62 protein-coding genes, 1 pseudogene and 1 riboswitch (2 of these 64 only partly in view) are annotated in these 53,844 nt (G+C 62.5%); of the genes and pseudogenes, 26 read left to right on the top strand and 37 right to left on the bottom strand.

From position 1 onward, the window contains the following. Nucleotides 1–399, bottom strand: the 5' portion of a protein-coding gene (locus HY30_RS11250; RefSeq protein WP_034740261.1) for a winged helix-turn-helix transcriptional regulator. It extends 27 nt beyond the left edge of the window; the window shows 399 of its 426 coding nt (coding positions 1–399); its start codon is at nucleotides 397–399; the stop codon falls past the left edge of the window. A 108-nt stretch (nucleotides 400–507) separates the two neighbouring features. Here HY30_RS11250 and HY30_RS11245 point away from each other — a divergent pair, with 108 nt between their 5' ends. The 7 genes from HY30_RS11245 to HY30_RS11215 all read left to right on the top strand — a co-directional run bounded on the left by HY30_RS11245 (nucleotide 508) and on the right by HY30_RS11215 (nucleotide 6,295). After that, a complete protein-coding gene (locus HY30_RS11245; protein WP_034740260.1) occupies nucleotides 508–1,266 on the top strand; it encodes an SDR family oxidoreductase in 759 nt (252 codons plus the stop codon). A gap of 90 nt (nucleotides 1,267–1,356) precedes the next feature. Further along, a riboswitch (TPP riboswitch) is annotated at nucleotides 1,357–1,455 on the top strand. After that, nucleotides 1,451–1,837 (top strand): MmcQ/YjbR family DNA-binding protein, encoded by a 387-nt coding sequence (locus HY30_RS11240; protein ID WP_034740259.1) that lies wholly within the window; start codon nucleotides 1,451–1,453, stop codon nucleotides 1,835–1,837. (Overlaps the previous riboswitch by 5 nt.) Beyond that, entirely contained in the window at nucleotides 1,834–2,256 is a 423-nt protein-coding gene (locus HY30_RS11235; protein WP_034740257.1) for a DUF1801 domain-containing protein, read from the top strand. The genes HY30_RS11240 and HY30_RS11235 overlap by 4 nt, the downstream gene beginning before the upstream one ends. Further along, nucleotides 2,253–4,148 carry a phosphomethylpyrimidine synthase ThiC gene (thiC, locus tag HY30_RS11230; protein WP_034740254.1) on the top strand — a complete coding sequence of 632 codons (1,896 nt, stop codon included), beginning with the start codon at nucleotides 2,253–2,255 and terminating at the stop codon, nucleotides 4,146–4,148. Before HY30_RS11235 ends, thiC begins: the two co-directional genes overlap by 4 nt. A 138-nt stretch (nucleotides 4,149–4,286) precedes the next feature. After that, nucleotides 4,287–4,685, top strand: a complete 399-nt coding sequence (locus HY30_RS11225; RefSeq protein ID WP_034740251.1) for a hypothetical protein — start codon at nucleotides 4,287–4,289, stop codon at nucleotides 4,683–4,685. Nucleotides 4,686–4,694: 9 nt separating this feature from the next. Then, complete coding sequence (locus HY30_RS11220; protein ID WP_034740249.1) at nucleotides 4,695–5,210, top strand: ImmA/IrrE family metallo-endopeptidase; 516 nt, start codon at nucleotides 4,695–4,697, stop codon at nucleotides 5,208–5,210. Nucleotides 5,211–5,218: 8 nt separating this feature from the next. Beyond that, nucleotides 5,219–6,295 (top strand): beta family protein, encoded by a 1,077-nt coding sequence (locus HY30_RS11215; protein WP_081812197.1) that lies wholly within the window; start codon nucleotides 5,219–5,221, stop codon nucleotides 6,293–6,295. A gap of 90 nt (nucleotides 6,296–6,385) precedes the next feature. On the opposite strand, the pseudogene HY30_RS20500 reads toward HY30_RS11215, so the two are convergent. Beyond that, a pseudogene (locus tag HY30_RS20500) lies at nucleotides 6,386–6,552 on the bottom strand (IS110-like element ISHne4 family transposase); the annotation flags it as partial. Between the two features lie 116 nt (nucleotides 6,553–6,668). Between HY30_RS20500 and HY30_RS11210 the strand changes: the two are divergent. Then, entirely contained in the window at nucleotides 6,669–7,979 is a 1,311-nt protein-coding gene (locus HY30_RS11210; RefSeq protein WP_034740245.1) for a JmjC domain-containing protein, read from the top strand. Between the two features lie 223 nt (nucleotides 7,980–8,202). Beyond that, on the top strand, nucleotides 8,203–9,954 hold the full coding sequence (locus HY30_RS11205) for an ATP-dependent nuclease (protein ID WP_081812196.1): 1,752 nt from the start codon (nucleotides 8,203–8,205) through the stop codon (nucleotides 9,952–9,954). Between the two features lie 77 nt (nucleotides 9,955–10,031). Here HY30_RS11205 and HY30_RS11200 read toward each other — a convergent pair whose 3' ends face one another. Then, nucleotides 10,032–10,403, bottom strand: coding sequence for a hypothetical protein (locus HY30_RS11200; RefSeq protein ID WP_155839310.1), 372 nt, complete (start codon nucleotides 10,401–10,403; stop codon nucleotides 10,032–10,034). Between the two features lie 230 nt (nucleotides 10,404–10,633). Between HY30_RS11200 and HY30_RS11195 the strand changes: the two genes are divergently transcribed. Continuing rightward, nucleotides 10,634–11,023, top strand: coding sequence for a DUF6491 family protein (locus HY30_RS11195; protein ID WP_051615355.1), 390 nt, complete (start codon nucleotides 10,634–10,636; stop codon nucleotides 11,021–11,023). Nucleotides 11,024–11,099: 76 nt separating this feature from the next. After that, nucleotides 11,100–11,534 carry a phage tail protein gene (locus tag HY30_RS11190; protein ID WP_034740240.1) on the top strand — a complete coding sequence of 145 codons (435 nt, stop codon included), beginning with the start codon at nucleotides 11,100–11,102 and terminating at the stop codon, nucleotides 11,532–11,534. Here the strand turns inward: HY30_RS11190 and HY30_RS19335 are convergent. Next, nucleotides 11,531–11,860, bottom strand: a complete 330-nt coding sequence (locus HY30_RS19335) for a YkgJ family cysteine cluster protein (protein ID WP_051615354.1) — start codon at nucleotides 11,858–11,860, stop codon at nucleotides 11,531–11,533. The genes HY30_RS11190 and HY30_RS19335 overlap by 4 nt on opposite strands. 182 nt (nucleotides 11,861–12,042) lie before the next feature. Between HY30_RS19335 and HY30_RS11180 the strand changes: the two genes are divergently transcribed. The 5 genes from HY30_RS11180 to HY30_RS11160 all read left to right on the top strand — a co-directional run bounded on the left by HY30_RS11180 (nucleotide 12,043) and on the right by HY30_RS11160 (nucleotide 14,703). Then, the gene (locus HY30_RS11180) at nucleotides 12,043–12,387 is read left to right on the top strand and encodes a hypothetical protein (protein ID WP_034740238.1); all 345 of its coding nucleotides are present in this window, start codon (nucleotides 12,043–12,045) and stop codon (nucleotides 12,385–12,387) included. A 141-nt stretch (nucleotides 12,388–12,528) separates the two neighbouring features. Further along, a complete protein-coding gene (locus HY30_RS11175; RefSeq protein WP_034740236.1) occupies nucleotides 12,529–12,945 on the top strand; it encodes a VOC family protein in 417 nt (138 codons plus the stop codon). A 73-nt stretch (nucleotides 12,946–13,018) separates the two neighbouring features. Beyond that, nucleotides 13,019–13,498 (top strand): DUF4262 domain-containing protein, encoded by a 480-nt coding sequence (locus HY30_RS11170; protein WP_034740234.1) that lies wholly within the window; start codon nucleotides 13,019–13,021, stop codon nucleotides 13,496–13,498. A 42-nt stretch (nucleotides 13,499–13,540) separates the two neighbouring features. Beyond that, nucleotides 13,541–14,152, top strand: coding sequence for a glutathione S-transferase family protein (locus HY30_RS11165; protein WP_034740232.1), 612 nt, complete (start codon nucleotides 13,541–13,543; stop codon nucleotides 14,150–14,152). A gap of 53 nt (nucleotides 14,153–14,205) precedes the next feature. Next, nucleotides 14,206–14,703, top strand: a complete 498-nt coding sequence (locus tag HY30_RS11160) for a DUF2721 domain-containing protein (protein WP_051615352.1) — start codon at nucleotides 14,206–14,208, stop codon at nucleotides 14,701–14,703. Here HY30_RS11160 and HY30_RS11155 read toward each other — a convergent pair. From HY30_RS11155 to cls, 10 genes are all read right to left on the bottom strand, one after another. Further along, nucleotides 14,700–15,266, bottom strand: a complete 567-nt coding sequence (locus tag HY30_RS11155; protein WP_034740230.1) for a hypothetical protein — start codon at nucleotides 15,264–15,266, stop codon at nucleotides 14,700–14,702. The two genes, HY30_RS11160 and HY30_RS11155, sit on opposite strands and share 4 nt — an antisense overlap. A 55-nt stretch (nucleotides 15,267–15,321) precedes the next feature. After that, nucleotides 15,322–17,244 (bottom strand): ATP-dependent zinc metalloprotease FtsH, encoded by a 1,923-nt coding sequence (gene ftsH / locus HY30_RS11150; RefSeq protein WP_034740228.1) that lies wholly within the window; start codon nucleotides 17,242–17,244, stop codon nucleotides 15,322–15,324. Between the two features lie 93 nt (nucleotides 17,245–17,337). Then, the gene (gene tilS, locus HY30_RS19330) at nucleotides 17,338–18,384 is read right to left on the bottom strand and encodes a tRNA lysidine(34) synthetase TilS (protein WP_051615351.1); all 1,047 of its coding nucleotides are present in this window, start codon (nucleotides 18,382–18,384) and stop codon (nucleotides 17,338–17,340) included. After that, on the bottom strand, nucleotides 18,372–19,400 hold the full coding sequence (ybgF, locus tag HY30_RS11140) for a tol-pal system protein YbgF (RefSeq protein WP_034740226.1): 1,029 nt from the start codon (nucleotides 19,398–19,400) through the stop codon (nucleotides 18,372–18,374). Before ybgF ends, tilS begins: the two co-directional genes overlap by 13 nt. Before the next feature lie 101 nt (nucleotides 19,401–19,501). Next, on the bottom strand, nucleotides 19,502–20,047 hold the full coding sequence (pal, locus tag HY30_RS11135; protein WP_034740224.1) for a peptidoglycan-associated lipoprotein Pal: 546 nt from the start codon (nucleotides 20,045–20,047) through the stop codon (nucleotides 19,502–19,504). 221 nt (nucleotides 20,048–20,268) lie between these two features. Continuing rightward, nucleotides 20,269–21,624 (bottom strand): Tol-Pal system beta propeller repeat protein TolB, encoded by a 1,356-nt coding sequence (tolB, locus tag HY30_RS11130; RefSeq protein ID WP_034740223.1) that lies wholly within the window; start codon nucleotides 21,622–21,624, stop codon nucleotides 20,269–20,271. Nucleotides 21,625–21,656: 32 nt separating this feature from the next. Continuing rightward, nucleotides 21,657–22,616: a hypothetical protein gene (locus HY30_RS11125; RefSeq protein ID WP_034740221.1), complete on the bottom strand. Its 960-nt coding sequence runs from the start codon at nucleotides 22,614–22,616 to the stop codon at nucleotides 21,657–21,659. 18 nt (nucleotides 22,617–22,634) lie between these two features. Beyond that, nucleotides 22,635–23,072, bottom strand: a complete 438-nt coding sequence (locus HY30_RS11120) for an ExbD/TolR family protein (RefSeq protein ID WP_034740220.1) — start codon at nucleotides 23,070–23,072, stop codon at nucleotides 22,635–22,637. Between the two features lie 3 nt (nucleotides 23,073–23,075). Next, on the bottom strand, nucleotides 23,076–23,789 hold the full coding sequence (locus tag HY30_RS11115; protein WP_034740219.1) for a MotA/TolQ/ExbB proton channel family protein: 714 nt from the start codon (nucleotides 23,787–23,789) through the stop codon (nucleotides 23,076–23,078). Between the two features lie 223 nt (nucleotides 23,790–24,012). Next, nucleotides 24,013–25,470: a cardiolipin synthase gene (cls, locus tag HY30_RS11110; RefSeq protein WP_034740217.1), complete on the bottom strand. Its 1,458-nt coding sequence runs from the start codon at nucleotides 25,468–25,470 to the stop codon at nucleotides 24,013–24,015. A 70-nt stretch (nucleotides 25,471–25,540) separates the two neighbouring features. On the opposite strand from cls, the gene HY30_RS11105 reads away from it, so the two are divergent. Next, on the top strand, nucleotides 25,541–26,278 hold the full coding sequence (locus HY30_RS11105; protein WP_034740215.1) for an endonuclease/exonuclease/phosphatase family protein: 738 nt from the start codon (nucleotides 25,541–25,543) through the stop codon (nucleotides 26,276–26,278). A gap of 67 nt (nucleotides 26,279–26,345) precedes the next feature. Here HY30_RS11105 and HY30_RS11100 read toward each other — a convergent pair whose 3' ends face one another. From HY30_RS11100 to HY30_RS11090, 3 genes are all read right to left on the bottom strand, one after another. Beyond that, nucleotides 26,346–27,008, bottom strand: coding sequence for a PadR family transcriptional regulator (locus HY30_RS11100; RefSeq protein ID WP_081812194.1), 663 nt, complete (start codon nucleotides 27,006–27,008; stop codon nucleotides 26,346–26,348). A gap of 134 nt (nucleotides 27,009–27,142) precedes the next feature. Next, on the bottom strand, nucleotides 27,143–27,595 hold the full coding sequence (locus tag HY30_RS11095) for a YbgC/FadM family acyl-CoA thioesterase (protein ID WP_034740213.1): 453 nt from the start codon (nucleotides 27,593–27,595) through the stop codon (nucleotides 27,143–27,145). 18 nt (nucleotides 27,596–27,613) lie between these two features. Further along, on the bottom strand, nucleotides 27,614–28,165 hold the full coding sequence (locus tag HY30_RS11090; protein WP_034740211.1) for a lipocalin family protein: 552 nt from the start codon (nucleotides 28,163–28,165) through the stop codon (nucleotides 27,614–27,616). Between the two features lie 110 nt (nucleotides 28,166–28,275). On the opposite strand from HY30_RS11090, the gene HY30_RS11085 reads away from it, so the two are divergent. Beyond that, entirely contained in the window at nucleotides 28,276–28,641 is a 366-nt protein-coding gene (locus HY30_RS11085; RefSeq protein WP_034740208.1) for a DUF983 domain-containing protein, read from the top strand. Here the strand turns inward: HY30_RS11085 and ruvB are convergent, their stop codons facing one another. From ruvB to HY30_RS11040, 9 genes are all read right to left on the bottom strand, one after another. Next, nucleotides 28,642–29,670 carry a Holliday junction branch migration DNA helicase RuvB gene (gene ruvB / locus HY30_RS11080; RefSeq protein WP_034740206.1) on the bottom strand — a complete coding sequence of 343 codons (1,029 nt, stop codon included), beginning with the start codon at nucleotides 29,668–29,670 and terminating at the stop codon, nucleotides 28,642–28,644. Next, nucleotides 29,667–29,999: a hypothetical protein gene (locus HY30_RS11075; RefSeq protein ID WP_034740205.1), complete on the bottom strand. Its 333-nt coding sequence runs from the start codon at nucleotides 29,997–29,999 to the stop codon at nucleotides 29,667–29,669. The genes ruvB and HY30_RS11075 overlap by 4 nt, the downstream gene beginning before the upstream one ends. Then, nucleotides 29,996–30,622: a Holliday junction branch migration protein RuvA gene (ruvA, locus tag HY30_RS11070; protein WP_199286283.1), complete on the bottom strand. Its 627-nt coding sequence runs from the start codon at nucleotides 30,620–30,622 to the stop codon at nucleotides 29,996–29,998. Before ruvA ends, HY30_RS11075 begins: the two co-directional genes overlap by 4 nt. Before the next feature lie 109 nt (nucleotides 30,623–30,731). Next, entirely contained in the window at nucleotides 30,732–31,235 is a 504-nt protein-coding gene (gene ruvC / locus HY30_RS11065) for a crossover junction endodeoxyribonuclease RuvC (protein WP_034740203.1), read from the bottom strand. Between the two features lie 124 nt (nucleotides 31,236–31,359). Further along, complete coding sequence (locus HY30_RS11060) at nucleotides 31,360–31,944, bottom strand: fasciclin domain-containing protein (RefSeq protein ID WP_034740201.1); 585 nt, start codon at nucleotides 31,942–31,944, stop codon at nucleotides 31,360–31,362. Between the two features lie 127 nt (nucleotides 31,945–32,071). Continuing rightward, entirely contained in the window at nucleotides 32,072–33,172 is a 1,101-nt protein-coding gene (locus HY30_RS11055) for an aromatic ring-hydroxylating oxygenase subunit alpha (protein ID WP_034740200.1), read from the bottom strand. Between the two features lie 6 nt (nucleotides 33,173–33,178). Next, nucleotides 33,179–33,616: a protease inhibitor I42 family protein gene (locus HY30_RS11050; RefSeq protein ID WP_034740198.1), complete on the bottom strand. Its 438-nt coding sequence runs from the start codon at nucleotides 33,614–33,616 to the stop codon at nucleotides 33,179–33,181. Between the two features lie 68 nt (nucleotides 33,617–33,684). Beyond that, nucleotides 33,685–34,455, bottom strand: coding sequence for a hypothetical protein (locus HY30_RS11045; RefSeq protein ID WP_034740196.1), 771 nt, complete (start codon nucleotides 34,453–34,455; stop codon nucleotides 33,685–33,687). Beyond that, nucleotides 34,456–35,346, bottom strand: a complete 891-nt coding sequence (locus HY30_RS11040; RefSeq protein WP_034740194.1) for a hypothetical protein — start codon at nucleotides 35,344–35,346, stop codon at nucleotides 34,456–34,458. Between the two features lie 158 nt (nucleotides 35,347–35,504). On the opposite strand from HY30_RS11040, the gene lepA reads away from it, so the two are divergent. Further along, the gene (gene lepA, locus HY30_RS11035; RefSeq protein WP_034740191.1) at nucleotides 35,505–37,310 is read left to right on the top strand and encodes a translation elongation factor 4; all 1,806 of its coding nucleotides are present in this window, start codon (nucleotides 35,505–35,507) and stop codon (nucleotides 37,308–37,310) included. A gap of 142 nt (nucleotides 37,311–37,452) precedes the next feature. Then, on the top strand, nucleotides 37,453–38,559 hold the full coding sequence (gene tsaD / locus HY30_RS11030) for a tRNA (adenosine(37)-N6)-threonylcarbamoyltransferase complex transferase subunit TsaD (RefSeq protein ID WP_155839308.1): 1,107 nt from the start codon (nucleotides 37,453–37,455) through the stop codon (nucleotides 38,557–38,559). A 10-nt stretch (nucleotides 38,560–38,569) separates the two neighbouring features. Here tsaD and HY30_RS20590 read toward each other — a convergent pair whose 3' ends face one another. Then, nucleotides 38,570–38,695, bottom strand: a complete 126-nt coding sequence (locus tag HY30_RS20590) for a hypothetical protein (RefSeq protein ID WP_277812973.1) — start codon at nucleotides 38,693–38,695, stop codon at nucleotides 38,570–38,572. A gap of 103 nt (nucleotides 38,696–38,798) precedes the next feature. After that, on the bottom strand, nucleotides 38,799–39,404 hold the full coding sequence (locus tag HY30_RS11025; protein WP_034740190.1) for a TetR/AcrR family transcriptional regulator: 606 nt from the start codon (nucleotides 39,402–39,404) through the stop codon (nucleotides 38,799–38,801). 137 nt (nucleotides 39,405–39,541) lie between these two features. On the opposite strand from HY30_RS11025, the gene HY30_RS11020 reads away from it, so the two are divergent. Both HY30_RS11020 and HY30_RS11015 read left to right on the top strand, forming a co-directional pair. Beyond that, on the top strand, nucleotides 39,542–39,841 hold the full coding sequence (locus HY30_RS11020) for a YciI family protein (protein WP_034740187.1): 300 nt from the start codon (nucleotides 39,542–39,544) through the stop codon (nucleotides 39,839–39,841). Beyond that, nucleotides 39,838–40,518 carry a glutathione S-transferase gene (locus HY30_RS11015; RefSeq protein ID WP_034740185.1) on the top strand — a complete coding sequence of 227 codons (681 nt, stop codon included), beginning with the start codon at nucleotides 39,838–39,840 and terminating at the stop codon, nucleotides 40,516–40,518. The genes HY30_RS11020 and HY30_RS11015 overlap by 4 nt, the downstream gene beginning before the upstream one ends. On the opposite strand, the gene HY30_RS11010 is transcribed toward HY30_RS11015, so the two are convergent. The 7 genes from HY30_RS11010 to HY30_RS10980 form a co-directional block, all read right to left on the bottom strand. After that, a complete protein-coding gene (locus HY30_RS11010; RefSeq protein WP_034740183.1) occupies nucleotides 40,502–41,326 on the bottom strand; it encodes a sulfotransferase family protein in 825 nt (274 codons plus the stop codon). The two genes, HY30_RS11015 and HY30_RS11010, sit on opposite strands and share 17 nt — an antisense overlap. Nucleotides 41,327–41,374: 48 nt before the next feature. Beyond that, a complete protein-coding gene (locus tag HY30_RS11005; protein ID WP_034740182.1) occupies nucleotides 41,375–41,914 on the bottom strand; it encodes a hypothetical protein in 540 nt (179 codons plus the stop codon). 19 nt (nucleotides 41,915–41,933) lie between these two features. Continuing rightward, nucleotides 41,934–42,848 carry a DUF2167 domain-containing protein gene (locus HY30_RS11000; protein ID WP_034740181.1) on the bottom strand — a complete coding sequence of 305 codons (915 nt, stop codon included), beginning with the start codon at nucleotides 42,846–42,848 and terminating at the stop codon, nucleotides 41,934–41,936. A gap of 66 nt (nucleotides 42,849–42,914) precedes the next feature. Beyond that, nucleotides 42,915–45,074 (bottom strand): PQQ-dependent dehydrogenase, methanol/ethanol family, encoded by a 2,160-nt coding sequence (locus HY30_RS10995; protein WP_241765703.1) that lies wholly within the window; start codon nucleotides 45,072–45,074, stop codon nucleotides 42,915–42,917. A 107-nt stretch (nucleotides 45,075–45,181) separates the two neighbouring features. Then, the gene (pyrF, locus tag HY30_RS10990) at nucleotides 45,182–46,093 is read right to left on the bottom strand and encodes an orotidine-5'-phosphate decarboxylase (protein ID WP_034740495.1); all 912 of its coding nucleotides are present in this window, start codon (nucleotides 46,091–46,093) and stop codon (nucleotides 45,182–45,184) included. After that, nucleotides 46,090–46,911 carry a S1 family peptidase gene (locus tag HY30_RS10985; RefSeq protein WP_034740178.1) on the bottom strand — a complete coding sequence of 274 codons (822 nt, stop codon included), beginning with the start codon at nucleotides 46,909–46,911 and terminating at the stop codon, nucleotides 46,090–46,092. The genes pyrF and HY30_RS10985 overlap by 4 nt, the downstream gene beginning before the upstream one ends. Nucleotides 46,912–46,933: 22 nt before the next feature. Next, nucleotides 46,934–47,365 carry a DUF350 domain-containing protein gene (locus tag HY30_RS10980; RefSeq protein WP_034740176.1) on the bottom strand — a complete coding sequence of 144 codons (432 nt, stop codon included), beginning with the start codon at nucleotides 47,363–47,365 and terminating at the stop codon, nucleotides 46,934–46,936. Between the two features lie 97 nt (nucleotides 47,366–47,462). Between HY30_RS10980 and HY30_RS10975 the strand changes: the two genes are divergently transcribed. Continuing rightward, on the top strand, nucleotides 47,463–48,245 hold the full coding sequence (locus tag HY30_RS10975) for a 3-hydroxybutyrate dehydrogenase (RefSeq protein ID WP_034740174.1): 783 nt from the start codon (nucleotides 47,463–47,465) through the stop codon (nucleotides 48,243–48,245). Between the two features lie 12 nt (nucleotides 48,246–48,257). Here HY30_RS10975 and HY30_RS10970 read toward each other — a convergent pair whose 3' ends face one another. Beyond that, nucleotides 48,258–48,890 carry an SCO family protein gene (locus HY30_RS10970; RefSeq protein WP_155839307.1) on the bottom strand — a complete coding sequence of 211 codons (633 nt, stop codon included), beginning with the start codon at nucleotides 48,888–48,890 and terminating at the stop codon, nucleotides 48,258–48,260. A gap of 62 nt (nucleotides 48,891–48,952) precedes the next feature. Between HY30_RS10970 and HY30_RS10965 the strand changes: the two genes are divergently transcribed. The 3 genes from HY30_RS10965 (at nucleotide 48,953) to HY30_RS10955 (ending at nucleotide 53,290) form a co-directional block, all read left to right on the top strand. Then, on the top strand, nucleotides 48,953–50,320 hold the full coding sequence (locus HY30_RS10965) for an ActS/PrrB/RegB family redox-sensitive histidine kinase (RefSeq protein ID WP_034740169.1): 1,368 nt from the start codon (nucleotides 48,953–48,955) through the stop codon (nucleotides 50,318–50,320). A 50-nt stretch (nucleotides 50,321–50,370) separates the two neighbouring features. After that, nucleotides 50,371–50,943, top strand: coding sequence for an ActR/PrrA/RegA family redox response regulator transcription factor (locus HY30_RS10960; RefSeq protein ID WP_034740167.1), 573 nt, complete (start codon nucleotides 50,371–50,373; stop codon nucleotides 50,941–50,943). Between the two features lie 106 nt (nucleotides 50,944–51,049). Next, a complete protein-coding gene (locus tag HY30_RS10955; protein ID WP_034740165.1) occupies nucleotides 51,050–53,290 on the top strand; it encodes a TonB-dependent receptor in 2,241 nt (746 codons plus the stop codon). 9 nt (nucleotides 53,291–53,299) lie between these two features. On the opposite strand, the gene HY30_RS20495 is transcribed toward HY30_RS10955, so the two are convergent. Then, nucleotides 53,300–53,844, bottom strand: the 3' end of a protein-coding gene (locus tag HY30_RS20495) for an ArnT family glycosyltransferase (RefSeq protein WP_051615349.1). 1,531 nt of this gene lie beyond the right edge of the window; the window shows 545 of its 2,076 coding nt (coding positions 1,532–2,076); its start codon lies off the right edge, out of view; its stop codon occupies nucleotides 53,300–53,302.

Genomic DNA, 53,844 nt, shown 5'->3' with positions numbered 1-53,844 from the left:
CGACGCCTCGATCTCCTCAAGGTAGCGCTCGGCCCACACCCAGACGCCGCAAAAGGCCGCGCCGAGGCTCTCGCCCAGTGCCGTCAGCCGATACTCCACCTTGGGCGGCACAACCGGATAGACCGTCCGCGTCACCAGTCCGTCGCGTTCCATCAGGCGCAGGGTCTGCGTCAGCATCTTCTGGCTGATCCCCTCGATGGCGCGCCCGATCTCGGAAAAGCGCATCACGCCCTTTTCGTTCAGCTCTTCCAGGATCAGCATGGTCCACTTGTCGGCCACGCGCCCGATCAGCTCGTTGACCAGCCGGTCGACCTTGGGGTCCGTTTCCGGCGAGGGCGTATCGAGATGATGCTCGGCCTCGGCAATCTGCTCCCGTGTGAATGATGAAATGCCAGCCATGGCGCATACTCTCTTTTTGGTAAGTATAATTCTTTCAGGTGCCTTCTTACGTAAAGAGAGCACACGCCTATCTTCAGCTCAACACCGCTGAACACAAGGAGACATGCGATGAAAACCACAGGCAACACGATCCTGATAACAGGCGGCGGGTCCGGCATTGGCCGCGAGCTTGCCCGCGAACTCCACGCCCTCGGCAACACGGTCATCGTCGCCGGCCGCACATCTGCCAGCCTCAATGAGACCATCAAGGATCGCGACGGCATGCACGCCCGCACGCTGGATGTGACCAATGCCGAAGACATTGCCCGCTTCGCCGCAGAGCTGGTGAAAGACTTCCCTGCCCTGAACACGCTGTTCAACAATGCCGGTATCATGGCCAAGGAAGACTGGCTGGCCGATCCGGTCGACCTCACGATCACCGAGAACACGATCACCACGAATGTCCTCGGCCCGATGCGCCTGACCGCGGCCCTGATAACCCACCTGCGCGCCCAGCCCGTCGCCCGCGTCGTCAACGTCACCTCGGGCCTCGCCTTCGTGCCGCTGGCGCATACGCCTGCCTACAGCGCCTCCAAGGCCGCCATGCACGCCTGGACGCAATCGCTGCGCTACCTCCTGCAGGATACGAATGTCGAGATGATCGAACTTGCCCCGCCCGGCGTGCGGACCGACCTGACCCCCGGCCAGTCCACCCGCGAAGTCTACATGCCCCTGAAGGATTTCATCGCCGAGACAATGGAAAGCTTCAGCATCGAGGACACACCCGATGAAGTCGCCGTCGAACGCGCCAAAATGCTGCGGAGCGCCGAACGCGAAGGCCGCTTCGACCAGACCTTCAAGATGCTGAACGACAGCTATCAGGGCTGAGCCCGGTACGCCTTCAGCCGCTGGCGGGATACAGCCTCGCCAGCGGCAGTCCTCTTCCCCTTTGCAAATGCCGCAATAAATCCTATTGTCACCGTATCCGAGGGGTGTCCGCGATGGTCGCGGGCTGAGAGTTACCCTTTGAACCTGATCCGGCTCATACCGGCGCGAGGGACGGAGGACAGACTTGACGCTCGACGAGTTCACAGCGCATTGCCAATCCCTCTCCCACTCGACCTATGTCCGCCAGTGGGGCGACGCGCATGTCTGGAAGATCGGCGGCAAGGTCTACGCCATTGCCAATGATGCCGACGGCGAGATCGCCGAGGTCTCCTTCAAGGTCACGCCCATTGCCTTCCACATCTTGAAGGATCAGCCCGGCTGCCGCGGCGCGCCCTACATGGCCTCGCGCGGCATGAAATGGATCCAGCGCACCAGTGCCGAGACCATGTCCGACGCCGAACTCCTCACCTATCTCCGCGACAGCTACCTGCTCGTCGCCGCCGGCCTCACAAAGAAACTCCAGAAGGAACTCGGCCTCTCGCCCGCCGTCCCGAAAGGGTTTCCGTCATGAGCAAAGCCGCCCTCGCCGCGCCGACTGTGGAAGCCGCCTTTGACGCCTTCCCGCCGCCCGCGCGCGCCTACCTCCTCCAGCTGCGCGGCCTTATCCTCACCACCGCGCAGGAAACACAAGGCGTCGGCCCGCTTACCGAAACCCTGAAATGGGGCGAGCCCGCCTATCTCACCGCTGCCACCAAAAGCGGCACCACGATCCGCCTCGGCTGGAAACCCGCCGCGCCGAACACGGCCCAGCTCCTCGTCCATTGCTCCACCACGCTCGTGAACGACTGGCGCGAACGCTACGCCGATAAGCTCGCCTTCTCCGGCACGCGCGCAATCGACCTCGACATCACCGCGCCGCTGCCGCGCGCCGAACTCGCCCATTGCATCGCAATGGCCCTCACCTATCACGCAAGAAAGCCAGCCAAATGAACAAGCCCGCCGACCAGTCCGCCTTCGAAACCCCCAAGGTCACCACGGGCCCGCTGCCCGCCAGCCGCAAGGTCTATTCCCATCCGCTGCCGGACCTTGCCGTCCCGCACCGCGAGATTGACCTCCACCCCAGCGCCAACGAGCCGCCCGTCGCCGTCTACGACACCTCCGGCCCCTATACCGACCCGTCGGTCACCATCGACGTGGAAAAAGGCCTCGCCCGCGACCGGCGCGACTGGGTGCTCGAACGCGGCGGCGTTGAGGAATACGAAGGCCGCCATGTGAAGCCGGAAGACAATGGCGGCGCCAATGGCAAATATCTCGCCCGCGAATTCCCCGTCCGCCACCGCCCGCTGCGTGGGCTCGATGGCCACAAGGTCACGCAATACGAATTCGCAAAAGCCGGCGTGATCACCAAGGAAATGGTCTACGTCGCCACCCGCGAAAACATGGGCCGCGCGCAGGCCCATGAAGACGCCGCCGCCACCATTGCCGACGGCCAGTCCTTCGGCGCCCATATCCCCGAATTCATCACGCCGGAATTCGTCCGTGACGAGATCGCATCAGGCCGCGCCATCATCCCCTGCAACATCAACCATGCCGAGCTGGAACCGCAGATCATCGGCCGCAATTTCCTCGTCAAGATCAATGCCAATATCGGCAACTCGGCCGTCACCTCATCTGTTGAGGAAGAAGTCGACAAGATGGTCTGGGCCATCCGCTGGGGCGCCGACAATGTGATGGACCTCTCGACAGGCCGCAACATCCACAACACCCGCGAATGGATCCTGCGCAACTCCCCCGTCCCCATCGGCACCGTGCCGATCTACCAGGCGCTGGAAAAGGTCGACGGCGTCGCCGAGAACCTCACCTGGGAAATCTATCGCGACACGCTGATCGAACAGGCCGAACAGGGCGTCGACTATTTCACCATCCACGCCGGCGTCCGCCTCGCCTATATCCACCTCACCGCCAACCGCGTCACCGGCATCGTCTCGCGCGGCGGCTCGATCATGGCGAAATGGATGCTCGCCCACCACAAGGAGAGCTTCCTCTACACCCACTTCGAGGAAATCTGCGACATCATGCGCAAGTATGACGTCTCCTTCTCCCTCGGCGATGGCCTGCGCCCCGGCGCCACGGCCGACGCCAACGACGCCGCCCAGTTCGCCGAACTCGAAACCCTCGGTGAGCTGACGAAAGTCGCCTGGGCCAAGGGCTGCCAGGTCATGATCGAAGGGCCCGGCCACGTGCCGATGCACAAGATCAAGGTCAACATGGACAAGCAGCTGCGCGAATGCGGCGAGGCGCCCTTCTACACGCTCGGCCCCCTCACGACCGACATCGCCCCCGGCTATGACCATATCACGTCCGGCATCGGCGCCGCGATGATCGGCTGGTTCGGCACGGCCATGCTCTGCTATGTGACGCCCAAGGAGCATCTCGGCCTGCCAGACCGCGACGACGTCAAGGTCGGCGTCATCACCTACAAGCTCGCCGCCCACGCGGCAGACCTCGCCAAGGGCCACCCGACCGCCCATTTGCGCGACGATGCCGTCTCCCGCGCCCGCTTCGATTTCCGCTGGGAAGACCAGTTCAACCTGGCACTGGACCCCGAAACCGCCCGCGACTTCCACGACCAGACCCTCCCCAAGGAGGCCCACAAGGTCGCCCACTTCTGCTCCATGTGCGGCCCGAAATTCTGCAGCATGAAGATTACCCAAGAGGTCCGCGACTACACCGCCGGCCTCTCCGACAACGAACGCGCCGACCTCGAAAAACAAGCCGCCGCCGCCCGCGCCGGCATGGCCGAGAAGTCAAAAGAGTTCATGGACAAGGGCGGCGAGATTTATCTGTCGGAGAGCGGTGAGGTGCGGGAGCCGATTGAATAACAGGGTAAGCTCCAGCCCGCTTATAAATGTTGATTAATGTTTGCTTAACCGAATTGGCGGGCTAATTCAAAATAAAGAACCTTGCCAGGAACGTTTAGTGAACATATATTTCCTCAATACGACTACGGAGCGGCGAAGTTGAAAGTCGCAGGCTATTTGGCAGTGTTTATTGGAGGCGCAGTGGTCTGTTTCCTCCTATTCCAATTGGGCGTGGTCGATATTGTTGATGGCGTTGCAGGAACAGACCGAGAGCCCGAGCTTAGCTTACCTACTTATTTGTCATTCGTGAGCGTTTTGCTTACGGCAGTGACCGTAATTCTTGGCGCCTTAGCCATTCTGATCGGTTTCGTAGCTTTCTACACATTTCGCGAGCTACGAGAGAAAGCTGAAGAAGCGGCACAAAAGCGGGTGGACGAAGCGCTTTCCGATGAAGCGATTACTGCGCGAATTGACGAAGTTGCCTTCAGATCACGCAGCATGAGAAATATGGAAGAATTAGAAGCAGGATTCGACCCAACTGATAACAATGAACGTTGAGAGGGAAATATGACATCGGTAGAATTTTCAAGACTCAGCCATGACGAGCGCCAGATCGTTAATGATTTCACATCTGAAATCCCGGTCAAACTCGGCGCCATGGCCGATGCATTGGGTGTGTCGTCCGTAAAGCTGACCAATCTCCCTACAGGCGTGTCAGGCCAGATAACTAGCGAAGATGGCGGATTCCATATTCGGATTAACCGAAACGAGGCCAGAGAACGACAGAGGTTTACGCTGGCTCATGAAATGGCGCATTTTTTGCTCCATCGTTCGGTCATAGAGAACTCGCCGGGCGGCATCACCGACAACGTACTTTACAGGTCGGGGGCTCCAGAACGTATAGAGTTTGAAGCCAATCGATTGGCCGCAGATCTTGTGATGCCCGCATGCATTGTGGAGAAAGTTCTTAAAGATCGCTTTAAGGGGATAGTTGCTGAGGCTACAATCGAAAGTATGGCGGCAAGTTTTCAAGTATCTAAATCTGCGATGGAAATTCGATTGTCGAATCTGGTTCTCGCTTAGGGTGAAATATGGCTCTAGAGAATAGTTTATATGTTCCGACATTGGCGGTTCGCGCTAGTGAGATGAACGGACTCGAGTTCTCACTGGGAGCGTCAAAGAATCTCATAACTCCATGCTTTCTATTGGCACCGTGGGCTAATTCTAACTCGCTCAGCCGAACCATTGATAGGATCGAAAGGGCATTCCCAAACAGGATGTACTTTCTTGACCTTGATCGCGACTACCAATTTACGAATCTGGAAGCTACGGCTCAGCAAGAGCTGGCCGTTCTATTCGAGCCGCAAGATTGCTTCAAAAACTGGATTGAATTTGTTTCTCAATATCCAAATGTTATGCCCACAATTCAGACCCGTGGGCAAAGCCAAGACGAAATCCAACAGCAAATTCAAAGGGTGCAAGCCCTCAATCGTCCTTACTTGTTGAGAATTGTCCGTGATCGCTTTCCTGAGAATTTTGTGGATATAATGGATGCTTTCGCTTCATCAGGCACAGCGGACTTCGCTATTCTCATTGAGGGCGGCTGGACGAGAGATCCGCTACAATTGGCGGTCTGGTTTACAGGTGTAATTTCTGAAATTTCAACGAAGATCGACGCCCAAATACCTATAATTATTTCGTGTACGTCTATACCAAAAATGTTTTCTAGCTTTAGCTCTGACACGCCCACTCGGATTGAGTTCTCCAATCGGGTTTTGCTTGATCAAGTTTCAAGGAATTCAAATCGAGCCCGAATTATCTATGGAGACTGGGCTAGCACTAGACCTAGAGAGCCCGGTGGCTTTGCCAGTCGCCCACTGGATCGAATCGATTACCCGGGCGAACAGTCGTGGTACATTGCGCGCAATAAGGAGGATGAGTGGAGTTTCGAAGACGCCGCCGAGGCCATATTGCGTTCTCCGTATTGGGACGGTAATTTGGGAATATGGGGTGAAGAGATGATTCAAAACACCACAATTAGCCAAGAACTCGGAATCAATACGCCTCAGAAAAATGTCGCAGCAAGAGTCAACATCCATCTTCATCGTCAGGCATTCTATGGCACGTCGCCTCCACCTGGGGCGTTCGAAGAAGACTGGGAAGACTAATCGCGCGAAAACTTTTGATTAACTTCGGGGCATCCGCTCGCACCACCCTCAGCGCTAATCCCACTATCATGATAGCAAGCGTAGCAACTGTTATCGCGGCAAGTAGTTTCGCTGCTCCCTGACGATGGCGTTGAGGTGTGTGAGCAGGATGCGGGCGACGGCGATGATGGGACCTTGAACGGCTTTCCGGCCGCTTCGAAGCGTTGGCGCAGGGCTTTTAGGGCCGGGTCGAACCGGGTCTCAATGAAGGCGGCCTCCCAACTAGCAAAGGCCACTTGCCGCCCCCACACGCCCCCCGCCTTGAGCCCCACTCTAATTCCGTTTACGTCTAGGCTTCGGCTCAACGTAAGGTAATCGCGGCGGCGCATATCCCATGACCCAGACAGACTTCCACGCCCTGCTCGGCCCCGGCGCGCCTGACGCGGCCGCCGCGCCTGCGCCCCTCACCGGCCGCGAGCTGGAGGCCCTGCTCAGCCCCCTCACGCCCGAGGCCTTCGCCACTGACTATTTCGCCCGCCAGTCGCTCAATGTCGAAGGCCCCGAGGCCAAGTTCGCCCACATCTTCAGCTGGGCGCGGCTGAAACAGGCCCTCGCGCGCGGCGAGACCCTTCAGGACCGGCGCTTCAACCTCATGGCCTCCTTCGCGGGCGGCGAGGCCGATGGCAGCCGCCGCCCCATGTTCGAGGCGCAGATCCCCCAGGTCACCGAGCTGCTGACCGCCGGCGCCACCATCTGCATCACCAATATCCACATGGCCGATCCCGCGCTCGCCCGCTGGGCGCAGGCCCTCCGTGCCCAGCTCATCTTTTCCGGCACGGTGGGCGTCAACTGCTATGTCTCGCCCGATGGCGCGGGCCTGCCCATGCACTATGACCGGCGCGTCGCCACCACGCTCCAGATCGCCGGCCGCAAGCGCTGGACCTTCTCCACCGAAGCCGCGCGCCCCTGGCCCGACGCCAACGCCACGTACAAGGACGGCCAGATCGTCTCCGCCGCCGCAGACCCCGGCACGCCCCCCGCCGACATGACCTTCCGCACCGTGGAGCTAAGCCCCGGCGACCTGCTCTGCCTGCCCGCCGGGGCGTGGCATTCGGCCCGCGGCGTGGGCGTGTCGCTCGCCCTCAACGTCTACTTCGCCCCCCGCAACCTGTTCGACCAGCTCGCCCCCCTGCTGCTGGAATTTGCCAGTGCGAACGGCCACTGGCGCGGCGGCCCGCCCGCCACGGTCGGCGCCATTGACGGCCGGATGCCCCCCGAAGTCGCCGCCTATATGCGCGACCGGCTGGACGAGTTTTACACGCAGGCGCGCGCCATCATCGACAACCCTCAGGCCATGGCCGGCCCCTGGCTCGACGCCCTCACCGCCGGCCCCTATACGGGCTGGGCGCCAGACCCCGTCCAGCCCCTGCCCCGCGCCACGGCGGAAGACCGCTTCCGCGTCGCCCGCGCCGCGCCCCTGCGCTTCATCGAAACCGGCGACACGCTGACCCTGCCCTGCGACAATGGCCTGCTAACCTTCCCCGCCACGCTGGCGCCCATCCTCCGCCGCATGACGACCGAAACCGCCGGCTTCACCCTCCCGCACGTCATCGCCTGGCCCGAAAGCGCCACCGCCCCGCCCCCCAAGGACATCATCCTCCACCTGCAAACCCTGTACAGGAACGGATTGCTGGAGATGGTTTAGGGGGCACACGAATGCTGCGTCACGACTATCGCCGCCTAAATTCGCTACTAAGCAAAGGCGATGTCCTACAACGAACACCCCTAGCTTAAAAAATGGCCGCAAGAGCTAGTGGGCCAGGGAAATCAAAAGACTTCAAGGCCGGACTTTCCGAAGTCAGGTACAAGGGTGAGGCTATTGCCTGACAGGCGTTTCCACTTGCTGAGAATCGTGCAACCGAAGCACGATGATAAAATCAATAAGCCTTAGAAATTTTAAGAGATTTTCCAGCTTCACGCTGTCGACCCGAGATGGAAACATCTTGGTGGGACCAAATAACTCGGGAAAATCATCTATCCTTGACGCGTTACGTTTACTCAATGTGAGTTTGCGGTACGCTAGGCAGCGAAGCCCGACACTAATTTCATCCGATTTTGGGACATTTGAAGGCTATAACGTCCCAGATAACAGCCTACCATTCACCCTAGCAAACATCACAACAGACTACGGCGAAGATGATGCGACGATCATCTTTCAACACTCAAACGGCGCGAAAGCAATACTACTGCTTCACCCAGAGAGAACGGTTAGATTTTTTATCGACAATGGCAAGAGATTGTCGACTTCGAAAAAGTTTCGAGACGCTTTCCCCGTCGAACTAATCGTTGTCCCGACGTTGAGCCCGCTTGAGGCGGAAGAAATTATTGTTCGTGCAGAGACAGTTCAACGCAACCGCGGAACACGTCTAGCAGCTCGCAACTTCAGAAACATTTGGTTAGCTGAGGATCAGGAAACATTTGATCTATTTAAAATCCGGGTTGAGCGAGCTTGGCCGGGGATCAAGCTTCAACGCCCAGAGTGGGATACGACGTCACCTCCTACCGTAAAGATGTTTTTTGAGGAGAAGCGGATAACCCGCGAAATACAATGGGCAGGTTTCGGCTTCCAAGTTTGGCTGCAAATCCACACCCACATGATACGAGGGGGGCCAGATTCAATTTTAGTTATCGATGAGCCTGATATATATCTGCACCCTGACCTTCAGCATCGGCTCTACCATGATATAAAAGAACAATTCTCTCAGTATTTCGTTGCGACACACGCAACAGAAATAATAAACGAAGCCGACACACACGAAATTGTTGTGATTAATCCTTCGAATGCAACAGGCAGAAGAATTAGGAACGATGCCGACTATGACCTGATGCTAAACTATATCGGTTCGGCGGAAAACGCTGATTTTGCCAAGATATCTAAAGTTAAAAAGGTAATTTTCGTCGAGGGAAATGACGCTCGAATATTGAGGCGAATTGCGAAGGCTAATGGATTAGAATATCTAGCCATAGAACAGAAATCCCCAATTTTTAAGTTGGGCGGATTTTCTCAATGGCGTCGAGCCGAGCATACCGTGTGGGCTTTCAAGGAACTTTTGGAAATATCCATCCAAACAAAATGCATGTTCGATCGGGACTACCGCTGCGGCGATGAAACAAGCGCGTTCATCAAGCGAATGAGTGAAGCAGGCGTTGAGTGCTTTGTTTTATCTCGAAAGGAAATTGAAAATTACCTCTTGGAGCCAAGAGCAATCGCAAAGGCTACAAACACGCAACTCAACCGCAAACCGGGAAAAGTTGGGGCCATTCAAGCTGAGGAAGTCGAGCAAATCATCTCGAAGATAGCCGCAGGACACAGAAATTACGTGTCCGCTCAAATCGCGTCGAATGCGGCCAGATTTGCCCGAGAGAATCGATCGGCAAAGGACGACACAGTAGTGATTACGGAAGCACTAGATGCCTTCGAGACGGATTGGGCGTCTATTGAAGGAAAGATCGCGCTCTGTCCGGGCAAGGAGGTCCTTTCAAAAGTTCTCGTAGAATTGAAAACTCAGTTTGGCGCTTCCGTATCTCTGGCCGCGATTTGTGGTGAGTTAAGAGCGGGAATATTAGCAGACGATTTGTTGGAAACACTATCTGAATTAAACGAGTTTGTTTCACGGTAGGTTATGGGCACACTTGTGGTTAAAAGCGGCACAACCTACCTCTCCTAGCGGCGTCCAGTCTTCAAATGCCCTCCCCCTCAAACAAACAGCCCCGCCAGCCCCAGCCCCGTCACGAGGCTGAACATCGGGATGACCGGGAAGCGGAGGGGCGAGAGGCCGGATTTCACCGCCGTGAACAGCGCGACGCAAACAAAGCCCGCCGCGCCCGCCGTCGCGATGGCGGCATAGTCGGCATGTTCCGGGTGCACCGCGCCGGCCGCAAAGCCGAGCGCGATGAAGAGGGTCGACACTGTGCCGAGGTGCCACATCAGGTAGGCGAGCCATTTCAGGCCCGGATCCATCTCCACCGCGAGGAAGGGCCGCACGAATTTCGCCCCGCCCAGGAAGACATGGATGAGCACGGTCAGCATCGCCACGCCTGCCGCCGCCCAGAAGAATATCGCCGTCATCGCCTTGGCCTCCCCGCCCTTTTCCAAAGGCTCGCACCATCCCCCGCCCCCGGCAAGCGCCCGGCGCGCGCATGGCCCGCGCAAATGTCTGAAATTTAATGGCAGCCGCCCCGCCCCGGCGCGTTGGAATGGCCCCCGCGCTTCCTCACATATGAAGGGCTGACGACCCGCTCCCTGCTGTCTGCTTCGAACGAGCCACGACGCTTGCAGATCGAAAAGGAGACATTCAGATGTTCAGGAATACACGCAAACTCGCCTATGCCCTGCCCTTACTGGGCCTCGTCACCATCGCCGGGCGTTTTGCCCATGCAGACCCCGTGCCCGCCAATCCCGCGCCGGAAAAGCTCGCCGTGATCCGCTTTGCAGACCTTGGCGGCATCGAGAACTGGCGCGCGGTTGACGACCGCACGCTGCTGATCGAGGGCCATGATAACCAATGGTACAAGGCCGAGATGATGGGCCCCTGCACCGGCCTCGGCTTTGCCAACACGATCGGCTTCGTCGCCGACCCGATGGGCGATGTCGACCGGTTCAGCTCTGTCTATGTGGACGGCCAGCGCTGCTATTTCCGCAATTTCACGAAAACCGGGGCGCCCGCCCGGGACGCGAAGACGAACTAGGCCGCGCCCTCCCGAAGGCCCTTGTCCCTCCCGCTCCGCGCCCTAAGCTGCTCCCTCCACAAGCGGAGGCCCCGGCATGATTCGGAAACTTGCACTCACGGCAGCGCTCACCGGCGCGGTCCTGGCGGGGTCAGCGCCCGCCGCAAGCGCGGGCACGGACGAATATCTCGGCGAGATCATCACCGTGGGGTTCAATTTCTGCCCGCGCGGCACGCTGGACGCCGATGGCCGCCTGCTGCCCATCAATGAGAACACGGCCCTCTTCTCGCTCTACGGCACCCAGTATGGCGGCGACGGCCGGACGACCTTTGCCCTGCCCGACCTGCAGGGGCGCACGATCGTCAGCGCCGGAAAAGGCCCCGGCGCGGCCGACTTTGCGATAGGCCAGAAGGGCGCGCCCGGCGCCGGCTCTGCGTCCCTCCACCAGCAGGGAAACCAGGGCAACGCGCCGGCCTATCTCGTCCTCAGGCAGTGCGTCGTGACGCAGGGCATTTATCCGTCCCGGAACTAGGCCGCTTCGCCCTCGGGCGTGCGCACGTTGGCCCCGAGTATGCCATTCGCGCGGCGGGCCTTGCCGCACTCGAAGCTGCCCGCCCGGAAGGCGCGGCAGGCTTCGGGCCGGTCCTCATAAACGCCGCACACGGCCTTTCCATCGCCCAACTGCAGGTGCACGCAATGCCCGCAGTCAAACTTCACATAGGTCTGCCCGCCCTCGGCAAAAAGGCTGTCCGCCGGCAGGCTGCGCGAGGCGTCATAGGGCAACAGGGCAAGGTAGCGCGGATGCCGGCTGAAACAGCAGGCACCGCAGGACACGCAGTCATAGGCCGGGTCGGTCATGGAATGTGCTTGAAAGCTCCGCCGCCCGGTTGTGCCCATCGCATCGGTCGGCGGCGCTGCACATTTACGCCTGCGCTCTCCTGCGGACAAGCCCCCCTGCACCTGCTGCCGCCTATGGCCTTGCGTGCGGGAGAGAGCGCCCGTTTTCCCCACCCCCTTCGGTTGCGCCTATACTGCGCCCCATGACCCCTGAAACCCGCGCCCGTCTCTTTGCTGCCGTGCCCCTCTATCTCTGGCCCTATCTGTGGCTGCAGCTATGGGGCCTCGAGCGCTGGATCCGCGCCAACAAGCGCGACGTGCTCTTCTCGGTCTCCAAACGCACCGGCAAGCTCTACATCACCGCGATCTCCGACGCCCCGGCGCCGGAAGGCCGCTATGTTTACGAGGCCCCGCAACAGTTCGCATGGGAACGGCTTGCCCTTCCCGAGGCCCCTGATGCGTCCGTGCAGTTTACGAGCATCCTTCGTGCAGTTTTCGTGCTTTTTCCGTGCGTGATAGCGGCGCCCCTCGGCCCCGATACGTCCTAGTCCTCCCCCAGCCTCCGAATTCACGCCTTCCCCGCCGCACGCCCCAAGGGCCTGTGGCCGCACGTGCTGGCAGTTGCGCTTCGCCTGCGCCGCCTTAAGAATGGGACCAGTCTCTCCTCCCATTCCGAAGGCCCGCCGCTAATGCCCGTCGCCCCGTTCCACCTCGCCTTCCCCGTTGACGACCTCGCCGCCGCCCGCGCCTTCTATGGCGACCTGCTCGGCTGCCCGGAGGGGCGCAGTTCGCCGGACTGGATCGACTTCGATTTCCACGGCCACCAGATCGTCACCCATCTCGCGCCCGAAGAATGCCGCGTCGCCACCACCAATGCCGTTGACGGCCACGGCGTGCCCGTGCGCCATTTCGGCCTGGTCCTCCCCATGGACGAGTGGCAGGCCATGGCCGAGCGCCTTGAAGGCAAAGTGGAATTCCTGATCGCGCCCTATGTGCGCTTCAAGGGCCAGCCCGGCGAACAGGCCACCATGTTCTTCCACGATCCCGCCGGCAATGCGATCGAGCTGAAGGCCTTTGCCGATATCGGCCAGCTGTTCGCGAAATAGCCCCCGCCTTAAATCTCGGACATGTAGGCTTACCGCGCTTGACCCCGCGCCCGGCGCACGCCGTCATGCCCCCATGGACGCGCCAGACCTCACCGCTGCCGAACACCGCATCCTCTCGAACATCGAGACGCATGGCTGGCACAGCCTGCACGTGTTCGATCCGGAACTGGCCAAACCGAACTTCACCTATTCCATCGGCTTCAGCCACACGCTGAACGCGCCGGAATTCATCATCTTCGGCCTCCACCGCGACGTGATGCACGGCATGCTCTGGGAAGTCTTCCGCCAGATCAAGGCGGGCCGAAAGGTCGAGGGCGAGCAGCACTGGCAGGGCCTCCTCGAAGACCATGACTGTGTCGGCAAGAAAGCCGGCCACGCCAAGCTGTTCACGGACTATGTGCCCTATGCCGACTGGTACTGGCAGCGCCTCGGCAATCGCGGCCATCCCGGCGTCATCCAGCTCGTCTGGCCCGGCGACCTCGACGGCCTCTATCCCTGGGACGATGACTGCGCCGAGACTGTCATCGACGCCCAGCCCCAGCTTTGGGTCTGACACCCCTTCCCCGGCCCGCGTCGCGGGTCTACAGTCCCGCCCATGATCCTTTACGACAGCACCCGTGCCCCGAATCCGCGCCGCGTGCGCATCTATCTCGCCGAGAAGGGCCTCCACGTGCCCATGGAGCAGGTGGACATGCTGGCCCGCCAGAACCGGCAACCGGATTTCCTGGCCAAGAACCCTGTCGGCGGCCTGCCCGTGCTGGAGCTCGATGACGGCAGCTGCATTTCCGAAAGCGTCTCCATCTGCCGCTATTTCGAGGAACTGCACCCCGCGCCGCCCCTCTTCGGCACCGGCGCCAAGGGCAAGGCCATTGTCGACATGTGGCTGCGCCGCGTCGAGCTGAACCTGATGGTGCCGATCGGCATGGTCTGGATCCATGGCCATGCGCTGACGGCAAAACTGATCCGCCAGATTCCCGAAGCCGCCGCGCAGAACCGCGCCCGCACCGCGATCGGCTACAAGCTCTTCGATGATCAGCTGGCCAGCCATGAATTCATCGCAGGCGACACCTATACCGTCGCCGATGCCGTCGCCCTCGCCACCTATGATTTCGGCGCCGGTCTTGTCGGCGTGCCCCCGGACGAGAGCCTTGTGCACCTCAAGCGCTGGCATGACGCCGTTTCCGCCCGCCCCAGCGCAAAAGCCTAGCGAGACCATCGCAATACTTGACGTGAGCGCATGACAGGGCGAAGCCTTATGCCATGCCCATTTCCGTTCCTGCCGATATTTCCCACATCATCCAGCTCGCCATCGCGCCGGTCTTCCTGCTTGCAGGTATCGGCGCCCTGCTCAATGTCATGGCCAACCGCCTTGGCCGCGTTGTTGACCGCTGGCGCAAGGTCGAAGGCTTCCTGGCCGATCTTGGCGAAGAGGCCCGCAAGGCCCACGTGCTGGAACTCGCCGCCATCGACAAGCGCATGATCCGCATCAACCGCGCCGTCACGCTCTCCACGCTCTCGGCCCTGCTGATCTGTCTCGTCATCGTCATCCTGTTTACCGGCCAGCTGATCCGGACGGACGTGTCAAACCTTGTCGCCGTACTCTTCGTCGCCTCCATGGGCGTGCTGGTCGCAGGCCTCGTCTATTTCCTGATGGAGATTTCCATTGCCACGCGCACCCTGCGCGTTGCCCCGCACCTGATCACCACGGCGCGGGCCAGCGGCAGCCGGAAGAAAAGACTAACCAACATTCTCGACTAGTCGGCAGCCTCCAGCGGCGTGACGGGGTGGCCCGTATTGAATTCCAGCCGGAAGAACCGCCCCGGCCGCTCCAGCTCATAGGCAAACAGCGTATGCGCGGGGCGCATCTCGATGGCCCAGATATTGGCCTTGGATTCCGGGATGCCTGCCTCATCGAACAGGGCCTGTGTCGCTTCATCCGCCGGGAAATTCTGCCGCGAGCCGCTGCTATAATCCGCCGATTTGCCGCCATAGCCCGTCACCGCATCAAGGCTGCCATCGGCATGCCGGTGCTCATGGTGCAGGGCCAGTCCATCCTTACCGCGTGTCAGCACCCAGGTGCGTGAGGTGTCCTCCCCTACCGCCAGCGGAATGCGTATCTCCGATTTCGAACAGTCGCGCACATGCATGACAATGCGCTGGCTGCGCCAGTCATCGTCGGCCGCGTCCTCGCTGACGATCTCCCCTTCAAAGGCCTCACCACAGAGCGACGAGACCCGCCCCCAGAACTCCGCCTCGGGAGACGGGATGCAGGACGAAACGGAAAGCGCGGCAAGGCCGCCAAGACATGAGCGCAAAAGCATGGGGCGCAGCCTAGACTGGCTACGCCCCATTACAATTCCTAATCTCTGCCAGGCCTCAGGCCGGGTTCGGCTCAGTATCGCCAAGGCCGGCATCGCCCTTGGGCTTGCGGCGCTTGCCGATGACCGGGACAGCCGGGGCCGGGCCGGAATCATCGTCCGACAGGTCTGGCCGTGTCGGCTTGTTGCCTTTCAGCAGTTCGGCAATCTCCTCGCCCGACAGGGTCTCGTATTCGAGCAGGCCTTCAGCGATGGCTTCCCACTTGTCGCGGCTGTCGGTCATGATGCGGCGGGCTTCGTCCATGCCGGTCTGGATCAGCTTGCGGACTTCTTCCTCGATCTTGCGCGAGGTGTCTTCCGACACATGCGAAGACTGCATCAGCTGCTGGCCAAGGAACACGTCGCCCTGGTCGGACCCATAGTCCACCGGACCGATATTGTCGGCAAAGCCCCAGCGCGTGACCATGGCCCGTGCGAGACGGGTGGCCTGCTGGATGTCCGAGGCGGCACCGGCAGTGACATTGTCATGGCCGAATTTCAGTTCCTCGGCCACGCGGCCGCCCATCATGATGGCGAGACGGCTGGTCATCTCGATCTTGGACATGGACAGCTTGTCGTCTTCCGGCAGCTGCATGACCATGCCGAGCGCACGTCCGCGAGGAATGATCGTCGCCTTGTGGACCGGATCGGCCGACGGCACGATCATGGCCACGATGGCGTGACCGGCTTCATGCCAGGCCGTCAGCTCTTTTTCCTTTTCGGACATGACCATCGAGCGGCGCTCAGGGCCCATCAGGACCTTGTCTTTCGCATCCTCGAACTCGGCCATGGCAACAACACGCTTGCCGCGACGGGCCGCCAGAAGGGCCGCCTCGTTGACGAGGTTGGCAAGGTCAGCACCCGAGAAGCCGGGCGTACCGCGCGCGATCGTCTTGGAGTCGACATCCTTGGCCAGCGGCACATTGCGCATGTGGACGCGCAGGATTTTCTCGCGGCCGATAATGTCCGGGTTGCCGACCGTGATCTGGCGGTCGAAACGGCCGGGACGCAGCAGCGCCGGGTCCAGCACGTCAGGCCGGTTGGTGGCCGCGACGAGGATGATGCCTTCATTGGCTTCGAAGCCGTCCATCTCGACGAGCAGCTGGTTCAGCGTCTGCTCACGCTCGTCATTGCCGCCGCCGAGGCCTGCGCCACGCGAACGGCCGACAGCGTCGATCTCGTCAATGAAGATGATGCACGGGGCAGAGCGCTTCGCCTGCTCGAACATGTCACGCACGCGGCTCGCGCCGACGCCGACGAACATTTCGACAAAGTCCGAACCGGAAATCGTGAAGAAGGGCACACCGGCTTCACCGGCAACCGCGCGGGCCAGAAGCGTCTTACCTGTACCGGGAGGGCCGACGAGCAGCGCGCCTTTCGGGATCTTGCCGCCGAGGCGCTGGAATTTCGAAGGGTCCTGCAGGAACTCGACGATCTCCTGCAGCTCTTCCTTGGCTTCGTCGACACCGGCCACATCGTCAAACGTGACGCGGCCATGCTTTTCGGTCAGCAGCCGGGCCCGCGACTTGCCGAAGCTCATCGCACCGCGTCCGCCGCCACCCTGCATCTGGCGCATCATGAAGAAGACAAAGCCGACGATCAGCAGGATGGGCAGGATCGAGAAGATCAGCGAGGCGAAATTGTTGCGGCCGCTATCGGCATCAACCGAGAAGGGCACGCCTTCTTTGACCAGCACGCCCTGCGTTTCCATGTCGAGGCCGCGCAGTTCGCTGACCAGCTTGCGATTGTCGGTCGTGGTCACGACGATCTGCTGGTCGCCCAGCGTCGCCTCGGCCACCTGGCCGGAATCGATCAGCGCGTAGATTTCCGACAGTTTCGCCTTCTTGGCGCTGTCGGCTTCGGAAGATCCGCCCATGGCAACGGCCATGCCGATAACAAGCAGGGCAATCGCCCCCCAGATGGCAAGATTTCGCACGTTCATGTCAGGTCTTTCCGTTTGTAGGGATCATTGATCTTTAACATAGGAGCAGCATTACACAAAAACGACTCCTTTCGGCTTAACAGACAGCAATTGTCATGCGCGGGCTGCATAGAGTCTTCGTAAACCATCAATACGCCGCGAAACTAGTGTTTCCGGGCCATCGCGCCCCGCTTCAGGCATAAGGTGGACCCTCCCCTGCCTGCGGACAAGCTTTGCCCCGCCAAGTGTCGCACCCGCAAAGGTCTGATCCGCCCTCAGGCGCTGGGCCAGATTGGCCGTATTCTCCTGCCGCGGCGGCGTCTCCCGCCCCGTCACGGCCTGGATCAGCAGCGCCAGCCCCCGCACCGCAGCATCCATTGGCAGCAGGCCGAGATCCGCCTCGATCCCGTCGCCTGCCGCGCTGACCCGCACATGATCGCACAGCCAGCGTCCGAGCCGCCGGTCCTCCACGGCGCGCAGGCCTGCCAGCTCCTTCATGCAGCGGCTGATCCGCTCGGCCGTCTCAGGCGATCTCGCCAGCAGTCGGCGCATGCGCACGCGCTCATAGGCAAGGTTTTCATTGCTCGGGTCCTCAATCCAGACCTGCCCGCGTTCATGTAGCAGGCTGCGCAGGTCTTCGCGCTTTTCCGAAAGGACGGGCCTGGCAATGCGCACGCCCTCCCCTTCCGGCCAGACAGGGGACATGGAAAGGGCCTGCATGCCCGCCAAACCGTACCATCCGGACCCCTGCCGGGCCCGTATCAGGAACGTTTCTGCCTGGTCATTGGCCGTGTGCCCGGTCAGCAAATGCGTGCCGCCCTGCGCCTTCAGCGCCAGCGCCAGCGCAGCATGCCGCGCGCGCCGCGCCGAGGATTGCTGGTTGACCGGATCGTCCCAGCGCAGGGTTTCATGCGGGATATGCAGGTCCCGGCAGATCGTTGCGACCCGCGCCGCCTCCCCCGCTGCCGCCGTGCGCAGCCTGTGGTCAAAGGTCAGCGCCGCCAGCTTGCGCCCGCGCGAACGGGCCCATTCATGCGCGATGAAGAGGAGCGCGAGCGAATCGCTGCCGCCGGAAATGGCAATCCCGACAGGACCGCGCGCATCATGGCAAAGCCGGTCAAAGGCGGCGAGACGGGGCGCGAGCCCCTCTAGTTGTCGCACCCGGACTTGGTCCGTTCGACGGCCGACAGGTCGCGCGTCACGCCCGATGCGTTCGGATAGCGTTTCGGCAGCGTGTCGAGCGCGAGGCAGGCCTTCTCCTTGTCACCCACGAGCCGCATGGCACGGGCGAGCTTGACCAGTGCATCCGGCGCGCGCGGGTCGTTCGGGAAAGAGCGGATCATCGTCGTGTAGGCCGCGCCGCTGTCGGCATAGGCCTTCTGCTGGTAGAGCGTTTCGCCCAGCCAGTAATGGGCTTCACCAGCCTGCGGGTCATTGCCGAATTTTTCGAGGAAGAGGCGGAAAGCCGCTTCGGCGCCGGCATAGTCAAACTGGATCAGCTTGGACTTGGCCGCCGCAAACAGCGGGCCCGCCTCGCCCGGCAGGTCGCTGGCGGAAATCGTGCCCAGCGAGCCGGACGGCAGGTTCAGACCGTCCTCGGATGGATTGTTCGATACTGGCGTCGGGGCTTCGCGAACACCGGAAGCACTGTTGGCAACGCCGGAAGGGGTGCTGCCCGCATTGGGCGAGATCAGCTGCGTCGGGCCGGAAGCGAGACCGCCCGCGCGGGGGGCAGCGGGCGATGCAGCCGGATAGTCGCCGCCTTGCGTCGTGCCGGGATAGCCAGCGGCCGGGTCGGCGCTCGGGTCGCTGTAGTCTGCACCGCCAAGGCGGGCTTCAAGCGCGGCAATCGTGCGCGACTGGGCGTCCATCTGCTTGCGCAGCTCTCCGAGACTGTCGGACAGGGATTCATTGTCCCGCTGCAGGCTCTGACTCAGGTCATTGGCCTGCGAGAGCTTGAATTCCATTGTCTCGACGCGGCCCGTGAGGGTCATGATGTCGCCGAGCAGGTTATTGACCTGAACTTTCAGCTCCGCGTTCTGCTGGCGCACGGTGGCGACCTGGCTGGAGAGGTCTGAACTGGTCACGCCTTGCGTGATGGGAGCGCTGCGCTGGGCCACGGCCGGAGAGGCAGCAAGCATGAGACAGGCGAAGGCTACAGCCGGGGCTTTGAACATCAATGCAATTTCTCCACGCGTTTAGATGGGCATAATACAAAAACAGCCGGGGCCAAAATAAGGCACCCGGCTGCAAATTGTCGTAAAGTCAGCAGTCCGGATTAGCTGGTCGAGCCGGAAACGATCTGCGTGAAGCCGTTACGGTTGAGGGCCCAGGACTGTTCGTCGCTGCCGGCAGCGATTGGGCGTTCCTTGCCGTAGGAGATCGTGTCGATGCGCGAAGGATCAACGCCAAGGCTGACGAGGTAATCTTTCACGACCGAAGCGCGACGCTCGCCAAGGGCAAGGTTGTATTCGCGTGTGCCGCGCTCATCGCAGTTACCTGCAACAAGGATGCGGACCTTCGGATAGGAAGCGAGCCAAGCGGCCTGACGCTTCAGGATTTCCTGATCGTCGGAATCGAGACGGTAGCCGTCGAGGTCATAATAGACGCGCTCGCCGACGTTCACGCGGAAGTCGTCAAGCGAACCAGCCAGCGGGCCGGTAGGTGCAACAACGGTTTCTTCGACTGTCTCAGTTGGAGCAGGCGTGGTGTCAACGACTTCGACTGGCGCGGTTTCTTCTGCGACAGGCTTGGGTTTCGATGCGCATGCGCCGAGCGAAAGCAATACGGCGGCGGCAACGGTAAGTTTCAGTGAGGTTTGCATTGCTAAGACTCCCCTGGATGTCTTTAGAGCGATATAGGCGCCTTGCGGCGGGCGTTTGGTCAACGTGACGACGACTAGCGCGTGTCTGATTTCCATATGATTACGAAATCAGGCAATAATCGGGCGATGACTGAACCACGCCCCGTTTCGCACAATTTTATTCGTCTGTCTCCTGAAAGCAACGCCCCCGGGGCCTTTCCCGGGGACTTTTACTGCTTTTATTACTGCAGAAGCGGTGACCAGGCGGGGTCTGAAGCGTCTGTTTGAGTTTTCAGGCGCTGTTCGTTGCGTCCCGAAAGGTCAACCGACCAGAGCTGCGGGCCGGCACCGGGGCGTGATTCGCGGAAATACACGATCACACGGCCGTTTGGCGACCAGTCCGGACCCTCGTCCAGGTAGGCTTCGGTGAGCAGGCGCTCGCCTTTTCCGTCCACACCGATCACGCCGATATAGAACTTGCCGCCCGATTGTTTCGTGAAGGCAACAAGGTCACCGCGCGGGCTCCAGACGGGGGTGGAATAGCTGCCCTTGCCGAAGGTGATGCGGCAGGCGGCATCACGGCCGCCCGACGGACAGGTGCGCGGGCTGCCATCGGCATTCATTATATATAGCTGCGGGCTGCCGCCACGGTCGGACGTGAACACGATCGCATCGCCGTCCGGTGACATGGAGGGCGAGGTATCAATCGCCGGGTGATCCGTCAGGCGGCGCGATTCCCGCGTACGGAGGTTCATTATATATATGTCCGAATTGCCGCGCTGGGCCTGCGTCAGCAGCACGCTCTGGCCATCGCGCGAGAAACGGGGCGCAAAGGTCATGCCCGGGAAATTGCCGAGCAGTTCCTGGCGGCCGGTCTCGATATTGAAGAGATAGACGCGCGGCTTGCCACCCTCATAGGACATGTAGGTGATTTCCTGCGCCGACGGCGAGAAGCGCGGTGTCAGCACCGTGTTGCGACCGGGCGTCAGGTATTGCTGGTTGGCGCCGTCACTATCCATGATGGCGAGGCGCTTGACGCGCTCCAGTTTCGGGCCGGTCTCGGCGATGTAAACGATGCGCGTATCGAAATACGGGTCTTCACCGGTCAGGCGCGTATAGATGGAGTCGGCAATCTTGTGCGCGATGCGGCGCCAGTTGTCCGGTGTCGTCGTCAGGCGGCGACCCGGCTGGCCATTGATACGCATCACTTCACCGGCATAGACGTCCCAGAGGCGGAAAGAGACGGCGATCTTGCCATCCGGAAGCTCCTCATACTGTCCGACCACGAGGCCGTCGGTATTGATGATCTTCCAGTCGGCAAAGCGCGGCTGCACGTCCAGCGACAGATCCTTCTGGATGAAGGAGGCCGGGTTCTGCATCTCGAACAGGCCGGTCGAGGTCAGGTCGGCGCGCACGACGTCGCTGATCTGCCTGGCCAGTTCGGCATTGGTGCCGGATATCTGGAAATCAGGAATCGCCAGCGGCGTGGGGGTGAAGTTGCCGTCGGTCACACGGACCTGAAGCTGCGCCGCAGAGGGAAGCGCGAAACTTGTGGCGAACAGGAACGCTGTCGCCAGCGCCATCAGGATACGTTTCATTCGTTTGCCTCCTAGAATTATGGGATGGGCCGTCAATTTTCAGGCCCGATTGTCACGTCGATTTCTTTCCACTGGTCGTAATCATCGGCCGGCAGCTTGTACGGGGCGCACTTGCGCACGGCCCTCAGCGCCAGGTCAACGGGGATACCGGCCCGCCCGATGGGGCGGGACTTGGGCGTTACCAGATCGGCCGGTTCCGCCAGTGAACCGTCGCGCGCCAGCACCAGCCGCACCACGACATTGATCTGGTCTTCCTTCGGCAGGTCGTCGACACCATTCCAGCAATAGCCGATCTGGCGGCGTACGGCAGCCTGAAGCGAAGCCGTGTTGCCCGTCCGGTCGCCTGCACCCTTGCGGGGCTGCTGGGCATCGGCCAGTACCGGCTTCTCGATCCGGGGCGGCTCCTGCGCCGGCGGGGCCTTGCGCTCGTTCTGCGCCTTGGTCTTCAGCACGTCCTCGAAATCATTGAGGAAGTCGAGGTCGTCGGTCTCTGACTTGGGCTTTGTCTTCTGGACCAGCTTCTCTTCCTTTTTAGGCTCGGGCTTTTTCTTTTCCGGCTCCTTTACGGGCTCCGGTTCAGGCTCGGGCTCGGCCTTCTCATCTTCCACAACGAGGTCATCCTCGCTCGGTTCCTCAGCGCGTGTGTCATTGGCATCCACTTCGTCGGCCGTCAGGTCCGGCTGATCGTCCGGGGTCGCCTCTTCCTCCGGCGCCTCTTCAGGCACCGGCTCGGCCTCTTCCTGCACTTCGGCCTTCGGAATGGCGGACACATTGGTCACGAGGCCAATGTCGAGAAACTCGATCGGCACGTCGATGGCGGCCGCACATTCCGGCAGGCGCATCAGGATATCGACCGGTCCAAGGCCCGGTTCATCCCGCTTCAGCTTCTCGATGGCCTTGTCACACTCGGTTTTCTGCGTCGGCCACGACATCACGGCCAGCGCGATAACGCTCGCGTGGAGAAGGGCCGAAAGGGTGAAACCGCGCATCATTTGTGTGAAAAGGTCCCGCTATTTCTTCTGTTCGGTCACGAAGGCGAGCCGCGTATAACCGGCTGCGCGCACTTCGGACGTCACTTCCATGATCCGGCCATAGGGCACGGCCGCATCGGCGCGCAGGTACATCTGCTGCTCATAGCCCTCGCCGATAATCGCCGCGAGCTTGGCGCCGAGTTCCTCGACGCTCACTTCCGTGTTCTGAACATAGATCGTGCCGTCGGCCTTGACGGTGATCGCCAGCGGCGCGTCATTCGGCTCGGTCTTGATCGGGCCCGACCGCGTCTTCGGCAGGGCCACATCTTCGCCGCGCACCAGAAGGGGCGCCGTGATCATGAACACGATCAGCAGAACCAGCATGACGTCAACGAAGGGCGTGACGTTGATTTCGGCGTTCAGCGAGCGACGTCCGCGACGTCCGCCCTTGCCGCCTGATCCGAGGATCATCCCCATGGCTTAGTCCCTCCCGGGGTCAGAGGCGCGGCGCGACAGGCGCACGAGCACATCCTGCGAGAACGTGTCGAGCTGGTCACCGAAACTGGTGAGGTCGCCCGTGAACTTGTTGTAGAAAATGACCGCCGGAATGGCCGCAACGAGGCCCATGCCGGTCGCAAACAGGGCTTCCGCGATCGGGCCCGCCACCGTACCGAGGCTCGTGTCCTGTTGGGCGGCGATGTTGAGGAAGGCGTTCATGATGCCCCAGACCGTGCCGAAGAGGCCGATGAAGGGCGAGGCAGACCCGATGGTTGCCAGCACGCCCAGCCCCTTGCCGGCCTTGCCGATCTCGCGATCGACCGTCGCCCGCATCGAGCGCTCTGCCCGGCTGACCAGTGCAGCCGCTTCAGCCGGCGCCGGCATGCCGCGCTTGGCGTCGGACCATTCACGGGCGGCCGAAGCGAAGACGCGGCCGGCCGCGTCGCTGCCGACCTGGCCGGGCCGCATGTCGAAATCTTCCGTACGCCCGCCCCAGAAAGCGGCCTCGAACTGCCGCGCCTTGCGGCGTGCGCCGCCCAGCGAGAACAGCTTCTCGACAATCACCATCCAGGACCAGATCGAGGCACCGAGAAGGAAAAGGAGCACGAGCTTGACCACGGGGTCGGCGTCAAACACGAGAGAAAGCAGCGAGAAGTCAGTATTGCTGGCCGCCGTGCCAATCGCTTCGGATTCCATGAGATGTCCTGCTCCTTGAAGTCTGCGTGCGGGAGGCGCACTGCATATGAGTCTGTGCCGATGGCGCGAGGCCTCGGCGTCTGCCCCTGTTTCACCACCAAATCTGGCGGAAACACGGCAGGGGCACCGTTTTCCGCAGTTGGTTAACCGCTAGGGGCATTTGGTTAAGCTTTCGTGCTGATGACATGCTTCGCTGCACTGCAGCAACCCCTGCGAATTGTATCTAGAGGAGCGGGGCGGCCAGACGCAGGACATTCTCCTGAAGTCGCCGGAATCGCGGCCGGGCTGTCCACTCTTCGAGCGTCAGGGGTGTGCAATTGGCCAGATAGCGCGCGCGCAGGGCGTCCATGTCCCGGTTCAGCCCCCGATCATAGGCGATCAGGGTCAGCTCAAGGTTCAGGTAGAAACTGCGCGTATCCATGTTCACCGTGCCGACCATGGAGACCGTGTCGTCAATCAGCACGCACTTCGTGTGCAGCAGGCCGTCCTGATAGCGCATGATCGTGATGTTCTCACGCAGCAGCTCGGAGAAGACCGACTCGCTGGCATATTGCGCCATGCGGGAATCAATGCGCTCCGGCACGATGATATCCACGGCCACGCCGCGTTTCTGCGCCGCCTTCAGCGCCAGCGTCAGCGTCTCGTCCGGGATGAAATAGGGCGTGATGATCGAGACACGCTTGCGCGCCGCGAAGATGGCCGAGACGACCCATTCATGGATCAGCGAGTCATGGATTTCCGGGCCTGAGGGCAAGAGCTGCAGCGCCACATTGCCCGGCGCGGTCTCGCGCGGATGGTCGGTCGGCAGGTCGCGCAGGGCCTTGCGGTCAATATCGAGCCCGACCGTGTCGAAAATGTAATCGGCGTTGAACACGACACCGAGGGAATCCACGATATGGCCTTCGAGCCGGAACATGATGTCGACCCATTCACCGACCGCCTTGTTTTGCTTGAACAGGCGCGGGTCGACCAGGTTGAAGCTGCCGACATAGCCAATCGTCTGGTCGATCGCGATCAGCTTGCGGTGATTGCGCAGGTCCGTGCGCTGGGAGAGGGACTTGATCAGGCCGACGGGGAGCGACGCCTCGACATCCACCCCCGCCTGCCTCAGCCGTTGCAGCCAGCTCGACCGGAAGAGTGCCTTGCTGCCGAAATGATCGGCCAGAAGGTTGCAGTCGACCCCGCGCTTCGAGGCGCGGACAAGCGCCTCCATCACGGCCGTCACCCGACCCTCGGGCTCGACGATATAGAATTCGAGATAGCAGGTGTTCGTGGCCGCATCGATATCGGCCACCAGCCGGTCGAGGATCTCGCCGGCATCTTCGAGCATCTCGACGCGGTTATTGTGTGTCACATGGAAACCGGAATCGGCGCCGATGCTCTGGCTCATGGCGCGGAATGCATCTGACACATCCAGGGCATCGGCGGCGGCGCCGTCGTCATCAATGCCATAGCGCTTCTGGTAAAAATTGCGCACCCAGGCGCTCTGATGCAGCCGTTTGCGGCCCATCCTGTGGTCACCGAACAGAAAATAGAAAAAGATGCCTATATATGGAATGGCAAACAGGATGATGATCCATCCCAGCGTCGTGCTGACGGCCAGCTTGCGGTATAGCAGGCGGAATGTGAGCGCCAACGCGATCACGATATGGAGCGCAAAGACCAATGAACTTGGCAGCAAGGCCGTCCCCTTCAGTTTCTAGCGCCCAACGCCGCATGGAACCGCGTGTTCCAGACTGCATATCAAGGCCATGACACAGACACTCCGGATCCTGACATGGAATATTCAGGCGGCCATCGGCACCGCCCGGTATTCCCATTACCTCACACGCGCGCATCATCAGGTGTTCAATACCAGTGCCAAGCAATCCACGCTGGAAAAAATTGCCGAAATCGTGTCCGAGCATGATGTCGTCTGCCTGCAGGAGGTCGATCTGGGGGGCCGGCGGTCGGGCTTTACCTGCCAGGCCGAGCGGATTGCCATGCTGTCCGGCCACAATCATGTCGCCAAGCAGCAGAACCGCACCATTCCCGGCATCTCGCTGCACGGAAATGCCATCCTCAGTCGGTACGAACTGTCTCATATACATGATTTCAAGCTGCCGGGCCGGGTGAAGGGGCGCGGCTGCCTGATCGCCAATGTGCAGGTGGGACGGGGGATTTCGGTCGCCAACCTGCACCTGAGCCTCGGCCGCAATGACCAGGCCATGCAGCTGGAAGCCATTGGCCAGCACCTGCCCCACAAGAAAGCCTTTCTGGTCGTCGGAGACTTCAACTGTACGAACAGTTCCACTCAGCTGGAGAGCTTCGCCGGGACCGTCGGGGCGAAAATTGCCGATCAGCCGACCATGCCGACCTATCCGTCCTGGCGCCCCAGCCGCGATCTCGATCACATCATCTATTCCGACGCGGTCCGGCTCGACGAGCGGCGCAGCCTGCCCCTCCAGCTCTCGGACCACCTGCCGCTGTCGGCTGAAATCAGCTTCTAGATTCTCCCAAATAAAATGCGGGGCTCCTTCCGGAGCCCCGCACATTGGTATCGTCGGCTGACCGCCCCTAGTCGAGCGAGTCGATCTCGTCCTTCGCCGCATTCAGGATTTCGACGATCCGCCGTTGGCGCGCCTCATTGGCCATATTGTGGCGCACGGTCTTGATGATGGCGTGGCGGAGGCGGTGCATCGCGGTACGCACGTCCGTCGGATCGACATCCGCCTCGGCGCGCAAGAGGTCTGCCAGCCGTTCATGGATGGCTGAGACCGTTGCGGCCTCGCGCTCCAGTTCGGCCTTGCCTTCATCCGTAATGTGGAAGGTCTTCTTGCCGTCCTCCGTGCGCACCTCGGCAAGGCCGAGGTCCTGGATGATTTCCAGCGCCGGATAGATCACGCCGGGGCTCGGCTTGTAGGTGCCGCCGGTGCGCGTCTCGATTTCCTGGATCAGGTCATAGCCATGGCGCGGCGTCTCATTGATAAGGCTGAGGATCAGCAGGCGCAGGTCGCCATGCCCCAGCGGGCGTCCGCCGCGACGCCCCATTCCGCCCCGGCCGTGGCCGTGCCGGCCGCCCATGGCCATTTTCATATGCCAGCGTGCGTGCCGGCCGTGTCTGTGATGTCCGTACATGTTCTCTCCTCTGTCCCGGCGCCTGTGGCTGCCAAAGATGTCGTCATTGTCCAAAAGCTCGCCTGACAGAACCATTCTGTCTTCGGGGTCTGTGTTGCTCATCGATACTCCTTTTAGATATATCGAAATCAAAAATAGTTTTCGATATATCTAAATGCAAGTGCCAGACGCAAAAAATCAGATGCCGCAAAGCCTGCGACATTCAAAACCTGACAATAAAGCAAATGATTACAGCGCTATGGACGCCAGACAAATGCGTCCAGATAGTCCGCCACTTCGCGGATCGGCCGCCGCAGACGCCCGTCGGCATGAATCATGACGGCCGTGATCTCGGCTTCCGCGATGATCTGGCCGTCGCGCAGACAGGCCTGTTCAAAGCGGATTCGCGGCCCGTCCATGCCCAGGTAACGCGTCCTGATATGCAGCAGGTCGTCCACCTTGGCTGGCCGCTTGTAGGCCACGTTCACATTGGTCAGCGTGAAGGCAGCAGGGTCCGGCCGGTCGAGCAGTGACTGGTGCGAGATGCCCGCATCGCGCAGATGATCCGACCGCCCGCGCTCGAAGAAGCGCAGGTAATTGGCGTGGTAGACCATGCCGGTGAAATCGGTGTCTTCGTAATAGACGCGCACACTGATCCAGTGCTGGCGCTCCGCATCGAAATTCTTGTCGTCGAGAACAGGCAGGGTCATGCCATTCGCGTTAGCAGATCATCCCTGATCGGTCATCACCAATGGGTCGGTCTTGTAGCCCAGCGCTTCGGCGCGCGCCTTGATGCGCGCCAGCGTGTCGCCATCCAGCGCTTTGTCGCGGGCGAGGATCCAGAGGTACTTTCCGCTCGGGTCTCCGACCAGCACGGCCGAATAGTTCGGCTCGAGATGCAGGATCCAGTAATCGCCCCAGGCGAACGGCACCCATGACGGCGCGAACTTGACCTTCAGCCGCGCATTGCCCGAGCCTTCAACGACCCGCGCGACGCCTTCGGCCACTTTCACTTTCCCGTCCGGGCTGCCCTTGTGGCACGTATTGGTGACGCTGATGCGGCCATCCTCGCGCCGGGCATATTCCGCCGTGACACCGGCGCAATCCTTCTCGAAACTGTTGGGATAACGCGCAATCTCGTACCAGAGGCCGGCATACTTATCCAAGTCGACATTCGGCACGGTCGGCGGCGCGGTTTCCTGCGCGCGATAGTCCGGCTGGCTGATACAGGCGCTCAGGACGAGGCTGGCGAGTGAGGCGGTGAGCAAATGCTTGATCATGAATTGGGTCTCCTGCGCCGTATACGCAGTCATGAGGCATTCGGTTGCAAGCCTGACTGGCCAGCGGCTGCCTGACGTGCAAAGCAGGACACATCCTGCCGGAGACCCATATGACGCAACCCTCAGACCCCGGCCTGACCCCCATCCTGCGCGGCCTGCGCGGTCGCTGCCCGGCCTGCGGCAAGGGGCGTCTCTTCTCGGGCTATTTGCGGCAGGAACCAACCTGTTCCCATTGCGGCGAACCGACAGGCCTGATCCGGGCAGAGGACGGTCCTCCCTGGCTGACCGTGCTGATCCTCGGGCCCCTGCTGGCCCCGCTCTCGTTCATTGTGTCGATGAAATCGCCCGCCCCGCTCTGGATCAGCCTCCTGGCGCTTGGTGCGTTCGCGATTGGCGCCGTCCTCTTCCTGCTGCCGCCTATCAAGGGCGGCTTCATCGGCCTGCTCTGGCGCATGCAGCTGATGGGAACGGACTGACTATTTCTCCCCGAACAGGCCGGACTGGACACCGCCCGGCACGGGCAGGCCGAGCCGCTCATAGGCCAGCGGCGCCGCCGTGCGTCCGCGCGGCGTGCGCGCGACATAGCCTTTCTGCATGAGGTAAGGCTCGATCACGTCTTCCACGGCATCCCGCGCCTCTGACAGCGCCGCCGCCAGCGTCTCGACGCCCACGGGGCCGCCCGCATAGGTCTTCACCAGCGCATGCAGATAGCGACGGTCGAGCGCATCGAGGCCATCAGAGTCGATCTCGAGCCGCTTCAGCGCGCGGCCCGCCGCGGCGGAATCGATCTTCGCGCCCTCGGCTTCGGCAAAGTCACGCACGCGTCGCAGGAGCCGCAGCGCGATGCGCGGCGTGCCCCGCGCCCGGCTGGCAATTTCGACCGCGCCATCTTCGGTAATCGCCGCGCCCAGCTTGCGCGCCGCCGCCATGACGATGCGCGCCAGCTCTTCCGGCTCGTAGAATTCGAGCCTCAGCGGAATGCCGAACCGGTCGCGCAGCGGCGTTGCCAGGAGGCCTGCCCGCGTCGTCGCGCCGACCAAGGTGAAGGGTGACAGGTCCAGCCGTACCGAGCGCGCCGAAGGCCCCTCCCCGATCACGATATCGAGGGCATAGTCCTCCATCGCCGGGTAGAGGATCTCCTCCACGATAGCCGGCAGGCGGTGGATCTCGTCAATGAAGAGAACATCGTTCGGCTCAAGATTGGTGAGGATCGCGGCGAGGTCGCCCGCCTTGGCGATCACCGGGCCTGATGTCGCCCGGAAACCGACGCCCATTTCCCGCGCCAGGATCTGCGCCAGCGTTGTCTTGCCGAGGCCCGGCGGGCCGAACAGCAGCACATGGTCCAGCGCCTCGCTGCGCCCGCGCGCGGCGTCGACATAGACTTTCAGGTTCGACTTGGCTTTGCGCTGGCCGACATAATCGTCGAACGTCTGCGGACGCAGCGCGCGGTCCAGCGCGTCGCCGCCCTGCGCATTGGGATCGGAGAGTTCGCCCTCTCGGCTCATGCCGGCTCCCCGCTCCCGAACTCGCGCACAAGCGTCTTCAGCGTCAGCTGCGAGATCGGCACGTCTTCCAGACGATCGCCATTCTTCAGCCAGATCGTCATCGTCTCTTCGCCCCGTGCGGCGAGAATGTCCGTCAGGTTGACGAGGATGGAGCCGGACCCCTGCACATCGCGGTTGATGACGCCCATGGAATTGCGCCCGCTGCGCGATGTCTCGATCATGACATTGTCGATCTCGCGTGTACCGACGGGCTTTTCCGGGTGATCGGCAATGAAGAACAGTTCCTGCTCGGGAACGTGATAGGTCTTGCGGTTCTGGATGTATCTCATCGCGACAGTTCCTTCAGCGCCGCCTTTACCAGCGGGCCGACCTCCTTGTCATCCGTGGTGGAAGCTGCTGCGGCAACTGCACGGGCGGCATCGCCTTGCGTGTAGCCGAGATTGACCAGCGCCGAGATGGCCTCGGACCGCGGGCCTGTTGTGGCGGCTGCAGCTGGCGCCGTTGCCATGCCCGCGGCGCTTGCCGCGTCGAAGCGCCCGAACCGGCCCATGGGTGGCGCCTTGCCGGAGAGATCGAGCACGATCCGCTCGGCGAGTTTCTTGCCGACGCCCTTGGCGCGCTCCAGCACGCGAGCGTCGCCGAGGGCGATGGCATCCATCAGTTCGGCAGGCGTCAGCGCGTCAAGAATGGCCATTGCGGCCTTACCCGCCACCCCATGCACGTCCTGCAAGCGGACAAACCATGCCCGTTCCTCGTCCGTTCCGAAGGCATAGAGCGTGATCGCCGCTTCCGTCACCTTGGTCTCGACATGCAGGACGGCCGTCTCGCCCGCATGCACCCGCGCCAAGAGGCGCGTGCCCGCCTGGCAGACATAGCCGACGCCGTTCACGTCGATCAGCACATGATCCAAGCCCATGGCCGCAATCGTTCCGGTGAGACGGCCGATAATCATAGATCAGCGCTCCCCGCGCCCGTCCTTCGACTTAGCTCAGGATGAGCGTTCATATCAGGCTCACCCTGAGCGAAGTCGAAGGGCGAGCCGGGCGATGCAAACTTCACGGTCATGCTGCGCCCCGCTTCATCTCCAAAGGCATATGGTGGGCGGCGCAGATGGCGCAGGCGAGCGCATCGGCGGCGTCTTCCTTCATCTCGCCTGCGCGGGGCAAGAGGCGTTTGACCATGAACATGACCTGCGTCTTGTCGGCCGTGCCCGTGCCGACCACGGAAAGCTTGATCTTGCGCGGGGCAAACTCGGCCACGCTGATGCCCGCCATGGCCAGCGCCGCCATGGCCGCGCCGCGCGCCTGGCCCAGTTTCAGGGCCGAACGGGGGTTGGCGTTGACGATGGTTTCCTCAACGCCGGAGGCATGCGGCGCGTGATGGCGCGCCAGTTCGCCCACCGCCTCGAAGATGCCGCCGAGCCGCTCCGACATGGGCAGGTTCGGATCAACCGAGATGATGCCGTGGGCCACGTGCTGCAGCCGGGCGCCGGTCTGCTCGATCACGCCCCAGCCAGTATGGCGAAGGCCCGGATCAATCCCGAGGATACGAATCGTCGCTGTCATGGCGCCTACCCTATCAGGCAGCGAGGTTAATGACAGCTTGCATTTTCCCCATTTGTTCCTGCTTCAGCACAAAAACGGCCGCGCCTTTGGTGAGACACGGCCGCAAATGGCATGACGGGAAAGCCTATTCCTCGAAGCGTGGCAGCAGGACGGTGTCGATCACGTGGATGACGCCATTGGAGGCTTCGATATCGCCCATCTTCACGGTGGCCGTGTTGACCATCAGGTTATCGCCGGTGCCATCGACCAGCATGTCCTTGTTGTTCAAGGACGCCAGCGGCTCGGACTTGCCGGCGAGGTCGGACGAGCTGAGCTTGCCGGGGACGACATGATAGCTGAGCACGGTGACCAGCTTGTCCTTGTTTTCCGGCTTCATCAGGTCTTCCAGCATGGCCGGGTCCATCGCCGCGAAGGCCTCGTTCGTGGGCGCAAAGATTGTATAGGTGCCGGGGCCAGAGAGGGTGTCGGTCAGGTCAGCCGCGCCAATGGCGGCGACAAGGGTCGAGAAATCAGGGCTGGAGCCCAGCACATCGACCAGCGTTGGCAGGGCCACCGGCTCAACCGGGGTTGCTTCTGTCTCGCCTGGCATTGTCTCGACCGTTTCGGCGGGCGTCGCTGCAGGCGTTTCGGTGACGGTTTCGGTCTTGTCGGAACAGGCCACCAGGAAAAGCGCGCTGGCAGCAATCGTCGTCAGGAGCAGGGTCTTCATGGGTGTATCCTCAAGTCAGGACGCGCGCGGTGGTTCAGGAAATCGCGCTGTCAAATGGGTCCGCTTCGCTTATCCGAGCGGCTGAGGGTAAAACGCGAGGATGGCAGGATTGGTTCCGGCCGGGCGGTCAGCTCATCCATTTCAGCACGCGTGGCTCTATGGGGTTGGCGAAGTCGCGGCCCTCGGAGCGGGCCTCGACCCATTCGCGCTTGAGGCGCTGGTACCATTTGGCCTGCACGTCGATATCGTCGATCCAGAGCATCGCCTTCTGGTGCGCCATGCCCTGATTCTGCAGGTCGACCATGTCGCCATCCTGGCGCAGGAACTTGCGGCCTGCCGGTTTGGCGATGGGCACCGCGAGGCGCAAGAGCGGCGCGCCTGTCCACCAGGTGAACTGGGTGATCCGTGTGCGTTTGGGGCCTTCCGGCGTCAGGCAGGTGAGCGTCAGCAGGCGGGCGGTTTCGTTCGAGACGATCTCCCAGCGAAAGCCGGGCAGCTGGAAGATGATCTCGGTTTCGACATTGCCGCCGAACACCCAGCGATAGAGCAGCGAGTTGGACGAGGGCCGGTGGCGGTCAATCGCCCAGCCGCGCAGCGCAGGCACGAACTGTTTCTCTTTCAGCTTCAGGCCAACCGACGGCGGGCGCCACCACCATTGATTATGCACGAAGGGCACATGCGCAGGGTCCATCAGGCCGACGACGGCATCGTCCATGTGGGCATTGAACACGTCATGGATGACAAAGCCGGGCTTGTCCGGCAGCGGACCGAAATCCGGCGGCGGCACGGCGGGCGGCGCGTCAACGCGCGGGTTATGGGCGATATAGATGAAGACCGCGCCATTGGCCTCGTGCACCGGATAGCGGCGCACTTTCACTTTTGAAGGATCGTAGGTGCTGTCGTCGGTGAGGCTCGGCATCAGCTTGCAGCCGCCATCCGTGCCGAAGCGCCAGCCATGATAGGGGCATTGCAGCGTCCACTCGCCATCGGTCTCCAGCTGCTTGCCCGCCGAGAGCGGCACCAGCCGGTGCGGGCAGATATCGCGCAGCGCAAAGGCCTCGCCTGCGGGCGTGCGGCCCACGACAACCGGTTCGCCCAGCATCATGATGCGGTGCTGCTTGCCCGGCTTCAGCTCAGACGAGGGCGCGGCGAGATACCAGCAATCGGTGAGATAGCCGTCATCCGTGATGCCGAGGCGTGGAGCCGGAGAGGTCTGGGTGTCTGCCATGGGCCCTTATTGCGCTGGTGTGACCGTGACGTCCATGCGCCAGGTGCCGATCGTTTCACCGGCCTCCCAGGGCCGGTGATTGAGCATATTGATCGTCGCCTTGCCCGGCGCGGTCGCCTTCAGGTCAAACGCCATGAAATGGTTGCCGCCGGTAAAGCCTTCCTGGTTCTGGACTTCCGGATGGGTCGGGCGGGTGTTCTCGGCCACAAGGTCAAGGAAATCGGGCTTGTCCACGATCTCCCAGACATAGCCGGCCGTGGGAATGGTTTCGAGCTCGATGCGCAGGGTCTGACCGACCTGCATCGCCACGGCGCTGCCATCCTGTTCGACACCCGCATAGAGCATGCCATCGGCCATTTCGGTCACCGGCTGGGCCGGGAGCCGGGCACAGGCGCCCAGCACGCTGCCCGCAAGGGCAAGCACGAATAGGGGGCGCAGCAGCATGTGATCTCCTCCGGCATGCATTGTCCTTAGCAGGCATAGCGCACCGCGCCATTACGTCCAATTCCGTATCAGTTCCGGATCGCGCCCTCGAAGGTCACCGAGGCGCCGCCTTCGCGGAAGTATTCGGCCCAGAATTCCCGCAGGCGCGCGTCCAGTTCCGGCTCAAGCGGCGGACGGCCGGGATTGTGCGAGCGGCCAAAGCCGACAATGCGGACATCGGCGCCGCGCACGGCGGGCAGGTAATTGAACTTCTCGGCCACTTTCAGGGCGGCGTCCGGCGCCATTGAGCGGAACTCGGTCCACGGCACGGCCTGACTGTTCTCCAGCATGTCGGAGAAAATGTAGACATGGGTGAAGGGCTGGTCGCCGGGCGGCGCCTGCGTCCATTGCGCGATGGTCGACATGATCGCCGAATGATCGGCGGAGGACGAGCCTTGTACGGCGGGGCGCAATGTCTGCGCGAGGCTGCCCATGAACTGGCGTTCGTCGGCCAGCGCCTTCATGCTGCTGCAGCCGCCCATCATGGAATCGAGGGCGCCCTGCCCGTCCGGGCAGCCGGGCTTGCAGGCATTAATCAGGCGGGCCGACTGGGTGTAATGCTCGCCGATCGTTGCCAGCACGATGCGGTCTCCGGGCCCAAGCTGGTCGACCACCGTGCCGATGCTCTCGGAAATCACCGCGCGGTCTGTGTCGTCATAGGGCGTCGTCTGGTCGATCAGGAACAGGGAGGATGTCTTGCCGAAGGCGCAATAGCCAGCGGCCTGCGCGCCCGGCTCGCTGCCGGACGAGCCGGAGCAGCCCGCAAGGACAAGCGCAACTGCCAGCAACACCCGCCGCATTCAGGCGCCGAGCCTGCGCATCTGGTTGGCAAAGCGGCGCTTCTCGACGGCTTCCTCGTCAGCGCGCTTGGCCTGCATCCGGGCGGCCTGCTTCTCCAGCTTGTGCTTCTTGCGATCGACGCGTTCGAAATCGGGATGCGGGTCATGGCAGAAATAGGCGGCCGAGACACCGACAGCGACAACCGCGAGGTTGATCAGCAGGAAGATCCAGCCATCAAGGCCCAGTCCGCCCTTGAGCGCCATGATCGCCGCGCCGCCATATTGCTGGTTCTCGAGGGCCTGCCCGAAGCCCATTTCCGGCTGCGTGATGAAGGCCAGATAGCCCTGCCGCAGGATCGACACGCCATAGGCCAGCGCCACGATCAGCAGCACGACGGCCGCGATCTGCAGCACCTCGCCCCACCAGTTCTTGCGCTTCTTGTTATAGCCGAACCGGCACATCATCATGCCCAGCCTGTGGGCCAGCGTGACCAGCAGGCCGCCGACAAGGAACGAGACAAGCAGGGCGACTGCCGGGCTCTCCTGAAAGAACAGCTCGAAGCTGAACCGGTTGATCGGCACTTCGGCGACGGCGAGCGCCACCATGAAGGGCCAGTAGAACCAGGGCGAGGAATAGCGCGGCTGGCGCTCTTCGCTGGCCTGGATATCGTCCCAGATCTCGTTTGTGTGGTGCAGCTGGTCGCGCAGCGTGGTCTGACGCGGGCTCCAGCGGGTGTCGACGGCCTCCATGCGGCGCGCGAACTGGCGCTCAAGGATCTGTGCCTGCTCGCTCGACGTGGGCGGCATGGCCGGCGGCTGGCCTTCGTCAGGAATCTGGGTGGCTTTCAGCTCAGCCTGTCCAGGGACAACCTGCAGGGAAGACGGTGACCGGCCAGTCGTATCAGTGCTCATTGGACTTAAATCCCACGATTCGCCCCTGTTAACACCTTTGCCCTAATCTGTTTGGGGGATTGATGTGGCAGCTTCAAGGCGAAAAGCCAGTTCCCGCTGCGACCGGGGCGGTCCATGCCCACTTCCCGTGCGGTCCAAGCGCCGCTATATGCGCCAGCATGACCCCACGCGACAAAATCCGTAACTTCTCGATCATCGCCCATATCGACCATGGCAAGTCGACGCTCGCTGACCGCCTGATCCAGGCCTGCGGCGGCCTGACCGACCGTGAAATGAGCGCCCAGGTGCTCGACACGATGGAGATCGAGAAAGAACGCGGCATCACGATCAAGGCCCAGACCGTGCGGCTCGATTACACGGCGAATGACGGCGAGACCTATACGCTGAACCTGATGGACACGCCGGGCCATGTCGACTTTGCCTATGAAGTCAGCCGTTGCCTCGCCGCCTGCGAAGGCTCGCTGCTGATCGTTGACGCCTCTCAGGGCGTCGAGGCGCAGACGCTGGCTAACGTCTATCAGGCCATCGACCAGAACCACGAGATCGTGCCCGTGCTCAACAAGGTCGACCTGCCCGCCGCTGACGTGCAGCGCGTGAAGGACCAAATCGAGGATGTCATCGGCCTTGATGCCTCCGACGCGGTCGAAACCTCGGCCAAGACCGGCCTTGGCATTCCCGACGTGCTGGAAGCCATCGTCAAGCGCCTGCCGCCGCCGCGCGACGGCGATGCCACAAAGCCCCTCAAGGCGGCGCTCGTTGACGCCTATTACGACCCCTATCTCGGTGTCGTCGTCATCGTGCGCATCCATGACGGCGTGCTGAAGCCGAAGCAATCCATCCGTATGATGCGCACCGGCGGCGTCTACGAGATCGACAAGGTCGGCACGTTCAATCCCAAGCTCACCGAAACCGACGCGCTCGGCCCGGGCGAGGTCGGCTATTTCGTCGCCTCGATCAAGGAAGTCGGCGAGACGGCGGTGGGCGACACGATCACCGAAGACAAGCGCCCGTGCGAGAAGGCCCTGCCGGGCTATAAGGAAGTCCAGCCGGTCGTCTTCTGCGGCCTCTTCCCGATGGACGCAGGCGACTTTGACGACCTGCGCGCCGCCATGGGCAAGCTGCGCCTCAATGATGCGAGCTTCACGTGGGAAATGGAAACCAGCGCCGCGCTCGGCATGGGTTTCCGCTGTGGCTTCCTTGGCCTCTTGCACCTCGAAATCATCCAGGAACGCCTCAGCCGCGAGTTCGACCTCGACCTGATCGCGACCGCGCCAAGCGTTGTCTACGAGATCACGATGACCGACGGCACCGAGATCGAGCTGCACAACCCGGCCGACATGCCGGACGTGGTGAAAGTGGCCGAGATCCGCGAACCGTGGATCAATGCGACCATCTACACGCCCGACGAATATCTCGGCGCGATCCTGAAACTCTGTCAGGACCGCCGCGGCGTGCAGAAAGAGCTGTCCTATGTCGGGGGCCGGGCCATGGTGAAATACGAACTGCCGCTCAACGAAGTCGTGTTCGACTTCTATGACCGCCTGAAATCCATCAGCCGCGGCTATGCCAGCTTCGACTACGAGATCGTCGGCCACCGCGCCGAGAACCTCGTGAAGCTGCAGATCCTCGTCAATGAAGAGCCGGTCGACGCGCTCGCCATGCTGGTCCACCGCGACCGGGCCGAAAGTCGGGGCCGCCAGATGTGCGAACGGTTGAAGGACCTGATCCCGCGCCAGATGTTCAAGATCCCGATCCAGGCCGCCATCGGTGGCCGCGTCGTGGCCCGCGAAACCATCTCGGCCATGCGCAAGGACGTGACCGCCAAATGCTATGGCGGCGACGCCACCCGCAAGAAAAAGCTTCTGGAAAAACAGAAGAAGGGCAAGCAGCGCATGCGCCAGTTCGGCAAGGTCGAGATACCGCAGGAAGCCTTTGTGGCTGCCCTGCGGATGGATAACGACTAGTTCCCTCCTCCACCTCCGCATCCCTGGCGAAAGCCGGGGTCTTTCTCCTATTGCCTGAGGTCCCGGCGTTCGCCGGGACTGCGGCGTGAGTGGAACCAGCATACATGACCCCGCCCTTCCCAATCTCCCCGTCCGGGCCTACATGCGGCGCATGACCAACGCCCTCACAATCCTCGGTATTGAATCCTCCTGCGATGAGACGGCGGCGGCGGTCCTGCGTCTTGAGGACGGCAAAGTGACGCTGCTCTCGGACGTGATCCATACGCAGTTGGAAGAGCATGCGCCCTATCAGGGCGTCGTGCCGGAGATTGCGGCGCGGGCGCATGCGGAGATTGCGGACAGGACGGTGGCTGCCGCGATGCGCGAGGCTGGCATCGGCTATGACGCGCTCGACGGCGTGGCAGCGACGTCCGGCCCCGGCCTGATTGGCGGGGTGCTGGTGGGCATGATGACCGGCAAGGCCATCGCGCAGGCGGCGGGCAAGCCCTTCATCGCGGTCAACCATCTGGAAGGCCACGCCCTCAGCCCCCGGCTCGGCGGCGACTGCGCGTTTCCTTACCTGCTGCTGCTCGTCTCCGGCGGGCATTGCCAGTTTCTCGAAGTGCGCGGGCTTGGCCAGTACAAGCGGCTTGGCTCGACCATTGACGATGCCGTGGGCGAAGCGTTCGACAAGACGGCGAAACTGCTGGGTCTCGGCTTTCCGGGCGGGCCAGCGGTGGAGCGGCTTGCGAAGACCGGCAATCCGAAAGCGTTTGATTTCCCCCGCCCGCTGATGAACCGGCCCGGCCTCGACATGAGCTTTGCCGGCCTGAAGACCGCCGTCGCCCGCGCCGCCGCCGAAGCGCCGCTGACGGAGGAACGCCTCGCAGACCTGTGCGCCAGTTTCCAGGCAGCCGTCTGCGATGTGCTGGCCGGCAAGGCGCGCCGGGCACTCGAGGCGTTTGATCCGGGTGAGGGAGAAAGCCTGCGCTTCGTGCTGGCGGGCGGGGTGGCCTCAAACAAGGCGATCCGCACGGCGCTGGAAGCGGAAGCTAAGGCATTTGGCGGGGAGCTGTTCGCGCCGCCGCTGCGGCACTGTACGGACAATGCCGCGATGATCGCCCTTGTCGGGGCCGAGCGGATGGCCGCTGGCGGGATCGAGGGGATCGGGGACCTTGGCGCCGGGGCGAGACCCCGCTGGCCGCTGGATGAAGCGTCGGCGACGCTGGATCCGGCTTATGCCACGGGGCTCAAGGGTGCCAAGGCCTGATCAGGCACCACTATACTGCAAATTCAGCGAGGGCGAACGTTGCGGCCATGATGGCAGCGGCGAACGGGATGGCTGCAAGCAGGGCGTAGAGGGACTGGCGTGCTTCGGTTTTCGAGAGGGTCATTGGATCGCTCATTAAGGTCTTCTGGAAGGCACCATAGTCTTCCATGACCCTCATATAGCAGGCCCTGAAAAATAATCAATGAACAAATTCAATTTTATTCAGCGTTTAGGATTTGTTATCTATCCGGTGTGCTGGCGCCACAGGAAAGCGCGGCCAGGAGAAGGTCGAGAACGCCGACCAGCTCGCGCTGCAATTTCGGCAGGGAGAGGGCGGAAAACAGCTGAGGGAAACGGAATTTCATCAGCGCCGCCTGCATGTATTCGGCGGTTTCCTCCGGCCGGTCGAGCGGGCGGAACTCGCCTGTCTGGGCGCCGTCATTCAGGATCTGCACCAGGTAGACGCGCTCCTGGGCCAGCTGTTCGTTGAAATAAAGCGGGCGTTCCTGTTTCAGCACATTGGCGACTTCGAGAATTTTCGCATCTTCTTCAATGGCCTTGAACGTGCGGTCGAGACTCATCTCGAAAAACTCTCTCAGCCGTGCTGAGGCCGAGGTCTTCTTGCGGGCGATGGCCGCATAATCCTCGAAAACCTTGGCGTTGAACTTGCGCGCCATGGCCTCGGCAATATCGATCTTGGAAGCAAAGAAGCGGTAGATATTGCCCGCCGACATGCTGCAGTCGCGGGCAATTTCAGACATGGTCGTCTTGCCGTATCCATAGTGATGGATGCGCTCCATGGCGGCTTCGAGGATCTGCTGGCGGGTATCTGTCGTGTCATTCATGCGAAAACCATACTATCAAATCCTGAAGGATCAATGATTCATTCAGCGAATATTCGCGCAAAGGCTCCGAGAGTAGGCAGCGCACGTCCAGTATGCCATAGGCGTTGCGACACTCAAACCTGCCCGGAGAGACCCCCATGCCGCTGTTCTGCCTTCACTGCCTCGACAAGAAAGACGGCGGCGCCGCGCTGCGGGCCGCAACGCGCAGTGCCCATCTGGAATGGGTCGCAGGCAATGGCCCGGCCGTGCGCATGGCCGGCCCGCTGCTGGCAGACGATGGCGAGACGATGATCGGCTCGGTCTTCCTGCTGCAGGCCGACAGTCTCGATGCCGCCAAGGCCTTCTCGGCGGCAGACCCCTATTCCAAGGCCGGCGTCTTCGGCGAGGTTCGCATCAATGAGGTCCGCTGGGCCATCGGCGAAGGCAAGCCCGCATGAGACAGCTCGTCCTCGGCAACCTCAATTATTCCAGCTGGTCGATCCGGCCGCTGCTGGTCGCCCGCCATGTCAGCCTGCCGGTGGAAGAGGTGATCGTGCCGCTCGATTTCCCGGACACGAATGCCAAGCTGAAAGAGATCAGCCCGACGGCGAAAGTGCCCCTGCTGCTGTGGGATGGGCAGACCGTGTGGGAAAGCCTTGCGATCACCGAATGGATCGCGGAATGGGCGGAACCGGGCCAGGTCTGGCCGGAAGACGCTGCCGCCCGCGCCATTGCCCGCGCCGCCGCGTCCGAAATGCATGCCGGCTTCCCGGCTTTGCGCAAGGACTGCCCGATGGACATTCGCGGCCGCGAAGCGACGCCCGAGATGACACCCGCGCTCGCGGCCGACATTGCCCGCGTCGATGCGCTCTGGTGCGACCTGCGCATGCGCTTTGGCGAGGATGGCCCGTTCCTGTTCGGCCAATGGAGCGCGGCGGATGCCTTCTACGCCCCCGTTGTGACCCGTTTCCGCACCTATGGCCTGCCGCTCAGCCCCGCCGCGCAGGCCTATGCCGACGCCGTGCTCACGGATGCGAAATTCCTGACACTGGAAGAACAGGCCAGGGCCGAGCCCTGGTGGATCAAGTATGGCCCCGATGGTCGTTCAAGCGGATCGCTCAAGCCGGAGGCGTGAAGAGGTCGTAGCCGAGATCGTGCCGGAACAGGGCGCGCACCTGTTTGCGGTAGAGGTCCATGGCCGGTCCGGTGAACAGTTCCTCCAGCGAGGTCTTGCGGTTCTGCAGCACATTGGGCTCGGCTTCGGGGTCGGTATGTTTCGCCATTTCGGACTTCGTGCCGGCCGCCAGCGCGGCGTCGATCGCATCCGGTGCCAGTTCCAGCGACCAGTGATCGGCCACCGCTTCCAGCACGGCGCGGGCATCCTTTTGCGTGTCCTCGTAATGGACATTGAGGATCAGGCCCGGCGCGTCATGGCGCACGTCGCCCCAGCGGTTCCAGAACCGGGCGAGCCAGTAGATGTCGCAGCGATACTGTTTGCCCGCCGGGTCGCCCTCGAGATAGGTCATCCAGTCGACCTGGATGTCATATTCCCATTTGGCATGGTGGCTGGCGAGAATGGCCATCGGGTGGCGCACGGCCAGCACATAGGGCGGCAGGCTGGCGAGGCGCCGCGCCCAGCCCCAGTCGGCCAGCCGGTGCGGGATCGTATGGCTGAAGGCAAGGCGCGGGATCTGCGGGAAGACCGGCTTGTCCTTCGGCCAGCCGATATAGGGCCGCACCGCATTCTCGGAGAAGTATTTCGGGCGCTCGATGCCATGCGTATCGGCAATGGCGATAGCCAGCATGTATTTCAGCCAGTGCGTGCCGGAATTCTTTGACGTGACCAGCATGCCGTCAAAGGCGCCGTGGCGCAGCACGGAATAATTGTGCCAGTTGTCATTGCGGACACGGGCGCGATAGGCGGCAGGCAGGGTCTGGCTCATCTTTTTGCCCCTACAACCGTGTCAGGCATCGCGCAACTGACAGGCGGGTCATGTCCTGAGGCCAGCCTTGTCGCGGAACACCTGCAGCAGGGAGAGCTGGTCCCGTGTCGGCGCGCCTTCCGCCTCGGACACGGCGACAAGCATGGAATCAAGATCGACCACTTCCTTGGGCCCCAGATACTTGTCGGCCACGATCTTCTGGCTGAGCCGGCGCATCGTTTCCTGTGGCAGAGGCGCCTTGTTGGTGACCCAGGCGGCATGCGCGACGAGTTCATGGGCCTCGTCCAGCGAGAATTTGAAATGACGAATCATCTCCTCGGAGATCACATCGCTCTGGCGGTCGGTCAGCGGCCCGCCCCGCGCCCGCGCAATTTCCATCATCATGATCGCCGCAGCCTCGCGGGGATCATCGATCAGGTCGAGGCCGTTGCGGCCCGCCCGGTATTTGAATGCCAGGCGCCGGGGCAGGTTTGCCGCTGTGCGGGCGAGGTCTGCCGCCTCACGCGCGCCATCCCGCGCCATGCGCAGGCGCCACGACCAGACGCCGATGGCCACAAGAAGGGTGAGGATGCCAAGAATGAACTGCATGGCAAATGTGTATATTGCCCTAGTCGCGCGCGCCACCACCAAACGTGCGCTTGAACCATCCGCCGACACCACCAAGCAGGGCAAGGACGATTATCCATCCTTTTTTGAGGACTAAAAGCCCCACGCCCAGCAAACCGAGCTTCTTGGCGACAACAGCGCCGGTAGTGCCCGCAATAAGTGCTGCGACCCCATACCCGGCTTTCTTGTCGCCATCGACATAGTCCGCATAAGTGCTGCCTGGATCGAAGTGCGGAATATCCAGCACATCCGGCGCGACGTCCTTCACTTCTCCAACGGCATCAATGGGCGCAACAAAATTAACAGACAGGACACCGCGCCGTCCGAGGAGGCGCATGTCATAATTAAGCGTGTGGGTTTCACTGTCATCAAAGACGAGATCCTTGGCCCACGAGACACCATGGCTTTGCGCGTCATAGCTGGGCGGCACGGCCCAGCCGACGAGTTCAACGGTCGGGTAGCCCTGTCGCTTGTATTCGGGATTCGCCTCACGCGTCTGCTTTTGCATGCTGGCAAGCAGGGCGTCGTAATCCTGTGAGGCAGCGTCCTCATCTGAGACATAGCCTGTCGCCTCATAGGTCAGGACCGCGCCCCAAACGGACGAAGCCGCCGTCTCGCCCGCAGGGAAAAGCATCCCCAGAATGGTGCTGTCAGGCGGGTTACCCCAGAGATCTTCAAGGATCGTCTGACTTTCCGCACTATCGTAGAAATCGAAATCCTCGGGAACATCCAGCGAGACCGGCGCGCCCTTCAGGGCAATGATGCCGTGCTCTGGCGAAACGCTCGCCAATATGTCTTCAACATGTTGCTGATACGCGGCCTGCATCTCTTCATCTGATACAGGTGCCGGTTCCTGCGCCACCGCCATCGCGGATGCAAGCATCCCTGCGGCGAGCACATAGCCCGCTTTTGACATATCGGTCTCCCCCAAGTTCCCGGTGGAACCTAGACGAGACCGAATGCAATCTCCAAGCGCTTTTTTCTATTGCCCGCCGCCAGCCGGATCAGCCACGGCGTGCGCCTGCGCGAGGACATAGGCGCGGATGGCCTCGGCCTCTTCCGGCGTCACGAACTCGGCGAAGGAGACCATGCCATTGGCGGCGAGGTTGCCGTCGATGACGACGCCCTTCCAGGCTTCGGCATTGCCGGTGATGGCCGACCAGCGCAGGTCAGGCAACACGCCGGAACTGGCCGCAAGCGCACCATGGCAGACCATGCAATTACGCGAGAAGGCGACCGCCCCTTCGGCAATCATGGCTTCGTCGCCGAAGGACTCGGCCTTGGGCGTGCGGTCGATGGGCGGAAGGTTTGAATCGGCAATCAGGCCGGTGCCGCCCACCTTGAACGTGACAACCTTGCCGACAGACGACGGCACGGCCTCGTCATAGGCATAGCCAGCTGTCAGGGCGAAGGCACTGCCCCAGCCCGTTGTGATCGTGACATATTGCTCGCCATCGATCTCGTAGGTGCCAGGGCCGGCAGCGGCGCCGGACTTCACGTTCTGGCTCCACAATTTCTCGCCGGTGGTGGCATTATAGGCCACGAAGTCGCCGTTGAGCTTGCCCTGGAAGACAAGGTTGCCGGCCGTGGCCAGCACGCCGCCATTCCAGGCATTGTCATGATCGACCGTCCAGCGCGGTTCGCCCTTGACCGGATCCCACGCAATCAGGTGGCCCTTCAGCGTCGAGCGGAGGAATTTCGCCACATCCGGCGGGGCAATCGGCGGAATGCCGGACGAAAAGTCAGCGCCCGTATTCCAGCCAATGGCTTTTGAGGCGAACCGTGGGTCCTCGACATAGGCCTGCGGGATTTCCTGTGCCGGGATATAGGCGAGCTTGGTTTCCGGGCTGTAGGCCATGGGCTGCCAGTTGTGCGCGCCGAGCGGGCCGGGCAGCTGCTGGTGAGGCGTCTTGCCATAGCGGGCGGCGGCCACTTCCATCGGGCGGCCATTCTCGTCGAGGCCGGTGGCCCAGTTCATCGCGCCATAGGCATTGCCTTTGAGGAATTCGCCAGTGGCGGCATCCAGCACGTAGAAGAAGCCGTTCTTGGGCGCCTGCATGGCGACACGGCGCATGGCCCCGTTCTCGCCGAGCGGCAGGTCAGCCAGGATGATCGACTGGGTGGCTGTATAGTCCCAATTGTCGCCGGGCGTGGTCTGGAAGTGCCACTTGTATTCGCCCGTATTGGCATCCACCGCCACGATGGACGAGAGGAAGAGGTTGTCGCCGCCGGACGGGTCGCGGAACGTGCGGTTCCATGGCGAGCCATTGCCGACGCCGAAGATGATCTGGTCGTTGACCGCGTCATAGACGATGGAATCCCAGACCGTGCCGCCGCCGCCATCGGTGACCCATGCGCCTTCATCACCCCAGGTGACGTTGCCCACGGTCTCGAAGGCCTTGTCGGAGGCTTCATGGTCAGGCTGCTTTTGCGGGTTTGGCACGGTGTAGAAGCGCCAGAGCTTCTTGCCGGTTTCGGCATCGTACGCGGTGAGATAGCCGCGCACGCCCAGTTCGGCGCCGCCATTGCCGATCAGCACCTTGCCGTTCACGACGCGCGGGGCACCCGTGATCGTGTAGGGCTTGGCCTGATCCACGGTGACCGTGCTCCAGACCTTTGCGCCTGTCTTGGCATCGAGTGCATCAAGGCGCCCGTCGATGACGCCGACATAGACCTTGCCCTTGTAGACGGCGACCCCGCGGTTAACGACATCGCAGCAGGCCTTAACACCCACGGCGCGGTCGACATCGGGGTCATAGGTCCAGAGCGCTTCGCCCGTCTTGGCATCGAGCGCATAGACGACCGACCAGGCCGAGGTGACATACATCACACCATCCACCACGATCGGCGTGGCCTCGACGCCGCGATTGGTGTCGAGATCATGCGTCCAGGCGACGCCCAGGCGCGAGACGTTCCCGGTGTTCACGCCCGTCAGTGTCGAGAAGCGCTGCTCGTCATAGGTGCCGCCATAGGTCAGCCATTCGGCGCCGCCGCTGGCGGTTTCAATGCGATTCGTGTCGACATCGGCGAAGGGCGCCTCGACCGCCGGCGTTTCCGGTGCCTTGGCCTCTTCCTTCGGTGCGCAGCCTGCGAGCAGGGCCAGCGCGCTGCCTGCCATGATGAATGAACGCCAATGTGTCATGGCCGTCTCTCTCCCGTGTATGGTTTTGGTCGCGTTCTGACGTCGCGATCTCTGATCAGGCGCGCATGCTAGTACGTGATCGGCATTTGTCGAGACGTTTCGCTGGGTCAGCTATTGGCGAGGGTTCCGGCGCGATCCGTAACGCCGCTGAGCGATGTGAGATCAGCCTGAGCCGCCGCGATGGCCTCAGCAATGGTGCGCTGCCATGCGCCGAGATCACCCGCCTCGGCTGCGCCTTCGGGGAAGTTCACCGAGCGGGAGGCGTTGACCACGCCGCCTTCGAGATGGTTGCCGCGCCGCACGAAACCCGCCAGCGCATCCGCCGCCCCACTGCCTTGCGCGCCATAGCCGGGCACCAGCATGAGGCAGGACGGTGCCAGCGCGCGCAGGCGGCGGGCCTCGTCCGGCCCCGTCGCCCCGGCGACCAGCATCAGGCTGGACCAGCCCGACGCGCCCGTCAGGCGCTCGATCGCGGGCTGAAGGGCTTCGACCACACGGGCATAGAGCGGCGCGCCGCCCATGTCCTGCGTCTGGAAATCGGCCGAACCAGGATTGGACGTGCGGGCCAGAACGACAACGCCCTTGCCGTTCGCTTCAGCCGCCGCGAGGAAGGGCTCGAGCGTGTCCATGCCCATATAGGGGTTTACCGTCACCGCATCGGACTTGAACGGCGCGTTCGTGCCGAGATAGGCCTGCGCATAGCCTTCGGCCGTCGAGCCGATATCGCCGCGCTTGGCATCCGTGATCACGATCAGGCCTGCCCCTTTCGCCGCATCGCAGACGCGCTGCAGGGCGCGCATGCCGTCCGGGCCGAGGCGCTCGAACAGGCCGACCTGCGGCTTGATCACCCCGGCGCGCCCGGAAACCTGTTCAACAATCGCCTCGCCCCAGCGGGCAAGGCCCTCGGGCGTGTCGCCGCCGAACAGGGCGGGCACGCGGCCGGGATGCGGGTCAATCCCGACGCAAAGCGGCCCGAGGGCCCGTGTGGAGTCGACGAGGCGGCTGGCAAAATCGGTCATGGCCGCACCTGGCATGCAACCTTGACCACCTGCAAGCGGCGGCGGGCATTATCCGATTGCGGGCCATAGGTATTGGCGGTGAAGGGCTCGTGCGGGCCTTCGGTGATGGGCACGTTGAGGCTGGTCAGGAAGGCCTCCACGGAAGACGGCGCCGCCGTATAGATACGGCCCCGGCGCGGGCTTTCGGCGACGATCACGCCGCGCACGCCGCCATTCTTGTCAAAGACCGGGCCGCCGGAAATGCCGCCCAGCGTGCCGGTCAGGCCCTGTGTGCGGCCAATCTCGGCCCAGGCGAGGATCGGCTCCTGCCCGTCGCGGCGCCCGCGCGTGATCAGCTTGGAGCGCGACAGGAGCCGTGTGGCCACTTCACCGGGCCGGCCTTGCGGATAGCCGACATGATAGCCCTCGGCCCCGACGCGCAGCGGCGAATCGAGATCGAGCTTTACCGCGGCGGGGCTGCGGCCGGTGGAGATCAGGGCGAGGTCATGGTCCGGGTCAACGGTGACGCGCGCAGCGGGCACATACTGGTCCGGCGCGATCAGCAAGCCGACACTGTTGCAGCCATCGACGACGTGCCGGGCGGTGACCCAGTCGCCCTTCGTGTTGACCGCGAAGGCCGTTCCGATGCCATCCTTGGGCTCATCGACCTGGACGAGGATCTGTTCGTCGAGAATGGACGGCGGCGGCAGGGTGGGCCCGTCGGATTCCAGCATTGTGGGCGGCGGCTCGGGCGCATCGGCGCTGCGCTCATTCGCAAAAAGGGTTCCGACCACGACGGTGAAGACCAAGAGGTACAGGACCCAGTCAAACGATCTCATGATCGGTGGCGCCTCCTGCGCGCTAGAACCTTTGCAAGGCCGGATCCCACAATCCGGCGGCCAGAATAAGGGCGGACGACAGCTTGGCGGCGATCAGCACGATGGCCGCGCCGGCCTGGTCATCCTCGATCCGTCTTGGCAGGTCGCGCAACACGACATCCACCAGTCGGTACACGATCAATTGTAGCAGCAGCGCGATGACGCCCCAGATCAGAAGGTCGAGCAGGGACACGCTGGAGGCCAGCGTGGACGCGATCGGGATGGCGAGGCCGGTGATGGCGCCTGCCAGCGCGAGGCCGGCGGAGGCGTTTCCGCCTTTTACCAGTGCAAGTTCTTTCCACGGCGTCAGGAGTACATAAATAGTACTGGCGACAAGTAACATCAGCCCTGCCGATGTCGTCCAGATCAGAAAACGAGGGAAAGCCTCAACGAAAGCACCGATTTCACCGTCCATCGAACTTGCCTATCCTCTACACGTATAAACCCGTGGCCCTCCCAAGGCCGTTCCTATCCCTAAACACAGCGCGCCTGCGCCTCAAGGAGACTTCATCATGCTGAGCGGAAAAACTGCACTCGTCACCGGATCCACCAGTGGTATCGGGAAGGCGATCGCGACGCGGTTCGCGCGCGAGGGTTGCAATGTCGTGCTCAACGGATTTGGAGACGAAGCGGAAATCGAGGCCGAACGTGCCGGTATGGAAAAGGAATTCGGTGTGAAAGTCGGTTATTCGAGTGCCGACCTTACCAACCCGGACGCGATTGAAGGCATGATGGGCTATGTCGCCCGCGACTTTGGCGGCGCAGACATCCTCGTGAACAATGCCGGCGTGCAATATGTCGCGCCCATCGAGGAATTCCCGACCGCGAAATGGGACCTGATCATCGCCCTCAACCTGACAGCGGCCTTCCATACGACGCGCATGGCCCTCACGGGCATGAAGGAAAAGGGCTGGGGGCGCATCCTCAACACGGGCAGCGCCCATGCCAAGGTCGCCTCGCCGTTCAAGTCAGCCTATGTCACGGCCAAGCATGGCCTCGCCGGGCTCACCAAGGTGACGGCCCTTGAAGGCGCCGAGCATGGCGTGCGCTGCAACCTTATCTGTCCCGGCTATGTGCACACACCGCTCGTTGACGGACAGATTGCCGACACGGCCAAGGCGCGGGGCATGTCGAAGGAAGACGTGATCAAGAACGTCATTCTGGACGCCCAGCCGACCAAGCAATTCGTCACGGTCGAACAGATTGCCGGCTTTGCGGCCTTCCTCTGCTCGCCGGATGCCGACCAGATCAATGGCGCGGAACTCTCCATCGATGGCGGCTGGACCGCCGCCTAAGCCTAATGCCGCCTACTCGCCCAGCACATCGGCGAGGCAGGCGGCAATAGTCTCGCTCGTGTCATCATGGGTGAAGAAGGTCTTCAGGTTCCAGTCCTTGTCCATGAGGTAGAGCAGGCTCGTATGGTCCATCGTGTAGCCGGCGGTGCTGTTGGGATCATCGACGCGGGAATAGTCGGCAATGAAGGCCTGCGCCGCGGCGCGGACCTGTTCCGGCGTGCCGGTCAGCCCGACCAGATTGTCCGGGAATGCTGAGGTCGCGACATATTCGCTGAGCTTTTCAGGCGTATCGCGCTCCGGGTCGATCGAGATCAGCAGCGTCTGCGGCGGTTCCACGCCTTCGGGCAGCATCTTGTAGGCCCGCGCCACGGTGACCAGCGTCATCGGGCAGACGTCCGGGCAGTAGGTGAAGCCGAAATAGATCAGCGTCGGGTGGCCCTTGAACGTGTCCTGCGTGACCGCCTCCCCCTTGTCATTGACCAGCGAGATGGGCCCGCCAATCTCCGGATAGGCACGGCTGAGACAGCCGGACTTTGTGCCGCCGGACTTGGCGCCTTCGGGCGCATCGGCAGGGCCGGACGGGGAACAGGCGGTGGCGGCAATGGCGCCCAGCGCGGCGATCAGGGTACGATAGGGAAAGGTCATGGCCGCGATATGCCGCCAACGCATAGCTTGGCGCAAGGGTCACGCTGACGCATAAGCATTGCATGGACGATATCACCCGCGACTCCCGTTACGGCCTTGACGATGCCGTGTTCACGCTGGCCCCTGAGGGGCTCGGTTCGGCCCAGTCGGCGCTGGGCCGCACACGGCTGCGCACCTTCATCACGCTGCGCTGGCTGGCAGTGGCTGGACAAACGGCGGCGGTACTGTTCGTGGCCTTCGTGCTGGGTTTCGAGCTGCCGCTGGCGCTCTGCCTGGCGATTATCGCCGCCTCGGCCTGGCTCAACGTCTTCCTCGCCTTTGCCTTCCAGAGCCAGCGCCTGACGCGCGGCTGGGAGGCGAGCCTGCAGCTGGCCTTCGATACGCTTCAGCTGGCCGCGCTGATTACCGCGACGGGCGGGCTGTCGAACCCGTTCCTGCTGCTGCTGCTGGCGCCGGTGACCGTTGCGGCCTTGTCCGTGTCGCAGATGCGGGCGACTTTGGTGGCCGTTCTGGCCCTTTTACTGGCCGCCTTGATGCCGTTCGTGGCCCTTCCCCTGCCCTGGCTGAATGGCGAAGTGATCAGCCTGCCGCCGCTCTTCCAGTGGGGCCAGTTCACGGCGCTGGCCGTGGGCCTTGTCTTCTTCTCCCTTTCCGCCGTGCGCGTCAGCCAGGATGAGGCCCGGCTCGTGCGTGCGCTCGATGCGGCAAGCGTCGTGATGGCCCGGGAGCAGAAACTGTCGGCGCTGGGCGCCATGTCGGCCATGACGACGCATGAACTCGGCACGCCGCTGGCCACCATCCACCTCGTGTCGAAGGAATTGCTGGCCGAACTCGACCCCGATGACCCCCATATGGAAGATGTGCGCCTGATCGCGGAACAGGCGGACCGTTGCCGGTCCATTCTGGCGACCATTCGCGAGGCCCGCGAGGCGACGGATATTGTCCATGCGTTGATGCCGCTGGATGCGCTGGTGGAAGAGTCGGCGGCGCCCTTCAAGGGCCTCGGCGTGGACCTGATCGTGCGTGCCGGTCCGGGCGAACGCGGCGAGGCGAAAGCCCCGATCATCAATCGCAGCCCTGAAATCCTGCATGCGCTCGGCGCGTTCATCGAGAATGCCGTCAGCTTTGCCGACACGCGCGTCACGGCGGTTGCTTCATGGACGAACGACCAGGTGCTGATCACGATCACCGATGACGGCCCCGGCTTTGCGGCCGAAGTCATGCCGAAACTGGGCGAGCCCTATGTCTCCCAGCGCAGCGAGGCCCAGCTCGGCGGCGGGGACATGGGACTTGGCTTTTTCATTGCCAAGACACTGATTGAACGCACCGGCGGGCGCATCGCCACGCGCAACCGCACACCGCCGAAACGCGGCGCCGTTGTACAGGCGATGTGGCCGCGCGCCGCACTTGAGGCTTCTAAATTGGCCTAAGCCGTGCAAAAGGCCTATATTGAATCTGAATCGCAAGAAGGAACGCGGCCATGGACCGCCCGGTGACAGTTAACGTGCATGAAAGCCTCAAGGGCGTGGAAGACCGTTCCTGCCTTGTGATGGATGACGATGGCCCGTTCGTACAACGCATGGCGCGGGCCCTGGCCCAGCGCGGCTTTGTGGTTTCCGCCGTCTCGACCGTCAGTGAGGGCAAGGATATTGCCCGCATGAACCCGCCTGCCTTTGCCGTGCTGGACCTGCGCCTGGAAGACGGCAGCGGCCTTGATGTGGTGGAAGTGCTGCAAAAGTTCCGGCCCGATGCGCGCGCCGTGATCCTTACGGGTTATGGCGCCATTGCGACCGCTGTTGCGGCAGTGAAGGCTGGCGCGGTCGACTATCTGTCGAAACCGGCCGATGTGGACGATATCATCCGTGCGCTCACGGCCACGAAGGACGAAAAACCGGCACCGCCGGAAAATCCGATGTCGGCCGACCGCGTGCGTTGGGAGCATATCCAGCGCGTGTACGAGCTGTGCAATCACAATGTGTCCGAGACGGCCCGCCGCCTCAACATGCACCGCCGCACGCTGCAGCGGATCCTCGCGAAACGCGCTCCGCGCTGAGGGCGCTAACAGGTTTTTTTGCGCCTGAAATGCTGACGCAAGCGTCAGGCAAATCGTAATGTTTGCAACGGTTGCAAAGGATTCTCAACTGGCCTAATCGCGCCGGATGAAATCATCCTGCGCCCTCCCCGCCTCGCTTGTTCTGCTCTCCCTTGCCGCCCCGGCCCTTGCCCAGACCGAGGATGCCACGAAGCGTCTCGACCCGGTCGTGACGACCGCTGTGCCGGGCGCGACGCCGCTGAGCGACATTCCGATGTCTGTCAGCGTGATTGGCGCCGACGACCTGAAACTCGCCAATGCCTATCTCGGCGCCGAGGACGTGACGGACCTGCTGACGGGCGTCGATGCGGCGGTGGCCAATGGCACGCAGGTGGCCTTCCAGATCCGCGGCATTGGCGCGGTGGACCATCAGGCGCTGACGCCCGGCGCCGCGGCGGTTTATGCAGATGGCGTATATTTGGCCACCAATGTGCAGACCGGCCTGATGCTGTACGATCTTGAGCGGATCGAAGTGCTGAAAGGCCCGCAGGGCACGCTCTATGGCCGCAATGCTTCCGGCGGCGCGATCAATTTCATCACCGCCACGCCGGGCGAAGACCAGTCACGTTACCTGAGCGCAGGCTATGGCAACTTCAACCGCGTGGACCTTGGCGGCGCCTATGGCGAGAGCCTCGGCGGCGGGTTCAGCTATCGCCTTGCCGGGCGCTACCTGTCGCGGGATGCGGCGCTCGACAATGTGGCCGGGCCGGAAGACGCCGGCGGCGTGCGTGACGAGTTTGGCCTGCGCCTTGGCCTCAACTGGGACGAGATGCTGGGCGGCCGCCTGCTGGTGCGCACGCATTATGAGGAAGACAATGGCGTCAATGCCTCGCCGCGCAATGACAGCCTCGACCTTGGCGACCATGAGATCGCGGTTGAAGGCACCGGCACGCAGGACACGGACAATGCCTTCTATGGCGTTTCGGTGGACTATGTACGTGACCTTGGCCGCTGGGAGCTTTCGTCGCTGACGGCGTTCGAAGGCTATCAACAGCAATATGGCTTCGACTTTGACGGCGCGCCTGCCCTGTTCGGCAATGCAGCGCTCAGCGCGAACCTTTCCTATGACCGCTCGTTCCGGCAGTATTCGCAGGAATTCCGCTTGCAGACGGACTGGACCGGCGGTTACACCCTGTTCGGCCTCAGCGCCTCGATCGACGACTTCAGCCAGACCTATACGATCTGGTGCGGCGAGCTGGACAAGGCCACACTCATCGGCACCTGCCCCTATGTCGGCGCAGCCAGCCGCGCGGGGCCCACGCCCGTATCGCCGAGCCGTGCGATGACGCTGGTGACCGATATCAACCAGTCGCGCGACACGCTCGCGGCCTTCACGCACAATGGTTTCGACCTGACAGACCGGCTGACCGCCACGCTCGGCCTGCGCGTCACGCATGAGGAAATCGACGGGCACGGCAGCGGGCGGCATGTGTTCGAGGACGGCACCATCGGATACAATAATGTCAGCGGACTTGGCCTCGCCTATGGGTCCAACACGATTGATGAGACGCGCCTCAGCGGCAATGCCGCCCTCGCCTATGACCTTGGCCCCGGCACGGCCTATGCCTCTGTCGCGAACAGCTACAAGTCCGGCGGGTTCAATGGCGAAGTGCAGAACAATGCGACGCATTTTGCCGATGAGGGCCTCTTCTCAGCAGAGTCCGTAACGGCCTACGAGGTCGGCTACAAGGCGCGGCCCACGGAGGCGCTGACATGGACGCTGGCGGCCTTCTGGCAGGATTATGATTCGCCGCAGGCGCGCATCTTCGTGAACTTTCCGCTGCCGGACGGATCGAGCATCACGTCGAACTCGCTGTCGAACCTTGATGCCGCGACCGTCTATGGCGCCGAAGCCGATGTGACATGGGCGGCGACCGAGGCCCTGACGCTGGATGCCGGGCTGACCCTGCTGGACACGGAAATCGGCCAGTCCTCCGACATCGGCGGCAACGCTGCGGCCTTTGACGGCAATCCCCTGCCTTTTGCGTCGGATGTGTCGGCGACGCTCGGCGCACGTTATGACTTTGCGCTGACACCGGGCGTGGACGCAAGCCTTGCGGCCCATGCGAAGTATCGCGGCGACTATTATCTGGACCCGGAAGGCCTTGAAACGCGGATGCAGAAGGCTTTCACGACCGTTCAGGCCGAGGCGACGTTCGCCTTTGTCGATACGGGGCTCAGCCTGACCCTCTGGGGCCGGAACCTGACCGATGAAGACTATGCCCTCTCGGGCTATGGCTTCATCGGCTACAATACGTTCCGGTCAGACCCGCGCACCTATGGCGTGCGGCTGGACTACAGCTTCTAGCAACGGGCCTCACTCGGCCGACGCGACGCCCGGGCAGCCGCCCGCGTCAAAGCGGATCGCGCGGAAATTGACCGGGTCGCCGTTTGAATAGTTGAGCGCGTAATGTGGCTCTGACTCGGTGACGCAGAGTTTCATCTTCGCTGCCTCGGCGCGCAGGTTCGCGACTTCATCCACAATGGCGGGCACGGCTTTCCTGTCCTCGAAATTGACGAGGTAGACGACCGGATAGGCGGCCTTGTCTGCCGGCAGGTCGAGCGGGGTTTCGGGCGGGTGAAGGTTCTGCGTGCCCATGGTGAGGATGTAGGAGGGCTCTGCATAGCCGAGCGCGAGGATGCGCTGCGGCGCGACCGTGTTGCAGTCGGCATCGTCGCCCGGCACGCCGCAGACTTCCTCAAGCGCCGCGCGGGCCGTCTCGGTCGGCTGCAGCCAGACCTGGCTTGGCAGCATGAAGATGCGCACGTGCCAGCCAATGGTGATGCTGGCGGCAATGGCGAGCAGGATGGCGACGCCGTCCTTTCGACGCGCGAACTCGATGATGGCGAAGCCTGCGAGCG

This window comes from Hyphomonas chukchiensis, assembly GCF_000682695.1.
Taxonomy (GTDB): Bacteria; Pseudomonadota; Alphaproteobacteria; order Caulobacterales; family Hyphomonadaceae; genus Hyphomonas; species Hyphomonas chukchiensis.
The sequence above is the reverse complement of the archived record's forward strand: the minus strand, read 5'-3'. Positions and strand labels throughout refer to the sequence as shown.

Bases quoted from the DNA above. Each gene is read 5' to 3' on its own strand.
- HY30_RS11245 (WP_034740260.1), top strand. From the start codon at position 508: ATGAAAACCACAGGCAACACGATCCTGATAACAGGCGGCGGGTCCGGC.
- HY30_RS11235 (WP_034740257.1), top strand. From the start codon at position 1,834: ATGAGCAAAGCCGCCCTCGCCGCGCCGACTGTGGAAGCCGCCTTTGAC.
- thiC (WP_034740254.1), top strand. From the start codon at position 2,253: ATGAACAAGCCCGCCGACCAGTCCGCCTTCGAAACCCCCAAGGTCACC.
- HY30_RS11220 (WP_034740249.1), top strand. From the start codon at position 4,695: ATGACATCGGTAGAATTTTCAAGACTCAGCCATGACGAGCGCCAGATC.
- HY30_RS11215 (WP_081812197.1), top strand. From the start codon at position 5,219: ATGGCTCTAGAGAATAGTTTATATGTTCCGACATTGGCGGTTCGCGCT.
- HY30_RS11210 (WP_034740245.1), top strand. From the start codon at position 6,669: ATGACCCAGACAGACTTCCACGCCCTGCTCGGCCCCGGCGCGCCTGAC.
- HY30_RS11205 (WP_081812196.1), top strand. From the start codon at position 8,203: ATGATAAAATCAATAAGCCTTAGAAATTTTAAGAGATTTTCCAGCTTC.
- HY30_RS11200 (WP_155839310.1), bottom strand. From the start codon at position 10,403: ATGACGGCGATATTCTTCTGGGCGGCGGCAGGCGTGGCGATGCTGACC.
- HY30_RS11195 (WP_051615355.1), top strand. From the start codon at position 10,634: ATGTTCAGGAATACACGCAAACTCGCCTATGCCCTGCCCTTACTGGGC.
- HY30_RS11190 (WP_034740240.1), top strand. From the start codon at position 11,100: ATGATTCGGAAACTTGCACTCACGGCAGCGCTCACCGGCGCGGTCCTG.
- HY30_RS19335 (WP_051615354.1), bottom strand. From the start codon at position 11,860: ATGACCGACCCGGCCTATGACTGCGTGTCCTGCGGTGCCTGCTGTTTC.
- HY30_RS11180 (WP_034740238.1), top strand. From the start codon at position 12,043: ATGACCCCTGAAACCCGCGCCCGTCTCTTTGCTGCCGTGCCCCTCTAT.
- HY30_RS11175 (WP_034740236.1), top strand. From the start codon at position 12,529: ATGCCCGTCGCCCCGTTCCACCTCGCCTTCCCCGTTGACGACCTCGCC.
- HY30_RS11170 (WP_034740234.1), top strand. From the start codon at position 13,019: ATGGACGCGCCAGACCTCACCGCTGCCGAACACCGCATCCTCTCGAAC.
- HY30_RS11165 (WP_034740232.1), top strand. From the start codon at position 13,541: ATGATCCTTTACGACAGCACCCGTGCCCCGAATCCGCGCCGCGTGCGC.
- HY30_RS11160 (WP_051615352.1), top strand. From the start codon at position 14,206: ATGCCCATTTCCGTTCCTGCCGATATTTCCCACATCATCCAGCTCGCC.
- HY30_RS11155 (WP_034740230.1), bottom strand. From the start codon at position 15,266: ATGCTTTTGCGCTCATGTCTTGGCGGCCTTGCCGCGCTTTCCGTTTCG.
- ftsH (WP_034740228.1), bottom strand. From the start codon at position 17,244: ATGAACGTGCGAAATCTTGCCATCTGGGGGGCGATTGCCCTGCTTGTT.
- ybgF (WP_034740226.1), bottom strand. From the start codon at position 19,400: ATGTTCAAAGCCCCGGCTGTAGCCTTCGCCTGTCTCATGCTTGCTGCC.
- pal (WP_034740224.1), bottom strand. From the start codon at position 20,047: ATGCAAACCTCACTGAAACTTACCGTTGCCGCCGCCGTATTGCTTTCG.
- tolB (WP_034740223.1), bottom strand. From the start codon at position 21,624: ATGAAACGTATCCTGATGGCGCTGGCGACAGCGTTCCTGTTCGCCACA.
- HY30_RS11125 (WP_034740221.1), bottom strand. From the start codon at position 22,616: ATGATGCGCGGTTTCACCCTTTCGGCCCTTCTCCACGCGAGCGTTATC.
- HY30_RS11120 (WP_034740220.1), bottom strand. From the start codon at position 23,072: ATGGGGATGATCCTCGGATCAGGCGGCAAGGGCGGACGTCGCGGACGT.
- HY30_RS11115 (WP_034740219.1), bottom strand. From the start codon at position 23,789: ATGGAATCCGAAGCGATTGGCACGGCGGCCAGCAATACTGACTTCTCG.
- HY30_RS11105 (WP_034740215.1), top strand. From the start codon at position 25,541: ATGACACAGACACTCCGGATCCTGACATGGAATATTCAGGCGGCCATC.
- HY30_RS11100 (WP_081812194.1), bottom strand. From the start codon at position 27,008: ATGAGCAACACAGACCCCGAAGACAGAATGGTTCTGTCAGGCGAGCTT.
- HY30_RS11095 (WP_034740213.1), bottom strand. From the start codon at position 27,595: ATGACCCTGCCTGTTCTCGACGACAAGAATTTCGATGCGGAGCGCCAG.
- HY30_RS11090 (WP_034740211.1), bottom strand. From the start codon at position 28,165: ATGATCAAGCATTTGCTCACCGCCTCACTCGCCAGCCTCGTCCTGAGC.
- HY30_RS11085 (WP_034740208.1), top strand. From the start codon at position 28,276: ATGACGCAACCCTCAGACCCCGGCCTGACCCCCATCCTGCGCGGCCTG.
- ruvB (WP_034740206.1), bottom strand. From the start codon at position 29,670: ATGAGCCGAGAGGGCGAACTCTCCGATCCCAATGCGCAGGGCGGCGAC.
- HY30_RS11075 (WP_034740205.1), bottom strand. From the start codon at position 29,999: ATGAGATACATCCAGAACCGCAAGACCTATCACGTTCCCGAGCAGGAA.
- ruvA (WP_199286283.1), bottom strand. From the start codon at position 30,622: ATGATTATCGGCCGTCTCACCGGAACGATTGCGGCCATGGGCTTGGAT.
- ruvC (WP_034740203.1), bottom strand. From the start codon at position 31,235: ATGACAGCGACGATTCGTATCCTCGGGATTGATCCGGGCCTTCGCCAT.
- HY30_RS11060 (WP_034740201.1), bottom strand. From the start codon at position 31,944: ATGAAGACCCTGCTCCTGACGACGATTGCTGCCAGCGCGCTTTTCCTG.
- HY30_RS11055 (WP_034740200.1), bottom strand. From the start codon at position 33,172: ATGGCAGACACCCAGACCTCTCCGGCTCCACGCCTCGGCATCACGGAT.
- HY30_RS11050 (WP_034740198.1), bottom strand. From the start codon at position 33,616: ATGCTGCTGCGCCCCCTATTCGTGCTTGCCCTTGCGGGCAGCGTGCTG.
- HY30_RS11045 (WP_034740196.1), bottom strand. From the start codon at position 34,455: ATGCGGCGGGTGTTGCTGGCAGTTGCGCTTGTCCTTGCGGGCTGCTCC.
- HY30_RS11040 (WP_034740194.1), bottom strand. From the start codon at position 35,346: ATGAGCACTGATACGACTGGCCGGTCACCGTCTTCCCTGCAGGTTGTC.
- lepA (WP_034740191.1), top strand. From the start codon at position 35,505: ATGACCCCACGCGACAAAATCCGTAACTTCTCGATCATCGCCCATATC.
- tsaD (WP_155839308.1), top strand. From the start codon at position 37,453: ATGCGGCGCATGACCAACGCCCTCACAATCCTCGGTATTGAATCCTCC.
- HY30_RS20590 (WP_277812973.1), bottom strand. From the start codon at position 38,695: ATGAGCGATCCAATGACCCTCTCGAAAACCGAAGCACGCCAGTCCCTC.
- HY30_RS11025 (WP_034740190.1), bottom strand. From the start codon at position 39,404: ATGAATGACACGACAGATACCCGCCAGCAGATCCTCGAAGCCGCCATG.
- HY30_RS11020 (WP_034740187.1), top strand. From the start codon at position 39,542: ATGCCGCTGTTCTGCCTTCACTGCCTCGACAAGAAAGACGGCGGCGCC.
- HY30_RS11015 (WP_034740185.1), top strand. From the start codon at position 39,838: ATGAGACAGCTCGTCCTCGGCAACCTCAATTATTCCAGCTGGTCGATC.
- HY30_RS11010 (WP_034740183.1), bottom strand. From the start codon at position 41,326: ATGAGCCAGACCCTGCCTGCCGCCTATCGCGCCCGTGTCCGCAATGAC.
- HY30_RS11005 (WP_034740182.1), bottom strand. From the start codon at position 41,914: ATGCAGTTCATTCTTGGCATCCTCACCCTTCTTGTGGCCATCGGCGTC.
- HY30_RS11000 (WP_034740181.1), bottom strand. From the start codon at position 42,848: ATGTCAAAAGCGGGCTATGTGCTCGCCGCAGGGATGCTTGCATCCGCG.
- HY30_RS10995 (WP_241765703.1), bottom strand. From the start codon at position 45,074: ATGACACATTGGCGTTCATTCATCATGGCAGGCAGCGCGCTGGCCCTG.
- pyrF (WP_034740495.1), bottom strand. From the start codon at position 46,093: ATGACCGATTTTGCCAGCCGCCTCGTCGACTCCACACGGGCCCTCGGG.
- HY30_RS10985 (WP_034740178.1), bottom strand. From the start codon at position 46,911: ATGAGATCGTTTGACTGGGTCCTGTACCTCTTGGTCTTCACCGTCGTG.
- HY30_RS10980 (WP_034740176.1), bottom strand. From the start codon at position 47,365: ATGGACGGTGAAATCGGTGCTTTCGTTGAGGCTTTCCCTCGTTTTCTG.
- HY30_RS10975 (WP_034740174.1), top strand. From the start codon at position 47,463: ATGCTGAGCGGAAAAACTGCACTCGTCACCGGATCCACCAGTGGTATC.
- HY30_RS10970 (WP_155839307.1), bottom strand. From the start codon at position 48,890: ATGACCTTTCCCTATCGTACCCTGATCGCCGCGCTGGGCGCCATTGCC.
- HY30_RS10965 (WP_034740169.1), top strand. From the start codon at position 48,953: ATGGACGATATCACCCGCGACTCCCGTTACGGCCTTGACGATGCCGTG.
- HY30_RS10960 (WP_034740167.1), top strand. From the start codon at position 50,371: ATGGACCGCCCGGTGACAGTTAACGTGCATGAAAGCCTCAAGGGCGTG.
- HY30_RS10955 (WP_034740165.1), top strand. From the start codon at position 51,050: ATGAAATCATCCTGCGCCCTCCCCGCCTCGCTTGTTCTGCTCTCCCTT.